This window comes from Streptomyces sp. NPDC048416, assembly GCF_043200435.1.
GTDB lineage: Bacteria > Actinomycetota > Actinomycetes > Streptomycetales > Streptomycetaceae > Streptomyces.
The window spans coordinates 230201-287541 of sequence record NZ_JBICXU010000005.1 but is presented as its reverse complement, the minus strand read 5'-3'; the positions used below and the strand labels follow the sequence as shown (position 1 = coordinate 287541).

Here is a 57341-nt window from a genome sequence, read left to right as displayed (position 1 = left end):
AATTCGTGTCCTGAGAAGCCATGACAGGCCGAGCCCGGCGGCCTCGGTTTCCCACGACTGACGCGTCCTTTGCGAGTGGGCGCCGGCAGAGATGGCAAGGTCGTGTCACGGCGCGGCCGGAGCACCAGATATCCGCTCCACTGGTCTGCGGCCACCACTCTGCCCTCACCTGCCAGGGCGACCGCAGGACGGCTCACCGGCCTGCCGAGACCGCTCGCGAGATCGGATTCTGGCCATGGCCGCTCCGAACGGCGCCGCGTCGCCGCTCTGACCCACGGTGAGGGAGATGGACAGAGGCCGGGCCCAGCTGTCACTGGGCAAGTGGACCTTCGTGCTCAAGCGACCGCGGGAGTGGCCAAGCGTGTGGTCCTCGGCCCAGCCGGCCAGAAGCCCCTTTTTCCTGCATCCAGCCGGATGGCGGTGGGCCCGGCAGACGTGGAGTCCACCGACGCCGTCCGGCCTGCGTCGCCATCGGCATTCGCCACCGCGAGGACCGCCGCGAGAACCCTTTCCCAGGTGTCTTTCATGGCCTACTGACCGGGCGGGCAGGCCGGCAACGCCGAGGAAAAGCGAGACGGTGCATGTCCACACCCACGACAATCACGTGCTCATCGAGAACGGCTTGCTCCAGAACGGCGCGACGAGTCGAAATCCAGTTCACTCCGGAGTCAGGTGCGCGGTGGGGCGCAAGCGCTTCGTCACAATGCGGAAACCGCATGTCATGCCGCCTCGCTTTCTGCACGAGCCACTTCCCAACGCCCGCGACGTTCGCACCCCACATTGGCGCCAACCGTCTCAAGGCAACCCTTCTCGCGATGTCCCAGCCATCTGCGAGCTCAGCCGAGCCGGCGCCGAAGGGCCAGTTCAACGCGGCGCCCGAAAAGCGAGAAGGCGTAGTGCGCTCCTCTCGCTCTCCGGGCACAGCGCACGCGCCGGGGCTGAGGGCGACGAGCGCGACACCGGATCGGGCCGGATAGCGCAATCTTGCACAGATGAGTGAATACCGCGGCGGATTGGGCATCCGCAATGCATGACTTCATCTTCGGCACCGACCCCGGACCCGGACCCCCGCAAGACGACGGGGCTGGAACCGGGGGGAGGCGTACCACCGGGCGAGACCCCGCCCGCCGAGAGCAGCATGTCGGGGGCCGGGCCCCGGGAGACCCACAACCCGACGAAGGGTTGGGCGAAGGCGCCGCTCGCGGTGATCATCGGTCTCGCAGTGGTGGTTGCGGGGTTCTTCCTCGCCTACGCGATCATCCTGCTGCGGTAACCGATGAAGCGGAACGGCGAGAACACCGCTTGGAGCCGTCGGCGGTGTCTTCACCGAGCCTGCTGATCATGGACTGGGCGGCTCGCTCGGCGGGTTCACCACCAAACTGCGCACTTGGCCGTCGAGCAGGGCCACAAGCCATGTCGATCGCGGTGACGGCAAGGCAGACTCACCGCCTTTTGCACCTGCCCCGGAGAAGGTCCGCGTACCTCGTGCCGGGGCGGGCCGACCACCCGTTCTCCTGGATCGTGTCGGGCTGACAAGGCATATCCCTTCGCCAGGCACGACAAGCTCGCAGTCCGCTACGAGAGAAGCCCTCATCGCCGCGAGCAACGCCGACCGTGACCGGCACCGTCGGAGGCGGCCTTCGGCGTGATGCCTCGTGTGCCTCGCGGATGGCTGCGAGGATACGCCCCCGGTCATGTATGAGGCGCAGTCATTCGCACGGGCCCAGAGACGTACGGGTGCATCCGCCGGTCTGGGGACGAGGCGACGGGCCCCGCCAGGTCCGCTCCAGTCACCCGAAGAAAACCCCCTCAAGCTGCTCAGCTACATCCTGAGTGACGGCCACTGCTCGTCCTTCCATGCGTCGATCTCGCCCTCGCCGCGCTCGGCGGTCCTGCGGAAGGGGACCTGCACGCTCCAGCCGATCCGGCGCATGAGCAGGTCCAGCCGGGCCAGGGTGTACTTGACGCCGAACCGGCGGCGCGCGATCTCGGCGATCCGCGCACGGGTCCGGCACTGGTCGGGCCGGCCGACGGCGGCCCTCTTCCGGGTGGGCGCGCCCCCGGGGCCGGCAGAACGGCCACGTGGGCTCGTTCGAAGGCGGTGCCGCCCCTCCCCGGGTCGTGCTCGTCGTCGACTGCGGCCAGGGTGTTCGCCGCGACCATCCCATCGAATTCACGGTTCAGCGCGAGTACTTTCCCCGAAATGGTGAATGACGTCGGCAGCGTAAGCACGCGGAACTTTCTTCCACAGTCCCGGCTCTCACCCCGCAAAGTGGCTCATTCGTCAACGCGAGAACTGTTGGCTCACCATGACACCCGGCAGGAAACCTTCGCCGCGATCTGCGACGTGTGCTTGCATTTGTCGTGTTTGCTCGTCGCGACGACAGCGCCGTGGACGATCCGCCGAGCCGGAGGTATGGAAGTCATGAGCGCACGTGCATGGGTCCGTGCCACTCGGGCGCTCATCGCCCGAGGGCGCACTCGCCCCTATCCGTACGGATTGCTGGCGCCTGTGGCACGTGTCGCCACGATTGCGGCCGCTGACGAGATCCGCCGGTTCCTGACGGATCAGGGGATCCGGTCCACCGTCGCTCCCAGCCCGCCCCGGCGGCACGTGAAGGGCCTGCGGTCCCAGGTGCGCTTTCAGGTGCTGGTCTTCATTGAAGACGTGTCCCTCGCGAGGCACCTGGTACACCTGTGGACCATCCCGGTTCACTCGGTCTGACAACATCGCCGTGGCCCGAGGACCGCTCCCCGTGACCATCGAAACCGTCCGGGACCCATTCGGTCGATATGCCGGTCCGGAAATCTCGACCCCCTGAGCAGGGCGCTGCCGATCGAGCGGGCACCGCGGCCCAGGGACTCCTTCCGCCTTCTGGGTGAAAGATCGCGGCCAAGGGCTGGTTCATTCGCGGAAAGGCCGCGTATGGGCCACGCTGGCGCGGGAAGTTCCTTGCTCGGACAGCAGCGAGTTTCTTCCGTGAAACGCCGGCCACAGCCCGCGGGGCGCAAGTGTGGCGGTCGCCGAAGAGGCGGCCTCAACCTCCGGGAGAACAACCCATGTCTTCTGCGCAGCACACGCCTTCGTCCTCCGGCCATCGCGAGGATGCCCCGACAGCCAGGGGGGAGAAGATCGCGACGTGGGCGGACGGTCGCCTCGGCTTGTTCGCGATCGCCAAGCCGAATCTCAGAAAGATCTTTCCCGATCATTGGTCCTACATGCTCGGGGAGGTGGCACTCTACTCCTTCGTCATCATTATTCTGACGGGTGTCTACCTGACGCTCTGGTTCAAGCCCAGCATGAATGAAGTTGTTTATCAGGGTACCTATGTGCCGTTGCACGGCATCCGCATGAGCGAAGCCTTCAAGTCGACCATGGACATCAGCTTCGACCTGCGCGGAGGGTTGTTGCTTCGCCAAATCCATCACTGGGGCGCCATCGTCTTCATCGCGTCCATGCTCGTGCACATGATGCGCGTCTTCTTCACCGGCGCTTTTCGTAAACCCCGAGAGGCCAACTGGCTGTTCGGTGCCGGGTTGTTGATTCTCGGAATGTTCGACGGCTTCATGGGGTATTCGCTGCCGGATGATCTCCTGTCCGGGACCGGAGTCCGCTTCATGGAGGGAGCGCTTCTCTCCGTGCCGATCGTCGGGACGTACCTTTCTTTCTTCTTCTTCGGCGGGGAATTCCCCGGCACGGACTTCATCGCTCGATTGTTCAGCATCCACGTGCTGTTGATCCCGGGCATCATGCTGGGGTTGCTCGTGGCCCACTTGGCGCTCGTCTTCTACCACAAGCACACCCAGAGCTGGGGACCGGGAAGGACCAACAAGAACGTCGTCGGGATGCCCCTGATGCCGGTCTACATGGCAAAAGCCGGCGGATTCTTCTTCCTCGTCTTCGGTGTCCTGGCCATCATGGCGGCCATCGCCCAGATCAATCCGATCTGGAGCTTCGGCCCCTACCGCCCCGACCAGGTGACCACCGACGCCCAACCCGACTGGTACATGGGCTACTCCGAGGGCCTGATCCGACTCATGCCCGGCTGGGAGATCAACCTCTGGGGCCACACCCTCCAGCTCGGGGTATTGATCCCGCTGATCGTCTTCCCCACCATCCTCCTGGTGCTGTGGCTGTACCCCTTCGTCGAGGCCTGGATCACCGGCGACGACCGGGAACACCACATCACGGAACGCCCCCGCAACAATCCGACGCGTACCGCGTTCGGCGCCGCATGGGTCGCCGAGTACCTGCTCCTGCTGCTTGGCGGCGGCAATGACTTGATGGCCACCCACTTCCATCTTTCGATCAACGTGATCAGCTGGGCCGCCCGCATCGGGTTCTTCGTGGTGCCGGTCGTGGTGTTCGTCGTCACCAAGAGAATCTGTCTCGGGCTCCAGCGCCGCGACAAGGAGAAAGTGGAACACGGCCGCGAGACCGGCATCATCAAGCGCCTGCCGCACGGAGAGTTCGTTGAGGCCCACGAACCACTCTCGCGGGAGCAGCTGTTCACCCTCACGGCGCACGAACAATACGCTCCTCATGAGATCCCGCCGGCTACGGACGAAAACGGCGTCCAGCGCAACGTCAGGTGGAGCGAAAAGCTGCGCGCCAGGCTCTCCAGTGCGTACTTCGGCCAGAGCGGCCAGATCGCCAAGACGACGTCCGAGGAATACGAGAAGCACGTGACCAGCGGCCATCACTGACGGAATGCCGTCTGTCCCTGCTGGAGCAGGCTGAACTGAGCCTCCGCCTCGGTGTCCTGCGTGCCGCCCTCCGGGACTCGGGCGGGTGGGTGCAGGGCGAGAGGGAGGGCCGAGCCCCACGCGGAGAGCCGACGGGTGACCGACCGGGACAACGCGAAGGACCGCTGCCCCGGTCGGTCACCGGGTCCAGCGGCGGGGGAACGCCGCTTGCGCAGGCGCGTCCGGTATCCAGGGGGTATGACCTTCAGACATCCAGCGGAGCGTGGCGAGAGCGGGCGCGGCCTGTTCGAACACCTCGCGGAGCGCGCGTCGAACTTCACCAGCTCGCCGCTCTTCTCCGTCCTGTGCTTTCTCCTGGTCGCGGCGTTCGTCGCCACCCATGTCGCCGGGCTCTCCCTGAGTTCGCAGCTTTTCGCCGGCGAGTTGATGACCGCGGTGACCCTGTTGTTGCTGGCCCTGCTCAAGAATTCCGAACGGCGCGCGGAACATGCGATCCAGCGCAAGCTGGACGCCATCGCGGCTGCCTTGCTCGAACAGCACAGCGGGGAGAGCGGCAGGTCGACGGACGCGCTGAAGAAAGCGATCCGGCTGGAGGACGAGTCGTGACGGTGCCCTTCCCGCCGGGCGCCGGGGCGCGGCCGGCTGCCCCGCCACGATGTCCCGGCCGACGGATGACGTACAGGACCTGACGGAGCTGGCCGACCTCCTGGTCGCTGACGGGCCTGCGCGCGGGAACTGAGGGAAGGCGCGCGGGCCCGCCGCCGGAAGACCGGCAAGTGGCCTCAGTCGCCGTCCCGCTCGCCGGATCCCGGCTCGGCCATCTTGCGGTGGGCCTCGGCCTTGGCCGAATCGGGAAGCACCTTGTTGGCCAGGCCCTGCGCCTTGGTCTTCATCGAGCCGGCGACCCGCTTGTCCTTGCCGGAGAAGAGCGCGTCGAGGCCTTGCCGTGCCACCCCGGCCGGATCGTCCTTGTCCTGCCGGCCGACCTTCGTGTCGTCCATGCCGGCGCGGTCGAAGAAGTCGGTCTCCGTCGGGCCCGGCATCAGGGAAGTCAAGGTGATCCCGGTGTCCTTCAGTTCGTTCTGCAGCGCTTCGGTGAAGGACTGCAGGAACGACTTCGAGGCGTTGTAGACCGCCTGGAACGAGCCGGGCATGGTGGCGGCGATCGACGACGTGACGAGAATGCTGCCGTCGTCGCGTGCCACCATGTCCCGCAGCACACGCTTGGCGAGGTGCACGGTCGATCGGACGTTGAGGTCGACGATCTCCAGCTCACGCTCCAGATCATTGTCCGCGAAGGGGCCGCCCAGCCCCACCCCGGCGTTCAGGGCGACCACGTCCAGCGAACGCCCGAGCGCCGTGGCCCTTGCGTAGAGGGCTTCGGTCGCCTCGAAGTCTCTGAGATTGGCCTGCACCACCTCGACCTGTGCACCGGCCGCGCGCATGCGCTCGGCTGCCTCATGCAGCCGTACGTCGTCCTCGGCGTTGACGACGAGGTCGAACCCGCGCTCGGCCAACTGCTTGGCGAGTTCGTACCCGATGCCGCTGGAGGCTCCCGTGATCAGGGCGAGGGGTTTGGCAGCACTCATGAGCGAAGCTCTTTCCGGTATGGGGCACAAACGGGGGGACGTGAACCCGGGACGTCTTGTGTGCTTCTGCGCAGGGTCACGGCGGGTAAGGCCGGCCCGCGCGGAATGATGCCGTGGCTGTTGTCAGCGCCCCAGTGCCTTGCGCAGCTCCTGCTTGTTCATCGACGACCGGCCGTCGATGTTCTTCTTCTTCGCCTCCGCGTACAGCTGGTCCTTGGTCGGTCCCTCGGAACCGCTGTGCGACCGTTGTCCGCCGCGCTGCGAGGCGGACTTGGGGTCCTGGGTGGAGGTCTTGCTCGCGGACTTCGACTCCCCGGAGCGGGCGCGCTCCTTGTTGACGGTGCGGGCGGCGATTTCCTTGGCACGCTTCTCGGAAGTGCCGCGCTTCTCGGCGCCCTCCTTGATGTGCTCGTACTGGCGCTCACGCTTGGGGCTGGATCCTGAAGGCATGACAACCCTTCCTTTCTGAGGGGGCCACGGGCTCCGCGGCCTGCGATGCGTAAACGACTACCCCCCACCTCACGCGTAAAAAGGGCCATTCGCGACGGGTGAGCGCCATCCGGGTCACGGCACCGGCAGACCGGCGCCAGGCCCGCTGCTGTCAGCTCCTCCGGCCCGCCGGGCGCCGGCGACGCCGGGGCCGATTTAGACGAAGCCGCGCCAAAGGCGGGCGTGCCGCCGCTCCGGTCCTGGCGGCGGCCCAGGACCTGGACCTGTCCGGCCACTGCGCACCACCGGTCTCGGCGCACGCCTTCTGCGCTGTGCGCCGCCTGCGGCACCTTGAGAGGTCGAGCAGGTCAACGGCACGCTGATGCTGGACCGGCGTCCGGCCCTCGAGTACGACCACCGGCTCGGCACCTCCGCCTCCCCCGCCCAGTGGGCCTCCGCCGCGAACATGACCCGCCGCCTCACCACATCCGCTCACACCCAACGCGGCACCCTCCGGGCGACCGCGTGAACATCACCGAGTAAGAGGGCATACCCGATCCCGGGTGAGGCATCGGGCTCACCCCGGGCAGGAGGACGTTCATGCATGCAATCCAGCACGCCCTGTCGATCACCGGCTCCATGGCCTGGGAAATCACCTGGGCCCTGATCCTGGGCTTTACCCTGTCCGCGGTGGTCCAGGCGGTGGTACGAAAGTCCACCGTGGTCTCGCTGCTGGGCGACGACCGCGCCCGTACGCTGGCCACCGCGACAGGCCTTGGCATCGCCTCCTCGTCCTGCTCGTACGCCGCGGTCGCGCTCGCCCGCTCCCTCTTCCGCAAGGGAGCGAACCTCACCGCGGCGATGGCCTTCCAGATCGCCTCCACGAACCTGGTCGTCGAACTCGGCGTGATCCTGGCCCTCCTGATGGGCTGGCAGTTCACCGCCGCCGAGTTCGCGGGCGGCGGGCTGATGATCGTCGCCCTGGCCGTGATGTTCCGGCTGCTCCTGCGTGACGAGCTGGTGCGCGGCGCGCGGGAGCAGGCCGAGCGCGGGGTGGCGGGGTCCATGGAGGGCCACGCCGCGATGGACATGTCGGTCCAGCGCGACGGCTCCTTCGCCCGCAGGCTGTGTTCGCGCGAGGGCTTCACCTCGGTGGCCCACGTCTTCGTCATGGAATGGGCGGCAATCCTGCGCGACCTCGTCGTCGGCCTGCTCGTCGCCGGCGCCATCGCCGCCTGGGTCCCCGACACCTTCTGGCGCACCTTCTTCTTCGACGGCCACCCCCTCGCGGCCAAGCTGTGGGGGCCGTTGATCGGGCCGCTGGTGGCCATCGTCTCGTTCGTGTGCTCGGTCGGCAACGTGCCCTTGGCCGTGGTGCTCTGGAAGGGCGGCATCAGCTTCGGCGGCGTCGTGGCGTTCCTCTTCGCCGACCTGCTGATCCTGCCGATCCTGAACATCTACCGGAAGTACTACGGCACCCGGATGGCTCTCTTCCTCCTCGGCACGTTCTACGCGGCCATGGTCCTGGCCGGGTACGTGGTGGAGTTCGTCTTCGGTGGCCTCGGCCTCGTTCCTGACACCGCCGCCGCGGCCCTTCCGCAGGGCGGAGTCAGCTGGAACTACACGACCTGGCTGAACTGCGCGTTCCTCCTGCTCGCCGCCGTCCTGGCCCTCCGCTTCCTACGCACCGGAGGCAAGGACATGCTGGCCATGATGAAAGGCTCCACCGACGGCCGCTGAGAGCGGTGCACAGGGGGCAGGGGGAAGCTCGCCGCCGGTGTTCCCGGCGCGGGGACAACTCCAGAAGCACACCGACGGACAGGCCCGCCTCCGCCGGGCGCCGGAACGGCCCCTCGCGGCTGGCGTCCCCGTCTTCACGCCAGGTGGCTCCGGCGACTACCGGGGGTGCCGCAAGAGCGGCTTCCTGACGCCCGGCTTGGCGTTGTTCGCGTCGCCCAAGAGGGGGTCCGAGCCCAAGGCGGCGACCCGGCCGTCCGGTAGCAGCAGGGCCTCGGTGTGATGGTTGCGCCCGACGGTGGTACCGGCGGCGGCACGGAAGGCGTTGGCCTTGGGATCGTAGAACTCGGCCCTACGACCGTACGACGCGGGCTGAGCATCACCATCCGCACACCGGACGCCACCCGCATCACAACCGCATGAACGTCCCCGAGCCGGGGCCGGGTGTCGCGCTAGAGGTAGGGCGGTGGACTGGACCCGGACTGGACCTCGACGCGCTGCTCGAAGGTGCGGGCCAATCTGGATCAAGGTGGAGTAGCTGTCGACGGCCCGGCAGGGAGGAGCGACGGTGGTCCGGCACGGCGAACTCGGGGAGCCTGTGGGGCCATGTGGGAGGCCGGGGACACGCTCAGCCGGTGCTCCTGGGCGGGTTGTCGGACCAGCCCAGTGGGTAGAGCGCGTCCGCCTCACCCGAGACGCCCGGCTCGCCGCCTGCCTCACTGAACGCGGTAAGAGCCTCGACCAGGGCGGCACGCTGGCCGGGGGCCACCCTGGAGACGATTTCGGCGATGGCCTCACGGCGGCGGGCGGTGACGTCGTTGACCAGGCGACGGCCGTCGTCGGTCAGGCCCAGGAGGGTCTCGCGGCGGTTGTCGGGATTGATCTGGCGGACCGCCAGGCCGGCGGCGATCATGCGGTCGATCATCCGCATCGCGGTGGACGGTTTCACACCGAGATGGTCCGCCAGGACGACGAGCTTGGCCGTACCGCGGGTCGCGAGGACGACCAGGAGACGGAACTGGGGGAGCGTCACCCGGTCCTCGACCGCTGCCAGTGAGCGGGCGGACACGCCCACCAGGACGCGGGAGGCGGTCAGCACCGCGCGGGTCACCGCGTCGACATCGTCCGTGCCCGCGTTGACGTGCTCCGTGCCCGCTGCGGGCTGCGCTTGGTCGGCCATACCTCTTTTTACCGTGCCCCGCCCGCCCCGCTCTCATCCGGCCTTCTGTTCGCGGTGGCGGAGCAGGAGCATGGCGGCGTCGTCGTGGAGCGGGCCCTGGGTGTGGAGCATCAGGTTCTCGCGCAGCTTTTCCAGTGCCGCTTCCGGGTCGGGGTCCTTGAGGAGATGGGTGCGCCGGCCGAGCGGGTAGAAGGCGCCGGTCTCGTCGCGCGCCTCCGTGACGCCGTCGGTGTACAGGAGCAGCTGGACCCCTGCTGTGAACGAGACCTGGTACGGGTCCGGTCCGGTAGGGGCGTGCATGGTCAGGCCGAGCGGCAGGGCGTACTGGGCGGGCTCGGGGAAGGAGACGGCGCCGTCGGCGGATACGAGGAGCGGTGGCGGGTGTCCGTAGTTCACGAAGGTGACGGTGCCTGCGGGGTCGATCTCGGCGAGGAGGGCCGTGACGAACTTTTCGTCGTGCAGGGCCCGTTCGCAGGTCCGCTCGATCCGGGCGCCGACGGCGGTGAGGTCGGGCTCGTCATGCGCGGCCTCGCGGAACGCACCAAGGACGACGGCCGCGGTCTCGACCGCTTCGAGCCCCTTGCCCTGGACGTCTCCGACGATGACCCGCACCCGGTCCCCCACCGCGGCCACTTCGTACAGGTCGCCGCCGATGCGGGCCTCGGCGACAGCCGAGGTGTAGGAGACCGCGATCCGCAACGGGCCCGCGCTGCGCGGCACCGGCCGGAGCAGGACCCGTTGCGCGACCTCGGCGATCGAGCGGACGCCGGCCAGCTCCACCTCCCGGCGCTGCCGTGTCACGGCCGCCACGACGCCGGCCGCTGTGACACCGACGACGGCGCCCATCGCGGCATAGCCACGCCGCTCGGCGAAGAGTCCGTCGTACATGCCGAGCGCACAGCCCAGCACCAGGGCAACGGTTCCGATGAGGGCCGTTCTGCGCCAGCCGCCGGACAGGCCCGCGAACGCCGGCCCCAGCGAGACCAGGGGCAGTAGGCCGATGTCCGGTCCTGTCGCCGCGTCCACCACGGCGACCACGGCCATCAGCGCCCATGGCATCGCGGCCGGCGCGGCGGCTTCTTCCCGTCCTGACGCCCCGGCCGGGCGCCGCTTGCTCTGGTCCTCGGCGGACCCGGCAGCGTCAACAACCGCCGCCCCTCGTCGACCCATAGCCGCCCTCCCTCTCAACCTTTAGACTATGCAAAGGTCCTTCGGCTGCGGCATTCCGGCTGCTCGCCGTTATCCGATCGACGCCATCCGTTCGGTTTCCAGAACGCACAGAGAGGCTCAGTCCATGACCTCGGCATCACCGGCGACCCGTCGGCCCGCGCCTCCCACCGGCTGGCGAAGGACACTGGCCCGACTGCCCATCCACCTGTTCCGCATGGGTCTCGGCCCCCTGTTCGGCAACCGCGTGCTGCTGCTCGTCCACACCGGACGCACCTCCGGCCAGGCCCGGAAAGTCGTGCTCGAAGTGGTCGCCCACGACCCGGAACAGCAGACCTGGATCCTCGCCTCGGGCTTCGGCCCGAAGGCACAGTGGTACCGCAACCTGCGGCAGGCCCCGCAGGCCACCATCCAGACCGGACGCCGTTTCCGGGCCGTCACCGCCCACTTCCTCACACCCGGGGAAGGAGGGCGGATCATGGCCGAGTACGCGCCCCGGCACCCCCGCGCCGCGAAGGCCCTCTGCTCGTACATGGGGTTCCGGGCGGATGGCAGCGCAGAGGGCTATCAGGCGATCGGAGAGCGGATCCCGTTCGTACGGCTGGAAGAGTCCCGGCCCCGGTGAATCGTCGCGGGGTCTCCCGTCCCGCTACTTGTCCGGCCGCTCAAGGGTGTTGTCCGGGACGCAGCGCCGTCACGTCGAAAGTCGCTCCGCATATGCGCAGGGAGTCGGCCGGGACGCGCAGCGCCTCGGTCGAACCCGGCGGATACGCCTGCACCCATGTGGCGGCCTGCCGGCAGGGCTTGTCCGACACGCCCTCGTTCACGGTGTGCACAGACGCGTAAGCGGCTTTGCCCGGCGCCAGCACGACGGGCGGCAGGGTGTCTCCCTCACGCTGTGCCGGTTCACCGATGCGGGCACCGGAGGCGGAGAGAAGCGAGACGCCGGGGAAGCCGAGCAGATGGCAGGCCGTGGTGCCCGTGTTGGTGAACACCAGGGGTACGTAGATGTTGCCCGCGCCCGGCGAGATGCGGCCGAGGGAGAGGCGGAGCCGGTCGGACGTGCAGCGCGGATCGCCGGCGGAGGAAGAGGGAGTCGACGCACCGGTGTGGGGGGAGGGCGTGGCGGCGGCGGTGCTCGGCGAGGACCCTCCCCCGCCCGGCATGGACCCTCCCCCGCCCGGCATGGACCCTCCCCCGCCCGGCATGGACCCTCCCCCGCCCGGCATGGACCCTCCCCCGCCCGGCGTGGACCCTCCCCCGCCCGGCATGGACTCGCCCCCGGCGGGCGCGGACTCCACCGGACGCGGTGTGGTCGTGGTCGCGGCCCGCGTCGAGGGCGGCGGGGTGGCGGTGGCGCCGTCGCCGCATGCCGTGGCCGATGCGAGCGTGGCGAGGACGACGGCGCCGAGCGGCAGCAGGGTCCGGCGGGAACGATGTACATGGTCGAGGTACCTGTCCATGGGATTCCTTCCGTGCGGTCGGCCCCGGTCCGACGTTCCGGCCGACCTCAACGAAGCCGGCCGGACAGATCGGCGTCCGTCTCACGGCGCCTTCCCGGCAGGGCGCCGTTCAGTCCGTGCACTGCGCACCCTGGCCGCTTCCCGCCGCCTTCATGCCGCGGCGGGCTCCCGGGCCGCCTCGCCGCGCACGGAGTGCAGAGCGCGCAGTGCGCTCTGGTGCGTGAGCCAGCCCACCAGACGCGCTCGTTCGGCATCGAGGACGGGCAGGCCGGTTCCGGAATGGGAGATCAGGGCGTGCAGGGCAGCGGCCAGGGGCTGGTCCGGAGTGAGCGAGGCGGGCTGCTCCACCAAGTCTTCGACGATCGCACCGGATCCGGCGGAGCCGGGCTCGTCGGCGAGCGCCTCGGCCACCGCCCTGGCCGTGATCACCCCCACGTACTGGCCGTTCTTGTCGACCACCGGCAGCACGCCGTGGACCGACAGGGACAACTCCGTCGCCGCGGCCGTCAGTTCCGCCTCGACGGCGAGCGTCCCGGGCGGCTGCTCCATCACCTCGTCGACCTGCTGACCGCCCAGCGGTGCTCCGGAGGCCGGGCCGTCCAGATCGATCCCGCGACGGCGCAGCTTGAGGGTGTAGACGGTGTCACGGGACAGCAGTCTGCTGGTCGCGGTCGCGGTGACGATGGCGAGCATCAGCGGCAGGATGATCGAGTACTCGCCGGTCAGCTCGAACAGGATGACCACGGCCGTGATCGGGGCGCGGGAGGCGCCGGCGAACACGGCGCCCATGCCCACCAGGGCGTAGGCGCCGACCGCACCCGCCGTCCCCGGCAGCAGGCTCTGCATGCCCACCCCGTAGGCGGCGCCCAGCATCGCGCCCATGAACAGGCTCGGCGCGAAGACGCCACCGGAGCCACCGATGCCGATGGTGAGGCTGGTCGCCAGGATCTTCCCCGCAAGCAGCAGGAGCAGGAAGGCCGCGGCGTACTTGCCTTCCGCCGCGTTCTCCAGGACCGGATAACCCACCCCGTACATCTGCGGCAGCACCAGGAGCAGCAGACCGAGCAGCAGACCGCCGGCGGCCGGGCGCAGCCATTCGGGGCCGCGCCAGGCCCAGTCGCAGGCGTCCTCGATCCAGTACAGGATGCGGGTGAAGCCGATCCCGACAGCGCCCGCGACGATGCCGAGCAGCGCGAACAGGCCGTACTGGGCGACGTGTTCGACGTGGAAGGCCGGCAGGTTCAGGAAGGCGACATCGCCGAAGGCGGCCCTGCCGATCACGCTCGCCGCGACGCTGGACAGGACGACCGCGCCGAACGACTCGATCGCGAAGTCGCGCAGGATGAGCTCCATCGCGAAGAACACCCCGGCCAGCGGCGCGTTGAAGGTCGCCGCGATACCGCCCGCCGCGCCACACGCCACGAGCAGCTTCATCCGGCCCTCGGTGACCTTGACGATCCGGCCCAGCGTCGAGCCCAGCGCGGAGCCGATCTGGACGATCGGGCCTTCGCGGCCCACCGAGCCGCCCGAGCCGATCGTCAGTGCCGAGGCGAGGGCCTTGACCACCGACACGTTCGGGTTGATGCGCCCGCCGCGCTGGGCCACCGCCAGCATCACCTCGGGCACGCCGTGTCCGCGCGCCTCCTTGGCGAACCGGTCCACCAGCGGCCCGTACAGCAGTCCGCCGATCACCGGCGCCAGGAGAACGAAGTACGGGCCCAGCCAGGCGACGTGCAGGTTCGCCGCATGCCCGGCACCCGCGTAGTCGGCATGCCCCGTGAACAGGCCGGTGAAGACCTTGATCAGCCACCGGAAGGCGATCGACCCGAGCCCCGCACCCACACCGATCACCAGGGCCAGGGCCGCGAGCCCCCACTGGGCCTCACGCAGCCCCAGACGCCACCCGGCGCCCGGTCCCCGGCGTGCCACAGCCGCCTCGGAGCGTCCCATTCGTATGCCATTCATGTGCAGTTTCCCCTTACTCGCGCCATTTTGCATTATGCAAACGATGTCAAGCCAGGCGTCGGCCCAGACGGGCTCCGGCGACCGGAAAAGCGCGCCTCACCAGCGACGCGCCGAGCCGAAGCTCCAGCCACTGCTGCCGCTGGCCACCGGTATCACCCTGTACGCGGCCTGCCACCTCACCCACGCCAACCCCTACCTGGCCGCGTTCTCGGCCGGCGCGGTCCTCGCCTCGGTGTCACCCGAGTCCCGGCGCGCGTTCGAGCCGCTGGGCGAGGCCCTGGCGGAGCCGGCGAAGTTCGCGCACTCCTGGTGTTCGGCGCCTGCTCACACCGGCCTCTTCGGTGACCTCCCGCTGGGCGGATACGGAGCGGTGGTGCCGGCCATCGCCCTGATCCGCCCGGCCTCCCTGCTGATCTCCATGAGCGGAACCAGCTTCGACCGCCGGGAGAAGCCGACCGCTGCTTCGTTCGGCCCGAAGGGCTTCGCCTCAGTGGTGTACGGACTGCTCGTGCTCCAGTCCGGCATCCCTCAGGCCGAGCAGGCGTACACGCTCATCGCGGTGTGCATCGCCTTCTCGATCGTCGCGCACAGCAGCACGGACGTGCCGGTGGCGCGTATGTTCCACGTCAATGACCTGGTCGGCATCCCGGAGGGGGACGACGCCGCGACCCAGGGACGTCGAGAACACCGCGGACATCGCGGATGAGCCGAGAGGAACTACCCGTGCGCGCACGTGATCTGGCCGTGGAGTACGAAACGGTAGCCGTCGACAGCGAGGCCCTCGCGGCAGCCCGCCTGATGGCGGAGGACAAGCTGCCCGCCCTGCTGGTCGTGGACGAGGCGGGCGCCCCGGTGGCGATTCTGCCCGCCTCCCAGCTCGTCAAGGTACTGGTGCCGGCCTATGTGATCGAGGACCCGGCGCTGGCGGCGGTCATCGACGAGAAACACGCCGACCGGCTCTGCCGGGCCCTGGTCGGACGCACCGTGGGGGACTGCCTGTCCAGCAAGGCAGGGCCCCCGCCCATCGCGGCACCCGATGACACGGCGTTGGAGGTCGCCGCCCTCATGGCGCAGGTCCGCAGCCCCCTGGTCGCGGTGACCGAAAAGGACGGGCGCACCACCCGGTTGCTCGGCGTGATCACCGCCTCCCACCTCCTGCACCAACTCCTCGGAGCCCATCCCTGACACCCCCCTTCAGTACCCCTGCTTGGAGACCATGTGAGTGACTGGCACAGCTGGGCGGCCATCGCCGTCTTCGTCGGCACCTATGCCCTGATCATCAGCGAGAAGATCCACCGCGTCGCCGCCGCCCTCGGCGGCGCGGGGCTCATGCTGGCGGTCGGGGCCACCGACGACGTCTCGGCCTTCTACTCCGAGGACTCCGGCATCGACTGGAACGTCATCTTCCTGCTGGCCGGGATGATGATGATCGTCGGCGTGCTGAAGAAAACCGGCCTCTTCGAATACCTCGCCATCTGGGCGGTGAAGAAAGCCCGCGCGCGGCCGTTCCGCGTCATGGTCATGCTGATCGTCATCACGGCCATGACCTCCGCTCTGCTGGACAACGTCACCACCGTCCTGCTGATCGCCCCCGTCACCCTGCTGGTCTGCGAACGCCTCGCCCTGCCCGCGGCCCCGTTCCTCATCGCCGAGGTGCTGGCCTCCAACATCGGCGGCACCGCGACCCTCGTCGGCGACCCGCCGAACATCATCATCGCCAGCCGGGCCGGCCTGACCTTCAACGACTTCCTCGTCCACCTGGCCCCGCTGTCAGCCGTGCTGACACTCGTCCTCGTCCTGCTGTGCCGGCTGATGTTCCGCAAGACGTTCGTGTACGACGAGGACCGCGCCGCCGAGATCATGGAACTGGAGGAGAAGGAGGCCATCAAGAACCCCCGCCTCCTCATCCAGGGCCTCGTCGTCCTCGCCCTCGTCATCGCGGGCTTCGTCCTCCACCCCGTCCTGCACTACGAACCGTCCATCGTCGCCCTGCTCGGCGCCGGGCTGCTGATCGCCGTCTCTACTGTTGAGACCGGTGAAGTGCTGGCCGAGGTCGAATGGCCCACCCTCGCCTTCTTCGCCGGCCTCTTCATCATGATCGGCGGCCTCATCGACACCGGCGTCATCAAGCAGGTCTCCGATGCCCTCGCCGGCGCGGTCGGCGACAACGCGATGGGCGGCTCCCTGCTGCTGCTCGGTGCCTCCGGGGTCCTGTCCGGCGTCGTCGACAACATCCCGTACGTCGCCACCATGGCGCCTGTTACGAGCGATCTCGTCCACTCCTTGGGTGGCGGCAGCGACCACGTCATGTGGTGGGCTCTGGCGCTGGGGGCGGATCTGGGCGGCAACGCCACCGCCATCGGCGCATCCGCGAACGTCGTCGTCCTCGGCATCGCCGAACGCAACCGCCGGCCCATCTCCTTCTGGCAGTTCACGAAGTACGGCCTGATCGTCACCACAGCCACCCTCGCCATCTCCGCCGTCTACATCTGGCTGCGCTACTTCGCGCTTGCCTGACCGGGCGATGGGGCTTCGCCGGGGCACTTCAGCAGCCGAACAGTCCCAGCCGGCTGAGCACCCGTCGCGGTACGGCGGAGCCCTGGGCGCGTTCGAAGCCTTCAACGAAGGCGTCTGTGGCCTGTTCGACAGCGGCGGGGATCCCGTTCGGCCAAGGTGTCGGCATTGACGCCAACTGCCGGGCAAGTCCCCGGCCTGCCAACACCTGCATGCGGTGAACGGCAGCCGCCGTTCGTCGGCCTCCAAATGTTCGCGCACGAAGTCACCGGCAGCCCGAGGGCCGTGCTACGCGCTACGAACCACGGGTTCGATACCGAGGCGCAGGGGGCTCCGCGGTGCGTGCGACAACCGAAAGGCGCCGATGGTGTGATGCAGCGGATGCGCGGTGCCGGACGGGCCCGGAGTATGGGGACATGGACGAACGACGTGGAAGTGCCTCCTCGGCCCTGCAAGGCCGATCGCGAAGCAGCGGGCCCAGCCGTGCGGCCATGGACCGCGCTGACGTCCTCCTTGCGGAAGCGGGGCGGGCTGTCGTCTCGCAGGGCTCATATCTGATGACGCCGGACCGTCTGTCTCGCTGCCTCGGTGTGGGTGAGGAGTCATGGGGAAGGTTTGCCGCGCATTGGGGAGAACTGGCCCCGGATGCGTACGCCGCCCAGCAGGGCACGCGACGTCTGCGGCGTTATGGACACTTCTGCCTGACGCGACAGGGAAAGCTCACAGCGATGCCCCACGTCGCGTTCCTCCAGCCGGAGGACAGTAATCCGCTGTACGTGGCCACGGACCGCCATTTTGAGCCCCTGACGGAATCTTTCATGGCTGAGCCGATGCTGACTTCCCTGATCCGCATGCTCGGCCGAGTCGCCGCGCGGCTTGACGACGTGGACGAATGGAGCGTCAAAGTGCATCCGTTCAGGGTGGTGGCACGGGCCGGCCAGCTGGGCGAACCCGCCCCCGAGGGCTGTCACCGTGACGGGGTCACCCTGGTGACGTCCTTGCTGATCGGCCGGGAAAACGCGCTGGGAGGGACGAGCACGGTGTACGACACGGACGGAGACGAGTTGATGAGCACGACGCTCAGTGAGCCGGGCTCGCTCCTCCTCAGTGACGACCGCTCCACTTTGCACGGCGTATCGTCCATCCGCCCGTCGGTCACCGACCTCCCCGCTGTCCGGGACGTTCTGGTCACGACTCTCTCTCCTCGTTGACACGCGCGTGCGAGCCGCCGGCCGTCCTCAGGACGAGCCGGTCCACCACCGCGGTCGGGCCGCCCTCGCGCTTGTTCCACGCCCGCTGACGCCGCGCCCCGTCACCGCGGGCCGCCATGCGCGCGAAGAGCGTCGTGACCTCACTCAGGTCCCCGTGCCGCTCCAGCACCGGCCGCACGTGTTCCACAAGGGCTGCCGCGACGCCAGGCATCTGTTTCACCTGGCCTGTCAACGCGTCGAAACCGCCGCCGTCCCACCCGTCACGGGCGGCACGCCAGCAGGCCGCCCTCAGTACCTCGCCGCTCCAGCGAGGGCCTGGGTCGCCGCCCACAGCCTGCTCCGCGGCGGTGACGACCAAGGCGCGCAGCAGCACGGCGACGGCAACGGTGTCGTCGACGTCCTGGAGCACGTCCATGGACCGGATCTCCAGCGTGGGCCAGTTCGGATTGGGCCGCAGGTCCCAAAAAGGCATGTCGGGTTCCAGCATCGCCTCCGTATCGGCGATCACCTGCGCCAGCCGGTCATGCTCCCGCAGCGACTGCGCGTACGGAGGCGGCCCCAGACACGGAAAACGGCTCCTGATGACCGAGCGCCAGCTCGCATAACCGGTGTCACGCCCCTGATGGAACGGCGAGTTGGCGCTCAGCGCGATGAAGAACGGCAACCATGGCCGTACGTGGTTGCCGGTAAGGACGGCGAGTTCACGGTCGGGGAGGTGGACGTGCACATGGAGCGCGCTGATGGTGAAGTCGTCCATCATGGCGCGGTACTGGTCCCGGCCGGCCTGGTAGCGCGGATGACTGCCCACTCGCGCCGCGCTTGCGTCGCCCAGCACCGGGGTCCCGGAGGCGCACAGTGCGTAGCCTTCAGCGTCCGCCGCCGACACGAGCGCCTCCCGCACCCGCCGCAGCGCCCGGCGCAGCTCGCCCGCTGTCCGGCACGGTGGGGTGCGCCCCTCGACCTGACACTGGGCGAACTCCCCCTCCGCGAGGTCTCCGACCTCGGCTCGGGCACGCGCCGTCACCGCGGGCCCGCCGGAAACGACGGAACGGGTACGGGGGTCGACGAGAAAGAACTCCTCCTCGACGCCGATCGTGGGGATGCTGCCGGGGTCCGTACCGGGAGAAGCGGGACAACGCTCGATTGCCATGGGCCCAGCATTACGGAAGTCCTCCGCCGTGTCGCCCGCACCCGGAATCCATTGACCGTGCAACGACCGGGACCCACGGTCCTTCGCCGCCATCAGCCGCTTACCCGTCCTCGTCGCTGCGCAGGACGCCCCAGCGATGCCTGCGGCCGGGCGTGGTCGCGGCCGACCAGAAGGTTGCCGCCCAGCCGTCGGTCACTGCACAGGTACGCCACCCCGTCAGCACCGCAGTGCTGGCCCCTGTTTGATGGACCACCGGAAGGCCGGCCTCGTCGGCCCGGACGAGTGGTAGGCCCACTCCGCCGCGGACCTCGTGGCCGCCGTCGACAGCCGGGCGCACCTGCCGCCCGGACTATGTACGGACCTGTGGTTCGCTCTGTGGTCCGGTCCCCATGTTCCGGATGTGCTCAAGTGCTGCGTCCAGAAGTTCACCAATGTCGTGCAGGCCGCGGCCGGCGGCGGTGGCCAGATAGGCGGGGTGCCGGGCGAGTGGGGTGAGAACGGCGTGGCCCCTGCCGGGATCGTCGCCGAAGAGGACCGGCGGGTGGTCGGTGGCCAGACAGGGATCGACGACGAGGAGTTGACCAGTTGCGCGGTATCCGCCGAGTACGGCGGGACCGTCCCAGGCAGGTGCCGTCCCGCCATAGGAGGCATGCTGGTCAAGGACGGGCCGGCCGTCCCGATGCACGGTCAGGCGGGTGGTGAGGTGGCCGGGGGGTTCGGGGATGCGGCCGAGAAGTTGCTCTTCGCGCACGATGACGGCGGCGGTCGGTGCGAGGTCGACGGTGCAGGTCTGGTGGAGGGTGCTGCCCTGGGTACTGATCAGGGGTTTCGGCAGCCACGTCAGCATGGCCTGGTCGGCGACGGCAAGACGGACGTCGTAGGTGGCGGGCGCGGCGGTGGCGCCGGGCAGCGCGATGGTGGCGGCCGACGTGGTCACCTCCAGCTTGGCGTGTTCCTCGACGGTGATGTCGAGGGCGAGTCGGTCTCCGCCGAGAGGTGCGCACATCGAGCTGAGCACGCTGATCCGGGCCCACCCGCCGTGGGATCGTTTCTGGTTCAGGTGGAAGGGACCGCCGTTGCGCCGGACGGGGACGGTGGTGGCGGAGCCGTCGTGGGCCGCCCTGATGAAGGCGGTGGCCTCGACTCCGGAGAGTTCGGGGTCCGTCGCGTGCGCCCACCCGACGCCGGGCGCCTCGTCCGTCCGCCCGCTGTCCGTCTCGCTTCCTGCGACGACCGGCGCCGGCGTGGGCTGTTCCGTCGTGGATGCCGGTCGCGTACGTGGTGCGGCGGCTGTCATACGGCGACCTCGGCACACCACTGGGACAGGCAGCCGTTGACCCAGTCGACGATCGGCTGGATACCGTCGTCCGAAGCCAGGCTGGTGAAGACGACGGGGAGGTCGCCGCGTTGCTTGCTCGCGTCGGCGGCCATGGTCTCCAGGTCCGCGCCGACGTACGGAGCGAGGTCGGTCTTGTTGACGACGAGGAGGTCCGCAGTGGTGATGCCGGGGCCGCCCTTGCGGGGGATGTCGTCACCGCTGGAGACGTCGATGACGAACACCTGATGGTCGATGAGGCCCTTGGAGAAGGTGGCGGTGAGGTTGTCGCCACCGGACTCGATGAGGATCAGATCCAGGGCGGGCAGCGTCTCCTCCAGCTGTTCGACCGCTTCGAGGTTGGCGGAGATGTCGTCGCGGATCGCGGTGTGCGGGCAGGCGCCGGTCTCGACGGCGGTGATGCGCTCGGGCGGCAGTACGGCTTCGCGGAGCAGGAACTCGGCGTCCTCGCGGGTGTAGATGTCGTTGGTGACGACCGCGATCGACAGCCGGTCGCGCAGGGCGCGGCACAGTGCGGCGACGGTGGCGGTCTTGCCGGACCCGACGGGCCCGCCGAGGCCGATGCGCAGTGCGCGACGGCCACCGTCGGGACGCAGTGCCTCGGCGCTGGGAGTGTGGTGGTGCGGCAGGGTCGTGTCGTGGTCGAGGTGCATGGCGTTCTCCGAACGGTGTGGGGGTCAGGAAGCGAAGAGCCGCTGGGGCCAGGCGGCGTGCTGTTCGCCGGTGATGTCAAGCAGCGGCGAGGACGCGGCAGGCAGCACCCCGACGCCTTCCGCATCGATCCGCGCTGCCGCTTCGGCGGCGGCGTGGGCGACGTCGTCGAGTTCGCCGGCGAGCCGGGCGAGCAGGGCGGTCGCGTCGAACGGGTTGAGGCTCAGCAGACGCACTGCCGCCGTTGCCGGTCCGCCGACGCTCTCGTACGCGGCGCACTGGGCGGCATCGAGCGGGGTCAGGCCCGCGGCGCGGGCGGCGACGCCCAGGACCACGGGCTGGTGTGCGCCCTGCGGCAGACGGCGGGCGAGCTGGTCGAGTTCGGGGCAGGGCCAGGCGGCGTGGGCGGCACGCAGCATCTGTCGGCCCAGCTTGCGGGCGACCTGCCGCAGCGCGGGGACGGGGGTGCGGGCGTCGGCGGCCTCGTCCAGCGCCATCGGGTCGTATCCGGTGGCGGCCGCGGCGGCGAGGCCGGCCGCGGACAGCCCGGCGGTGTGCAGGCGGCCCCGGCAGAACGCCTCCAGGCTCGCGGCGTCGTGGACGCCGCGTGAGGCGACCGCGGCCTCCACACCCCCGGAGTGGGCGTGCCCGCCGGCGGGAAAGCGGCCGTCGGCCAGAATGAGCAGAGCGGCATGGCTCATGGGAGCGGTGGCCTGCCTTTCGCAGGTACGGAGGTCGGATGGACGGACTTGCCGGGCAGCCGGCCCGGCGGCGGTGGGCCGCCGGGCCGGCTGCCGCGCTCAGAAGAGGAAGTACTTCTGTGCCATCGGCAGTTCGGTCTCGTAGAGACCATCGCCCTGGGGCGGGCTCTTGGCCGGCGCCGCGGCCGGGGTCGGATGGTTTTTGGCGTCGAACATCAGGTCGCCTTCCACCTCGGCGACGGCATCCCTGGTCGTGCCCCGGTGCGCGCCCGGCGCGTTGGGCGGGACATCGCCTGCCTTCGTTCCGGGCGAGCGCGAGTACGTTCCGCCACCCTCACCGATGGTGATCTGGAACTTGGAGGGGTCGATCGTGATCTCCGGTGACACATCGTTGTGGATCATGTCCACCTTGGTCACACCGCGCGTGGACGTGATCACCTTCACGTCCTTGGTCAGCGCGTAGTCCTTCTTGATGTCGTTGGCCTTGGGCACGACGAAGTTGAAGGAGTTGCCTCCCGGAGCCGTGCCGCACGATCCCCACACCGGGCGGGGCAGGTACGGCTGCGGGGTCGGGATCGACGCGTTCGCGTCACCGAGCTGCGCGTAGGCGATCTGCCCGCCCTTGATGATCATGTGTGGCTTGACGCCGAAGAACTTCGGCTCCCACAGCACCAGATCCGCGACCTTGAGCTCACCTGCGCCGGGGGCCGGGACCTCGATGGAGCCGACGTACTTGTCGATGCCGTGAGCGATGGCCGGGTTGATCGTGTACTTGGCGATGTAACGCTTGACGCGGAAGTTGTCGCTGCCGTGGGCGGCGTCTTCCGGCAGGGGGCCGTGGCGCTTCTTCATGACGTGTGCGGTCTGCCAGGTCCGCGTGACCATCTCGCCGATACGCCCCATCGCCTGCGAGTCGGACGACATCATCGAGATGGCACCCATGTCATGCAGCAGGTCCTCGGCGGCCATGGTGGAGGGCCGGATACGCGAGTCCGCGTACGCCTCGTCCGCCTCGACCTTGAGGTTGAGATGATGGCAGACGACCATCATGTACATGTGCTCAGCAACGGTGTTGACCGTCAGGGGCCGGGTCGGGTTGGTCGACGCGGGCAGCACATTCGTGTACTTCCTGATCACGCCCGGGCGGAGCGTTTCCTTTCCGGCCAGCTTCATGATGTCCGGTGCGTGGCCGCCGCCGGCGCCTTCGACATGGAAGACGTGGATGCTCCGGGGCTTGTCATCGGTGCCCTTGGTCGCCTCGAACGTGTCCTCGACGAACCCGGACTCGTTCATCGAGTCGGCGTGCAGGGCGACTTGAGCACCGTGGGTGTCACAGACATCCAGCGCCGTCCTGATGGCCGCGGGGGTGGCTCCCCAGTCCTCGTGGACCTTGATGCCGATGGCGCCGGCCTCGATCTGCGCTTCCAGCGCCTTGTGGTTGATCGTGCCGCCCTTGGCGAACAGGCCGATGTTGACCGGATAGGCGTCCAGCGCCTTGAAGGTCTGCTCCAGGTGCCACCAGCCCGGCGTCATCGTGGTGGCCCTGCTGCCGTCCGCGGGACCGGTACCACCACCGATGAGCGTGGTCACACCCGATGCGAGTGCCTCGTGGATCTGCCCAGGCCCCAGGAAATGCACATGGGTGTCGATGCCACCGGCGGTGAGGATCTTTCCGTTCCCGGAGATCGCCTCGGTGTCCGGCCCCACCACAAAGTTCGAGGCATACGGCCGGGTCGAAGTCTGAGCCTTCGGCGACATCGTTTCCGGGTTGTACGCCTGGCCGATGGCTTTGATCACCCCGCCGCGCAGGCCGACGTCCGCCTTCACCACGCCCCAGTGGTCAATGATCAGCGCACCGGTGATCACCGTGTCCATCGGTTCTTCGCCCGGCTGCGTGTCGGGGTCGTTGTCCCGTGCACGGTGCGACATGCCCATCGACTCGCGCATGACCTTGCCGCCACCGAACAGCATCTCGTCGCCACTGCGCCCCGGCCCGCCGCACCAGTCCTCCTCGATCTCGACGACGAGGTCGGTGTCGGCAAGGCGGACCTTGTCACCGGTCGTCGGACCGTACAGCGTGGCGTAGTCCTCCCGCTTCAGCGGCACCGGGGGGCGAACGGTGAAACTCGGACCCGGCGGCTGCGAAGCGACCACGGAGGCTCGCTGGTTGGGGGGAGTACCCATCGTCACACCGTCCCGTTCGATGAGGCCGGGGCCGTTCCGCCGGACGAGGCCGGGGCCGTCCCGCTCGATGAGGCCAAGGCTGTCCAATTCGGGCCGGTCTTGCCGGCCTTGAGGCCCTTCACCTGTCCCAGCCCCCGGATGGGCACCACCCACACCTCACGCTCGGCGCCGGGCTCGAACCGCTCCGACGTACCGGCTGCGATGTGCAGCCGCTTGCCCGTCATGACAGCCGGCGTGGAGGACGCCCGGCCATTCACGTCCGTGTAGAAGCCGAGCTGCGGGTTGACGTCTTCCAAGTGGAAGTGGGAGCCCACCTGGATCGGGCGATCCGCGCTGTTTCGCGCCCACAGCTTGTCCCCGCCAGGGAAGTTGCCGCTCGGGTCCAGGTTGTACGACACCCGGTTCGGGCTGTAAGGCGGCCGGTCCCGGTCGTCGTCATCCTTGAGGAGTTCGTACTGGCCCGGGTACACCAGCGCCTTGTCTTCTCCGAACGGCTGCGGGATGGTCACCAGCTTGGTGCCGTCCTTGAACGTCGCCTCGATCTGCACATCGCCGATCATTTCCCGCACGCCCGGCATGAGGTTGATGGTCGGCCTGGGCGCCGTGGTCGCCGCCGGGGATGCCGCGGTTGGCGAACCCAGCGTCGTCTGCGTGGCCGCCTTGGTCGTCGTCCCCGGAATGTTCGTCGTCTTCGGCAAAGCGAGGGGGTTCCTGAGGTCCGTGTGGCGCTGTTCGATTGCCTCTGCCACGTCGCTCAGACTGGTATCCATGAGCTCAGCGACCGTCTTGGTGCCGTGGCGCGCCTCCTCCAGGACGTAGGCGGAGAACAGCGCCATGACTTCCGGGTAATTCAGCTCAAGAGTGGGCTCCCGAATGAGGCGTCGCTCGACCAGATCGGCCGCGAGACGAATCATGAGACGCTCCTGCTCATGCGGCGTCAGATGCATACGGTGCCTCCTTCCTGTGGTTCCGGCGTGACGTGTGTGGCGAACGCATGCGAGGGGACTGCCGCGAACGCCGCACACTGCTCCAACGAGCGCGACAGAAAAGGAAACGGAGGCAGCCCTTCCAGTCGCCTATCGAGTGAACCAAGATCGGTGAAGTGAATCGGCGTCGTCACTCCGCAGGGTCACGCAGTGCCCTTCACAACCAATGTGTCGGTACATGAGACCCGGCAGACGGGCGCGGGGGCGGAGCCCACTCCCCCGCCGGCCCTGCCTCGCCACAGCTACCTGGCCGTGAGGCAAGGGAGCCGAGCCGTCGTCGCCGGGACCTGCGACGGACCTGGCCCAGCCGGCGACGGGCCCCGGGCCGTCCCCTGTCGGCCTCTGACTGCCCTTCCGCATCACCGGAGCCGTGGGTCCGGGGCTGGTACACCGGGCCGGTACGGGGCGCACAGTGCCCGCCAGGACACCATGCGGCGGTGGGCCAAGGTGCGCGACGGCGTGAACGACGCGATGGATCCTCGTCCGGTTCGGCACGTCACCGGTGCTTCGAGGCGGCCCCAGGAGGGTGTCCACCGACGGGCGGCGGCACGCGTTTGTCGGTGCGCGGTCCCGCTTGTGGTCCGACGCTCACGTGGAACGAGTCATGGTGAAAGAGCGGGACATCATCCGCCACCACGCCGACAACCTCCCCGTCGACGAGACCCTTCGCCGCCTCATGCACAACGTCATGGACCACCACCAGGGACGGCTGGAGGACGATGCCACCTTCCTTGTTCCGCGAAGGGCACCAACCGGCCCCCTTGCCGAGATGAACAGAGGTGGTATCGCCCCCGGCGGCCGAAGCCCGGCCGGGCCTCGCGGGTGAAGTCGCCCATCGGCCACGCGCCACAGGCAACCGGGTTCGCGAGGTGTCCACCGGAAAACGCCAATGTTGCCGTCGGGCTTCACATCAGCGCCGGCCGCAAAGACGGCGACCGTTTCCTTGTGGCCCATCGGGTGGGCACCCACAGTTGCACAGAGCTGCCACGACCAGGTGCCCCAGCGGGCTTCGTTCCGCTCATGCCGGCGGCCGGTCACCTCAGGTCCTTCCGTCGACGTGCCCGACCCCCGAGCCGGTCCGTGGGCTCGGGGGTCGGAGGGAGCGGGAAGGGGGAAGCGGGAAGGGGGCGTCAGGCGGCCATGCGGGAGGGGGGCGTCGCCGCCCAGCGGGCCAGGGTTTCCTGGGCGTCCTCCTCCGTCAGTTCGGCGAGGAGTGCGGAGGCGTCCGCGCCGGCGACTCTGCGTACGGGGCTGCAACCACGGGTGATCATCACGGAGCCGTCGCGGCTCTCGTGGTAGCCGAGACTGGGGATGCGAGCCATCGTCACTGTCCTTTCGACGGGGTGAGTTCGGGGACCGCGGGTGCGCGGGACGGTACGTGCGCCGCTTCGGTGCCGCGGCCGAAACAGGTGAGCAGCGGGCCCGCCATGGCGGTGGTGACCAGCGCCATCAGGACCATGACGGTGAACAACTGGGCGCCGATCAGGCCGAGTTGGAGGCCGATGCCGAGGATGACGATCTCCGTGAGGCCCCGGGTGTTCATCAGCGTGCCGAACACCGCGGCCTCCCGCCAGCCGATCCCGGTCAGCCGGGCCGGTACGGCCGCCCCCGCGAACTTGCCGGCCACGGCCACGACGAGGACGAGGGCGAGGACTTCGAAGCCGGAACGTCCGAGGCCGTTGATGTTCGTGGACAGGCCGGTGAGGGCGAAGAAGGCGGGCAGGAGCAGGGCGGAGGCCCGCTCCAGCGGCTGCGCGATCCGCTCCTCAAGGGCGCTCTCGCCGCGCGGCATGACCAGGCCGAAGGCGAACGCCCCGAATATGCCGTGCACGCCGATCCAGGACGTCGCGTAGGAGGACAGGAGTACGCCGGAGACGATCAGGGCGAGCGGCGTGCCCCCACTCCTCCAGGCGGCGGAGTTCCGCAGCAGCCGGCGCAGGAGGGGCCGTACGACGAAGATCATCGCGGCGCCGTAGGCCACGGTGTAGGCGATGACGGCGGCGAAACCGCCGGGGCCGCGGGCGTCCGCGAGGGCCACCACCAGGACCAGCACACACCAGGCGACCACGTCGCCGGCCGCCGCGCAGGCCATGGCCAGCACCCCGACATGGGTCCGGGTGAGCCCGCGGTCCCGGATGATGCGGGTGAGGACCGGGAACGCGGTGATCGAGAACGCAGTGGCCATGAAGAGCGCGAACATGCCGGTGCCGACGCCCTTGGGGGCCTGCGAATCGTGCAGGAGCGCGGCCGCCCCGCCACCGAGGACGAACGGCACCGCCATGGCCAGGACGGAGATGGTGCCCACCGCCCGGCCCCGGCCGCGCAGTCTGCGCGGGTCGAGCTCCCAGCCCGCCAGGAACATGAAGAGGGCGAGGCCGAGTTGGGCCAGGACGGAGAGGGCCGGCCGGGCTTCGGCCGGGAAGAAACGCGCGGGCAGGTTCCCCGGCAGCAGGCCGAGCAGGCTGGGGCCGAGCATCAGTCCGGCGGCGATCTCCACCACCACGGGGGGCTGCCGCAGTCGGCGTACGAGATGGACGAGTGTGGCACCCACCGTCAGGATGACCGCCAGGTCGGCGAGGACGACCGCCTCCGGCGGCAGGGCGTTGTGCGCGGACATCGGGCTCCTCAGATCACGACGCGGGCGGCAGCCGAGTCACGGGTGGCGCGCGACTTGCGCAGGTCACGGGTGACGATGGCCTTCTGCAGCCAGCGGTCCGTGCCGTCGTAGCGGGCGGTGAAGGCCCTACGGCCGTGCACGGCGAGGTAGTTGTCGACGACGAGCAGGGTGCCCGCCTCGACGACGACGTCCTGCTGGACCCGCTCCAGCTCCACCACCAGTTCCTTCAACGCCTGTTCGGCGCCGGTGTCGCCCTCGACGCAGCGCATGAAGAACGGGTCGATGCGCAGATAGGGCGAGTCGGCGGCGCCGAAGAGCACGGCGACCGGCTCGGGCGTCTCGCGCATGGCGCGCATCCGGGCGAGGCCCGAGTGGTCGGGCTGCTGGGCGGCGAGCTGCCGCAGGTGCTCGTCGTCGGGGAGGATGTGGAAGCGCGGCTCGAACAGCGCCCTGCGGCTCTCCTCCGATATCCGCACGTCCCGCACGGAGGAGAGCGTCGTCGGCACCCGGTCGTGGTTGCGCACCCCGAACAGGGCCAGGTAGTCGCAGCGGGCGGGGTGGAAGCCGTCCTCGGTGTGCCACTCCAGCAGGACGTCGCTGCCGTGGCCGCTCTGTTCGCTCTCGTCGCCGGCGATCGGCAGCACGTGGTGGATCATCCGGCCGGCCTGCAGGGTGGGCCAGCTGAACACCTCCCCCAGGCACTTGGCGATCAGCGCGAGGAACAGCTGCTCCCGGTGCGAGCGGCGGGAGGCCGCGGCGGCGGCCCAGGTGCCGGGGGTCGGGCCCACCGCGTCGTCGTCGACGGGGAAGCCGCGGATCAGGATGGCGGCGGCCGGGTCCTCACGCCGGAAGTCCTCAAGGAAACGCCTGAGCCCGATCGGGACGCGCGGGATGAATTCCCAGACCCGGTCGTGGAACTCGGACTCCCCGGGATCACATCCGGTTTCCTGCAATTTGACGATCACCATTTCCAGGCGAACCGTCTCTTCGAAAGACAGGTCATAGGTCAGTACGCCAGGGTATTCGGACACGAAAGACGCCTCTCCGAAGAAGGGAAACGCAGGCTGACACCAAAACAATGTGCCAGTGCCCGGAACCCGTCTCAAGACGTTGCGTCCGGCAGCAAAGTGCCGTGGCTTCAAGTGGCCACTTCAGAAGGCCTTGCGGTGGCCTTTGCCACGCTTTCGCTCGTACATCTCCCGGCCCGCCGCCTCGCGCCGCCGCCATTCCCGGGCCCGCTCGGCGCGCAGCCGGGCGTCGGTGCGGGAGGCGATCCAGGCGCTCTCCCGCAGCAGCTTGCGGTAGCTCTCGAAGCGGCGGTGCGAGAGGGTGCCGTCGTCCACTGCGGCGAGGACCGCGCAGCCCGGTTCGGCGTGGTGCTCGCAGTCGTGGAAGCGGCAGTGGGCCGCCAGCTCCTCGATCTCGGCGAACACCTGGGACAAGCCCTCGTCGGCCTCCCAGAGGCCGACGCCGCGCAGGCCCGGGGTGTCGACGATGAGTCCGCCGCCGGGCAGCGGCAGCAGCTCGCGGGCGGTGGTGGTGTGCCGGCCCTTGCCGTCGTTGCCGCGCACCGCGCCACTGGTCTGCACCTCGGCGCCGAGCAGCGCGTTGACGAGCGTCGACTTGCCGACACCGGACTGGCCGAGCAACACGGCGGTGCCACCGGCGAGTTCGGCGGCGAGCGCCTGCACCCCCTCGCCGGTGACGGCGCTGACGGGCAGCACGGGAACGCCGGGCGCGGCCGCCTCGACGTCGTGCACCAGATGGGTGCTGTCGGGCACCAGGTCGGTCTTGGTGAGCGCGACCAGCGGGCGGGAGCCGCTGGACCAGGCGAGCGACAGGAACCGCTCCAGACGGCCGAGGTCGAGCTCGACGGCGAGCGACACGACCACGACGGCGTGGTCGGTGTTGGCCGCGAGCACCTGCCCCTCGGACCGCGCCGAGGAGGTGGAGCGCAGGAACCGGGTACGGCGCGGCAGCAGCGCCCGCACCACGGGCCCGCCGGGCGTGTCCGGTTCCACCGCGGCCCAGTCGCCGGTGCACATGACGGCACCCGGGTCCCCGCCGGTGCGGGCGGGCCGGGTGTCGGCGTGCACGATGACCGTGCCGTCCGGGCCGGCGTCGGCCGGCCCGACCGCCAGCACCACCTCGCACCGGCCGCGGTCCACGCGGGCGACCCGTCCCGGCGCCAGCCCATCGGCGGCGTACGGGGCGAACACGGCGGCCCACCCCGCGTCCCAGCCGTAGGCCGTGAGCGGATCGGGGGCCGGCTGCGGGGTGCGGTCCGGCGCCGGGGTGTCACTGGTCAACTGCGTTGCTCCCTAGGGATGTTCTACGGGCGTCCTCAGGCGGCCGGGCGCGGCGCTTCGGCCCCGTCCCCTCCATCCTGCGCCTTGTCGGTGCCCGGCCGCCTGTCCTTTACGGCCGTTCCGGCGCCCTCTCCCCACTGCCGCGGGTCCCGCCAGGACTCGTCCCACCAGGGGATGTGCTGGTCGATCGGGTCGATGGGCATGACCGCCTTGAACATGTCGTTGCGTACGTTCGCCAGCTCGGCGTCGTACGGCTTGCCGGCGGCGGTGAAGGCGCGGTGGATGCGTTCCCGGCGCCGGTCGATGGCCGCCGCGTTCCGTTCGAAGGTGCTGGCGGGCTGGAGCAGGACGTAGGTGCGCGGGTCGCCGTGGGTGTGGCGGGGCGAGTGCTCCGGGTAGCAGGGCGCGAAGGAGACCACGAAGAACTGCTCCCCCTCGATCATCGCGTACCACGTCTCGTCGGGGTGGGGGTCGTCCTGGATGTAGACGCTCGGGTAGAGCTCATCGAGGGTCGTGTAGAAACGGCGGGTGAGGTCGACCAGGGCGTCCAGGGTGTTTCCGGCCGAGGGGTCCTCGAAGGTGATGACCATGCCGTCGTACGCCTTCTCCCGGGCGGTGCGGAAGAATTCCGCGATGACGTCCCTGTGCTCGTGCAGTTCCTTTTCGAATTCTCCGGTCCTGATGGTGGCGGGCGGCCCCATTTTCGGTGCCCGGGCGAACGGGCAGTAGGTACGCTCGGCGATCTCGGCGAAACTCATACTTCACTCACTGCCTTCCCGGCTTGTGCGTTGGCGGGCACGGCCGATGCCGCCGCCCGGCAGCCGATGACGTAGAACCACCAGCCGGCGATCACGATGGCGACGAGCGTGTAGAACATGACCGCCGGGGCGAAGTGCTGGAGCAGGAAACCGCAGACGACCGGGCCGACCGCCACCCCGACGTGGACGAGGTTCTGGGCGCCGAAGTAGCTGCCGCGCAGCCCGTCCGGTGCGATGGAGTCGATGAACATGTACTCGGCGGGCACCACGATCACCTCGCCGAGGGTGAACAGGGCGACGGCGGCGACCAGCAGCCCCGCCTGGGTCGACAGCGACATGGCGACCAGGCCGACCACGAAGGCGCCGGTGCCCCAGGTCAGCCAGCGCATCAGGGTGTTGTCCTTGAGCCGGCTGCCCACCAGGTACTGGGTGGAGATCACCACGATCGCGTTGGCCGCCGAGATGTAGGCGACCAGCTGGTAGGCGGTGTCGCGGCTCTCCACCAGGACCAGGTACTGGGACATGAAGGTCAGCAGCGGGCCGTAGACCACGATGCTGAAGATGCCGCCCAGGGTGAACCACGTCAGCGCGCGGTCGCCCCGCATCACCTTCAGCACCGCGCGGAAGGACTCCGCGGACTTGTCCGAGTCCGACGCGGCCGAGGAGTCCGCGGAACTCTCCGGCTCCGCGGGCTCCTTCGCCGTGGAGACCACGAAGTGGCGGCGGAAGACGATCAGCGGGAGGAGCGCGGCGACGATGACGGCCGCCGCCAGCAGGAACGGCCCGCCACTGCTCGCGGCGACGGACGCAACGCCAAGGAACGGGCCCACGGCGGCGCCGATGTTCTGTAGCGAGTACCGCAACGAGAACACCTTCGCCCGGTGCTCCGCGGGCACCAGTTCGGCGAGCAGCGCGTTGGCGGTGACGCCCATGGAGGAGGAGGCGGTGTTCGCCACCAGGAGCATGGCCAGCACCGCGATCGGCTGGTGGACGGCCGGCAGCGCGAGGTAGACGAGGACGAGCACGCCGTCCAGGGCGATCATCAGGTCCAGCTTGGTGAACCGGTCGGCGAGATAGCCGCCGTAGACGCTGGCGACGGTCCCCACCAGGAGGCAGGCGCCCAGGACGTAGCCGATGGTCGCGCCGTTCATGCCGACCGAGTCGTGCAGGAAGATCGGCATGTAGGCCAGGATGGCGAAGAAGCTCAGTGAGCGGGCCGTGGCGCACAGCAGCAGGATGCGAACGGCGGGCGGCAGGCCTCGCACCATCGTCAGCAAATCCTTCATGAGAGGCCTTTCCGTGGTTGTGTGTCAGTGGTGGTGCTGTCGGAGGTCCGCCGCGAGCGTTTCGAGGACGTCCACGAAGGACTTCTTGATCTCCTCGATCCGGGCCTCGTCGAAGAGCCCGGGGTGGTGGCCGAAAATGACCTCGATCCGCTCGCCCGGCATCACGGTGATGCCCAACGGGTAGTGCGAGACGCCCTTGGCGCTCTGCGTGCGCTCGGTGACGCGCAGCGCGTCGGGCCCTTCGGCCCCGCCGTCCCGGTCCGGCGAGTCCGGGTAGTTCTGGAACACGTAGTACGTGTCGAAGAGTTCGCCGGATCCGATCATCCGCTGCACCTCGCTCAGGCCCAGGTGCCGGTGCGGGTACATCTCCAGCTGCTCCTCCTGCACCCGTGCCACGGTCGCCGTGGCCGGCTCGCCGGGGACGCGGCGCACCCGCGCGGGCACGGTGTTGATCAGCAGGCCGACCATGTCCTCGATGCCGGCGATCTCCGCCGGGCGCTCCGAGACGGTCGTGCCGAACAGCACGTCGTCGCGGCCGGTGAGACGGCCAAGGAGCAGGCCCCAGGCGGTTTGCAGCGCGGTGTTGAGGGTGACCGAGGCGCGGGCCGCGCCGCGCACCAGGGAGGCGGTGAGCTCCTTGGAGAGCAGCAGGTCCGTGGTGTACGGCAGCACACCGGGCTCGGGTTCGCCGCCACCGACCCTGGTCGGTATGGGCGCCCCGGCGAGGAAACCGCGCCAGGCCTCGGCGGCCGCCGTCCGGTCCTGCCGGGCCAGCCAGGCCAGGTAGTCACGGAAGGGGGTGACCGGCCCGGGGTCCTCACCCCGGTAGAGGGCGAACAGCTCGTCCCAGACCAGGGGGGTGGACCAGCCGTCGAGGAGGATGTGGTGATCGGCGACGAGCAGCCGGTGCCGGGTGGCGGAGTACCGCAGCAGGCTGAAGCGCAGCAGTGGCGGGGCGGTGAGGTCGAAGCGGAGCGCCTTGTCCTCGGCGAGGACGGCCGCCTCCCGCTCCTCCTGCCCGGCGGGCGTCAGCCCGGACAGGTCGTGCTCGCTCCACGGCACCTGCACCCGGTCCGCGACCACCTGCACGGGTGTCTCCAGGCCGCGGTGGGCAAAGCCGGCGCGGAGGTTGTCGTGCCGCATCAGCAGGACGCGCACGGCCTCCCGCAGGCGTCCGGCGTCCAGCGGCCCGTCCAGGTCGAAGAGGCTCTGGCCCTGGTACGGGTCCGGCCCCTCGGGCAGCCCGTCCGAGTGCAGGACGAGGCCCTGCTGGAGCGGGGTGACCGGCAGTACGTCCGTCAGGCCCGGGTGGGCGGATTCGAGGGCGTTGAGCGCGGACTGCTTGAGTGCGACCAGGCCGACGTCGGAGGGGGTCAGGCCGCCGAGTTCCGGGTGTGCGGTGAGGCCGCCGAGGCCGGACAGGAGTTCGGCCCAGCGGTCGGCGAGCGCGCCGATCGCGGCCACGTCGAACCGGCTGCGGTCCCAGTGCCAGCGGACGGTGACGGACGCGCCGTCGGCGGCGGGGCACACGTCCACGGCGAGGACGTGACCGCCGGCCGCGTCCGCGTGCTCGTCGGCGGACTGCGCCGGCAGGAAACGGAACAGGGCCTGGGCGTCGTCGTACCGGGCGAGGTGCGGGCCGGTCTCCGAACCGGCCTTCAGGGCCGGGAGGTTGACGCCGCCGCACGGTACCGAACGGATCTGCTCCTTGACCCGCTTGACCACGCGGGCCAGCGACTTGGGGTCGGCCAGGGCCTTGCCGAGGTCCGCGAGGCCCGGGGTGAGCCGCACCGGGTGCACGGCCCCGCCCGCGCCGGTGGCGATGTCGATGCGCAGCGCCGAGCGGACGTCGGCGACGCGGGTGAGGCGCCACTCGATGAGCGCGGGCGCGAGCGCGGCGAGCGCGATGTGCTCGGGGCCGCAGCGGAACATCACCGGGAGGTGGCCGGTCAGGGCCTCGGCGAGAGCTCCGGTGACCGTACGCTCCAGCAGACCCCGGCCCTCGGCAGCGGGGCCCTCGGCGTCCGGGCCCGCGGCATCCAGGTCTGCGGCGTCGGTGAGCCGCGGGTAGGCCGGGTCCGGGGTCTCCAGAATCCTGAGCCAGTCGTCCAGTTCGCCGACGGCCACCGCCGTCGGGTCGTGGGCCTCGGCGGCATCGGCGGCGCGGGCGACAAGCGCCTCGACCGTCTGGTCGCGGAAGACATCACGGGGGCTGATCAGGAAGCCCTCCGCGCGGGCCCGGCTGACCAGCTGGATGGAGCGGATGCTGTCGCCGCCGAGGTCGAAGAAGCGGTCGTCCACACCGACCGCCTCCAGACCGAGCACCTCCGCGAACAGGCCTGCCAGGGTGACCTCCTGAGGGGTCCGTGGCGGGCGTATCGCGCGGGAGGTGAAGTCCGGCGCGGGAAGGCTGCGGGTGTCGAGTTTGCCGTTGGGGGTGAGCGGCAGGCGGTCGAGGACGACGACGGCCGCGGGAATCATGTGGTCGGGCAGGCGCCGGGCCGCGTGCCGCCGCAGCTCCTGGCCCAGCCGGCGTGCGTGGTCCACGGCCTGGGGGTCGTTGCCGAGCTGGTGGAGCGGGAGACCGGCGGCGTCCGCGGCCGCGTAGACGTCCGCGAGGCCCGACCGTGCCGCCCGCGCCGCCTCCTGCGGGGCCAGGAACACCGCGTCGAAGCAGTCCTCGGACTCCCCCGGCGCGCCGGTCCACGTGGTGTGCACCGTGTAGCCCAGCTCCGCGGCGAAGTCGGCCAGCTCCTCGGGGCAGACGCCGGGACGGGTGCGGGGGTGGGTGTCGGCGTCCCGTACGAGCGTCGCCGCGCCGCAGGCCACGCGCCGGGCGAGGGCCACCTCGGCGGCCACCCGGCGGTTGGGGATGCCGGTGACGCGCAGCAACCCGGGCCGTCCCTGCGCGAGTTCGGCGCGCACGGCGTCGAGGCCCGTGGCCTCGGACCACACGGTCCTGCGCGCCCCGGCCAGCGACAGCGGCCGGGCCCCCTGCTTGTGCACCACCACCTCATAACGGTAATCGGTGAGCTCGTTGCTCAGCAGGCCTCGTTTGAGGCGGATGTCGACGCCCGCCACCCCGGGGACGGCCTCGCCGATACGGGCGAAGAAGGCCGGGTCGAGCAGGAGTTCGCTCTCCAGGTCGCCCTGGTGGGACACCATGTCCCGGACCGCGGCGAGGGTTTCGCCCGCGTGCGCGCCGCCGTGCAGGGTGATCGCGGTGAGGAAGGCGCGCAGCAGCCGCGGGTTGCGGATGTCGCCGAGGAAGATCCGGCCGCCGGGCTCCAGCAGCTCCATGGCCGCCCTCAGTACGTCGATCAGGTACCGGACGCTGGGGAAGTACTGCGCCACCGAGTTGACGACGATCGTGTCGTACGAGGTCCCGGCGAGTTCGCCGACCTCGTGGGCGGCGAGGCTGTGCAGGGTCACCCGGTCGCGCAGGTCGGTGCGGTCGACACCCGCGCCGAGGGTCTGGATCAGCGAGGGCGAGAAGTCGATTCCGCTGTACGCGTCCACGTGCGGGGCGACCTGGTAGAGGATCAGCCCGGAGCCGACGCCGATCTCAAGGACCCGGCGCGGGGCCAGTTCCAGGATGCGGTCGACCGTGGCGGCCTGCCACTCCCGCATGTGGTCGAGGGGGATGGGCTGGTTGTCGTAGCTGCTGTTCCAGCCGGTGAAGTCGCCCTCCCCGCCCAGGTCCTCCTGTTCGCTGTAGCCCTGTTCGTGGATCTCCTGCCACTTGTCGACGTGCTCGATGTCGTCGGCGCCGTCGGGCCCGCCCGCGGTGGTGTCGGGCACGACGTAGCCGATGAGCTGCTGGTGGCCGGGGGTGTCCTCGCGGACGACGACCACGGACTGGGCGACGCCCGCGTGGGCGTCGAGGACCGCCTCGATCTCGCCGGGCTCCACGCGCATTCCGCGGATCTTGACCTGGTCGTCGGCGCGGCCCACGTAGTCGACGACTCCGCCGGGCCGCCAGCGTGCGAGGTCGCCGGTGCGGTACATCCGGGCGCCCTCGGGGCCGAACGGGCAGGCCACGAAGCGTTCCGCGGTCAGTCCCGGCCGGTTGAGGTAGCCGCGCGCGAGTCCGGCACCGCTGATGTAGAGCTCGCCCACGACGCCGGGGGCGACCGGGCGCAGGGCCGCGTCCAGGATGTGCACGCGGGTGTTGGGCAGCGGGCGGCCGACCGGGACGGAGTCGTCCTCGTAGCCCTCGCCGGCGCTGCCGCACTCCCAGTACAGGGCGTCGACGGTGGCCTCGGTCGGCCCGTACGCGTTGATCATGCGACGGCCGCGGGACCACTTGGCGGCGAGCGCGGGCGGGCAGGCCTCGCCTGCGACCATCAGGTTGCCCACATGGGCGAGGGCGTCCTCGGCCATGCCGCCGAGGATGGTCGGCGAGAAGGTGATGTGGGTGGGGCGGTGGCGGGCGACGAGTGCGCGCTGCCGGTCCGGGGAGAGCAGTTCGTCGGGCGACGCGAGGATCACCGCCGCGCCGCCGAGCAGGGTGCAGCACATCTCGCAGAACGTGGGGTCGAAGTTGATCGAGGAGAACTGCAGGAAGCGCGAGGAGCCGTCGAGGAGGAAGCGGTTCAGGTAGCCGCGGGCCAGATTGGGGATGCCCCGGTGGGTGACGGCGACGCCCTTGGGGCGGCCGGTCGAGCCGGAGGTGTAGATGACGTAGGCGAGGTCGTCCAGGCGCAGCCGAGCGCGGCGGTCCGCGTCCGTGGGTGCGGTGGCGGGCATCCGGGCGAGGGCGGCGCGGGCGGCCGGGTCGTCGAACGTCAGGCGGGGGACCCCGCGGGCGCTCTCGGGCAGCCGGGCGGCGACCTCGCCCGTGGTGAGCAGGAGGGCGGGGCGGGTGTCCTCGATCATGAAGCCGAGCCGCTCGGGCGGGTAGTCCGGGTCGAGCGGCAGATAGACGCCGCCGGCCTTGAGGATGCCGAGAAGGGCGCAGAGCAGGTCCGGGGAGCGGCGCAGCGAGAGCCCGACCACGTCGTCGCGGCCCACGCCCTGGGCGATCAGCCAGTGGGCGACGCGGCTGGAGCGGCGGTCGAGTTCGGCGAAGGTGAGCTCGGTGTCCTCGTGGATGAGGGCCACGGCGTCCGGGGTGCGGGCGACCTGCGCGGCGAGCAGGTCGGGGTAGGTGGCGTCGGGGAGGTCGACGGCGGTGTCGTTCCAGTCGCCGAGGATCAGGGCGCGCTCGTGCTCGCCGAGGACGTCCACGGAGTCCAGGGACCGGCCCGGGTCGTCGGCGACGGCCTCCAGGACGCGCAGCAGCCGTTCGGCGAACGCGGCGGCGGTGGCCGGGTCGAACAGGTCGGTGGCGTACTCGACCTCGCCGTGCAGGCCGTCGGGCCGGCCCGACGCGTCGAAACGCTCGGTGAGTTCGAAGGTCAGGTCGAACTTGGAGGTGTGGGTGGGCACCGTCTCGTGCTCGGCGGTGAGGCCGGGCAGATGCCAGTCGGGGGCCACGTTGTTCTGCAGCACCAGCATCACCTGGAAGAGCGGGTGGTGGCTGGTCGTACGGGCCGGGTTGAGGACTTCCACCAGGTACTCGAAGGGCAGGTCCTGGTGGTCGTAGGCGGCGAGGTTGGAGGCCCTGACGCGGTCCAGGAGGCCGGTGAAGGAAGGGTTGCCGGAGGTGTCGGTGCGCAGCACCAGGGTGTTGACGAAGAAGCCGACGAGGTCGTCGAGGGCACTGTCGGCGCGGCCGGCCAGCGGGCTGCCGAGCGGAATGTCGGTGCCCGCGCCGAGCTTGGTCAGCAGGGTGGCGAGGGCGGCCTGGAGGACCATGAAGAGGCTGACCCGCTCCTGTCGGGCGAGGTCGAGCAGCCGGTCGGTCAGCTCGGCCGGCACATCGAAGGGCACGACGTCGCCCCGGTAGCCGGCCTCGGCCGGCCGGGGCCGGTCGACGGGCAGGTCGAGCAGTTCGGGCGCCCCCGCAAGCCTCTCCCGCCAGTAGCCGAGCTGCCGTGCCATGGCACTGTCCGGATCGTCCGGCGAGCCGAGCACGTCCCGCTGCCAGAGCGTGTAGTCGACGTACCCCACGTCCGGAGCGGGGCGGCCGGGCTCCTCGCCCGCGGCGGTGAGGTGGGTGGTGTAGGAGTCGCAGAGGTCTCGGACCAGCGGGGCCAGGGACCAGCCGTCGCTGGCGATGTGGTGGATGCACAGGAGCAGGACGTGGGTGTCCTCGCCGGTGCGGAACAGATCGAAGCGGGCCGGGATCTCGGCGGCCAGGTCGAAGAGGTGGCCCGCTGCCCGGTCCAGGGCGGCGGGCAGTTCCTCGGGGCTCACCTCGTGGACAGTGAGGTCGACAAGCGCCTGCTCGGCGGCCACCACGACCTGCTCGGCGCCGTGCGGCCCGTCGGCGAAGTACGTGCGCAGGCTCTCGTGCCGGGCGACCAGGTGCCGTACGGCCGCACGCAGGGCGGGAAGGTCGGGTTCGCCGGTGAGGCGGACGGCTATGGGCAGGTTGTAGGTGGCGCTGGGGCCCTCAAGGCGGTGCAGGAACCACAGGCGCTGCTGGGCGTAGGAGAGCGGGATGTGCTCGGGCCGGGCCATCCGGCGCGGTGCGGGCCGTGCCGTGCCGGCGCCGTCGAGGCGGCGGGCGAGGGCGGCGACCGTAGGGTTCTCGAAGACCGCGCGGATGGGGAGTTCGGCAGCGAGTTCGGCGCGGATGCGGGCCACCAGGCGGGTGGCGAGCAGGGAATTGCCGCCGAGGTCGAAGAAGCCGCTGTCGACGTCCACGCCGTCGAGGCCCAGCACCTCGCAGAAGAGCGCGGCCACGACCCGTTCCCGCTCGGTCCCCGGGGCGCGCCCGAAGGAGGGGGACCGGGAGAAGTCGAGGGGCGGCAGGGCCTTGCGGTCGACCTTGCCGGCGGGGGTGAGCGGGAAGCGGTCGAGCACCATGACCCCGGCGGGGACCATGTACGGGGGCAGCCAGGTCCCCAACGCGCCCCGCAGGGCGGCCGGTTCGGGCGCATGACCGGCGGCGGGGACGACGTATCCCGCGAGGTAGGACACCCCGGGTGTCTCCTCCCTTGCCACCACGCGGGCCTGCGCGACCTCGGGGAGCCGGCGCAGGGCTTCCTCGATCTCGCCGAGTTCGACGCGGTAGCCGCGGATCTTGACCTGTTCGTCGACCCGCCCGACGAACTCCAGTGCCTTGTCCGCGCGTTGGCGTACGAGGTCGCCGGTGCGGTACATACGGCCGCCCGGGGCGCCGAACGGGCAGGCTACGAACCGCTCGGCGGTGAGGGCGGGCCGGCGGTGGTAGCCGCGGGCCAGGCCGTCGCCGGACAGGTACAGCTCGCCGGTCTCGCCCGGGGCGGCGGGCGCCAGCAGCTCGTCGAGGACGTGAACACCCGTGTTCCACAAGGGGGTTCCGATGGAGACGGGTTCGCCGGGGCGCACCGGGGAGAGCAGCGACCAGATGGTGGTCTCGGTGGGTCCGTAGAGGTTCCACACCTCGGCGTGTCCGTCCACGGCCAGGAAGTCGGCCAGGTCCTGCGGCAGCGCCTCGCCGCCGCACAGCAGCCGGGTCCCGGCCGGCGCCTCCCGCGGGTCCCAGCCGGCCTCGCGCAGCAACTGCCACAGGGCGGGGGTGCCTTGGACCAGAGTGGGCCGGGCGGCGGCGAGCCGGGCGCGCAGCGCGACGCCGTCCAGGGTGACGTCCCGTTCCACCAGGTGCAGCAGGGCACCGCCCGCCAGCGGCAGGTACAGCTCAAGCCCCGCGATGTCGAAGGAGACCGGGGTGGTGGACAACACCACGTCGCCGGGGCCGACTTCGCACAGCGAGGCCATGAAGGCGAGGAAGTTCGCGAGTGAGCGGTGGGTGACGACCACGCCCTTGGGGCGGCCGGTCGAGCCGGAGGTGTAGATCGTGTACGCGGCCTGGTCGAGCCCGGTGAGACGGCCCATCGGGTCGGCGGGTACGGGGCCTTCGGACGGCTCCTGGCCGTGCGGTTCGACGGCTCCCGCGTCCGACAGGTGGAGCCGGGTCAGGGAGGCGTCGACGCCCTCCAGCCCCGCGTCGGTCTCCGCGGTGGCGAGCAGGGCGCAGGGGCCCGCGTCGGCGACCATGTAGGCGAGCCGGTCGGCCGGGTAGCCGGTGTCCAACGGCAGGTACGCGGCGCCCGACTTGAGCGTGCCGAGCAGTCCGCACACCAGCGCGGGCGAGGAGGGCAGGGCGACGGCGACGGTGTCCCCGGGGCCGATGCCCAGGTCGATGAGCCAGTGCGCGATCCGGTTGGCCCGCTCGTTGACCTCCCGGTAGGTGAGCGTGGCCCCGCCCGCCACCAGGGCGGGGGCGTCGGGGGTGGCGGCGGCCTGCTCCTCGAACCGCGCGACGAGGCCGCCCGGCCAGGGCACCGCCGGCTCGGCCTCGTCGCCCGTGTCGATGCCGGCGTGTTCCAGTTGGACGGTCATGAGACGGTTTCCCTCTCCGGTGCCGGTCGGGCCGGGCCGGCGGGCGCCAGGTCGGTCCAGTGCGCGTCGATGTGGGCCACGCAGGCGGCCCGCGCGTCGGGGCCGTGCACGCAGTCCCAGCCGGCGGGCACGGCGGTGCGGGCGGGCCACAGCGAGTACTGGCCCCGGGCGTTGAGCAGGACGCGGTACTGGGCCGACTCGTCCTCGAACGGATTGGTGCTGCTGCGGCTCATGACGTCACTCCTCGCCCACGAAGTCTTCGATCCGGGCCGCGATGGTCTCGGCGTCGGTCTGGCACAGCTTGAGGCCGTAGGAGTCGGACTCCATGACCTCGGCGCTCAGTTGGCCGCGCACCGCGTAACGCCAGTCCTCCACCGTGAAGTTGTCCCTGGCCAGCAGGAGCAGCAGGTCGGTGTCGACGGGGGCGGGGCGGTACGCGGTCAGGGCACGGGCGTAGAGGCAGTGCGCCGCGTGGATGCGGCGGGCGAAGGCGTTGGCGGCCGGGTCGTCGGCCCTGGCCGCGCCGAAGATCGCCGCCGAGGCGTCGCGGATCGCGGTGTCCTCGTCGAGGTCGGCGGGCGCGATGTCGGGGAAGGCGTCGGCGGCCCCGGAGAGGCGGATGATGTCGTCGCGGAACTGGAAGAGGAGTTCCTGCGCATCAAGTTCGCCGGTGGAGTGCACGTCGAGGTAGCCGTCGATGGCGACGGTACGGCGCAGTCCGAGCCCGCGCTCCTCGGCCAGCCGGGTCAGTTCGAGGGCAATGGCCCCGCCCGCGCAGGCGCCGACCAGGTGGAACTCGTCCTCGCCGAACTCGTCCTCCAGCAGGTCGGCGTAGAGCTCGGCGATGCCCTCCATGGTGTCGGGCACGGCACGGTTGCCGGTGGACAGCAGCAGCGGCGACTGGAGGCCGTAACAGCCGCGGTCGGTGCCCATCAGGCGGACCAGGCGCGCGAAGCCGTCCACCGTGCCGATGCCGGCGTGCAGGAAGACGATGGGGATGCGCGAGCCCTGGTTGCTCATCCGGATGACGGAGCGTTCGCCATTGGCGGCCTGGGGCTGCGCCTTGTTGGAGGTCAGCCCCTCGATGCTGCGAAAGCGCAGCAGGTCGCCCATGTTGAGGGTCCAGCCCAGCCGCTGGTTGATCTGCTCGATGGTGACCAGGGCGAGCAGCGAGTCGCCGCCGGTCTGGAAGAAGTCGTCGGTGACGGTGATGTCTCGGTTCAGCGTGGTGCGCCAGATGTCCAGCAGGATCTGCTGCACCAGGCTGGGCTCCGAGGTGGTCACCGGCTCCAGGAGGTTCGTCTGCCGCGTACTCACAGCGCGACTTCCTTTCGTGTCTGGTCGGGCGCCGATGAGTTCGGCGACAGGAGCGATTCGGAAGCGGTACGGATACGGGGATGCCGGCGCGGTCAGGCCCAGCCGCCGGTGAATCCGACGACCTCGCCGGTCACGAAGTCGGCGCGGCCGGAGGTGAGGAAGACGATCAGGTTGCCGATCTCGCGGGCGGTGCCGAGGCGGCCGATGGGCAGCAGGCCGCGCAGCCGCTCCTGTCCGTCCTCGGTGCCCCAGGCCTCTTCGGGGTAGTAGGTCTCGCTCTCCAGGAAGTTGGGGGCGACGGCGTTCACCGTGACGTGCTGCGCGGCGAGTTCACGGGCCGCGGCGCGCGCGAAGGCGGAGGCCGCGGCGCGCAGCGAGCTGTAGTAGGAGAAGCCGTGCTCGGACCGGACCGGGGCGGCGGAGGTGACCAGGACGATACGGCCGTGGCCCTGCCGTTTCATCTGGGCGGCCGCCTTGGCGACCACGGCGACCGGGGCGACCAGAAGCGCCTCGGCGGCGGCCCGCAGCTCGGTCACGTCCGCCTGCTCCACCGGCAGGTACTTGCCGGGGTAGACGTCGTTGCTGATCACCGCGTCCAGCCGGCCGTAGCGGCGGATCGCCCAGGTCACCGCGCCGGAGGGGGTCCTGGCCGGGCAGGCCACCACCGCGGACACGTGACCGGCCTCGAACTTGGCCCGTGCCTCGTCGTCGGTGAAGCTCTCGTCGTGGCAGACCACGGTGAACCCGGCGGCGCCCAGCGCGGGGACCGCGCCGGGGCCGGCGTAGAGGGTGGCGTGGGTGACCACGACGACGCGTTCGGCGGGCGGCGGGTCCGCCGTCGGGGGGCTCACGGCGGGCTCCCGGCGGCCACGGGTTCGCGGGCCGCGGTGCGGGGCAGGCCGGTCGCCCTGTCGATGAAGTCCTGGATCGTGGCGAACATGTCATCGGCCGGGACGAGGATGTCGTGGTGGCTGCCCGTGGGCCGCTCCTCCAGGGTGCTGCCCGGCACCAGTTCGTGCAGATGGCGGGCGGTGTCCGGGTGGGTCATGCGGTCGGTGCGGCTGGTGACGATCAGCGTGCGGGACGGGGCGGCCGACGCGGCCTGCCGGGCGTCGTAGGCCATGAGCGCGTCGTTCAGCCTGGCGTAGCGGTGGAACAGTTCGGCATCGCCGTACGGGTAGAGCACGAAGGGGGCAAGGCGGGGCGGTACGCCGAAGAGCATGTTGGGGTCGAGGAACATGGAAAGCACCTCGTCCGCCCGGCTCTGGCTCCTTCCCGCGCCCGCGAGCAGGCCGTGGAACTGGGTCTGGAAGGGGGTGCGGGTGACGCCGGGGCCGAAGTTGAGGTCCGGGTGGAGCATCGTCAGCGAGGCGGTACGGGCGCCGAGGCGGGCCGCCGCCGCCAGGGCGACGGGTGCTCCGCCGCAGACCCCGATCAGGTGCACGCGCTCCGCCCCGTATGCCTGCGCCACGGCGGTGGCCTGGGCGATCTCCTCGGAGAAGGCGCCGCTCGGGGTGGGCTGGGCGGCCCAGTCGCCGAACAGGTACGGGTTCTCGTAGGTGATGACCCGGTGGCGGGCGGAGAGGCGGTCCAGCCAGGGGGCGAAGAGGCCGGCCGGCACCCCGCAGGGCGGCACCAGGACGACGCTCTCCGCGCCGGGCTCCCCGGCCGCGAAGGTCGCGATCGGGGGCAGCCCGTCGGCCGTCACCCGGCGGGCGGCCGGCAGGGCCGCGCTGCCGGAGCGCGGGTGTCCGGCCGGCTCGTCCGGCCACGGCCCGGCGCTCTCCGCGAGCGGCCGCCAGGAGCCGAACTCCAGCTCGCAGAGGTTGCTGAGGGCGACCTCCAGGCTGGACGGGCCGTCGGGGGCGGGCGCCGTGAAGCGGGGCACGGTGAGCCCGTGGGCGCCGCCGAGGTGGGCCAGCGCCTCGTTGCAGCGGTCCACCGCCGCCGCGTCGAGCGCGGCGGCCTCCGCCTCGTCGGTGGGGAAGACCCGCAGCGCGGTGCCGGCCGCGCGCAGCAGCGGCTGGGCCAGGTCGAGGACGGTCAGCAGCCCGGCCAGTGCCTGCGGCCCGGTGCCGCCGCCCGTGGACTCGGAGCCGGCCACGTCAGAATGTCTTTCCGCGCGTGGTCTCGGTGACCATGCGGTTGTCCGGCCGGTGGTTCTCGCCGCTGACCAGGACGGAGCCGTACTTCTCCAGGCTGATCCGGCCGCCGTACTCCTCGATGTGGTCGCTGTCCGGGTAGACGTGCACGGTGGAGGGGACGTAGCGGGTGGCGAAGCCCATCCGCATGTCGTTGGTCCTGCCGAGGTGCGGATAGGAGGCGTGCATCAGGGTCGACCAGAAAATGATGAACTGGCCCGGCTCCATGACCTGCGCGACGGCCGCGTCCTCGTCCGGCGTCCAGTTCGGGTCCCTCTGCAGTTCCCGGTAGTCGTAGCCGAAGAAGCCGCGGCGGACGCCGTCCTTGTCCACCGAGTTGATCTTCTCGGGGTCGTAGTGCATCTTCTTCGTCTCGTCGTAGAACATCGTCTGGTGGGTGCCGGGGATGAACTGGAGGCAGCCGTTCTCCGTGGTGGCCTCGGTGAAGGCGGACCAGACGGTGATGGTGCCGCCGAAGTCGGAGTCCTCGGGCCACAGGATCTGCGGCTTGCCGGAGGCGTTGGCGAAGGTGTCGGCCTGGTGCCAGTCGGTGCCCTCGTCGCCCGGGTGCTTGGGGAAGAACTCGGTACGCCAGCAGATGACGTCCGGGCCGAGAATGCTCGCCACCCGGTCGACGATCTCGCGCCGGCCGATGTGCGAGGCGAGGAAGTCGTGGTCCAGGTGGCGGTCGTAGTTGGCGATGTTGGTGGCGCCTGAGACGGCGTCCTCGGTGGGGTAGACGGCGTCGGAGCGGTCCAGCAGCTCCAGGCGGGTACGGCGCCAGATCTCCCGCATCTCGTCGGGCTCGTAGAGGGTGAACGGGCCGATGAAGCCCTGCTGGTGGAAGCGGCGAAGCTCCTCATCGGAGAGTGCGAACTGCTGGCCTGTCTCGGGCAGGGTGGAGGTCATCCTCGGGCTCCTAGCGGGAAGCGGTGGTGAGCTGGCGGTTGACTGCGGCGCCAAGGACGCCGATGCTGGCGCCCTTGCTGAGGGTCGAGACGTTCAGCGAGAGCCCGAATGTCTTGTTGACGAGTTGCAGCATGTGGATCAGCGAGAAGGAGGTCCCGCCGAGGTCGAAGAACTCGTCGGTGTCCTTGACCGCCTCCACGCCGAGGACCTCGGACCAGATCGCCCGCAGCGTCTGCGTTGCCGGGTCCCCGGCACCGGCCGCGGGGTCGCCGGTGGCGTCCCGGGTCGCGGCGAGCCGGGCGTCCAGCAGCTTGGCGAGGACGCCCTGGTCGAGCTTGCCGTTGACGGTGACCGGGATCTCCTCGATGCACAGGTACATGGACGGGGCCATGTAGAACGGCAGCGAGCGGGCGACCTCGGCGCGCAACTCGGCGACCAGGGCCTCCGGTTCGGCGTCGGTGACCGGGTAGGCGACCAGGCGGGGGTCGCCGCTGCCGAAGTCGGCCGCGGTGACGACCACGTCGCGGACCGCCGGGTGCTGCCTGAGGCGGGCCTCGATCTCGCCGGGTTCGATGCGGTAGCCGCGGATCTTCAGCTGGCGGTCGGCGCGGCCGACGTAGGCGTACTCCGCGGGGCCGGTCTGCACACCCAGGTCACCGGAGTCGTACCAGCGCTCGGTGGTGCCGTCGGCGGCGGTGCGCTCGAAGAAGCGCTCGGCGGTGAGCTGGGGGTGGTCGAGGTAGCCGCGGGCAAGTCCGGCCCCGGCGACGTGCAGTACTCCCTCCTCGCCGAGCGGCAGGGACTGCCCGTCCGGGCCGACGATGTCGATGCGCAGGTCGGCGATGGGCACGCCGATCGGGCTCGGGCCCTCGGCGGCGAGGTCGGCCTCCTGGACGCGGCGCCAGGTGACATGGACGGTGGTCTCGGTGATGCCGTACATGTTGATCAGGGCCGGGCTGTCCAGTCCGTGCCGCTCGGCCCAGGGCACGAGCATCCGGTGGTCCAGCTTCTCGCCGCCGAACACGACGTAGCGCAGGGCGAGTCCGGCTGAGGCGGGGCCGGCCTCGGCGTCGGCGTTGGAGAAGTTGCGGAAGGCGGACGGCGTCTGGTTGAGGACGGTGACCCGCTCCCGGCGCAGCAGCTCGTGGAAGGCGCGCGGGTCGCGGACGGTGTCGCGGGGTACGACGACGAGCCGGCCGCCGTGCAGCAGGGCGCCCCAGATCTCCCACACTGAGAAGTCGAAGGCAGCCGAGTGGGAGCCGGCCCACACGTCGTTCTCGTCGAAGCCGAAGACCCCGGCGGTGGCCGTGAACAGCCTTACCACGTTGCGGTGTTCGATCTGCACGCCCTTGGGGGTGCCGGAGGAACCGGACGTGAAGATCACGTACGCGAGGCTTTCGGAGTCGGCGCCGGAGGTCGGCTCCGCGGCCCCCTCGCCCGGTTCGGCGTCGACGGGGACGGCCCGCGCGCCGGTGACCAGGTCCGCGGTGTCCGTGCCGGTCACGACGAGGCCGGAATCGCACTGGGCGAAGACGAAGTCCCGGCGCTCGGCCGGGTAGGCCGGGTCGACGGGGACATAGCCGGCGCCGGCCTTGAGGATGCCGAGCAGGCCCACGATCAGGTCGCGGCCCCGCTCCACGCACAGGCCCACCCGCTGATCCCGGCCGGCACCGGCCGCGCGCAGGACGGCGGCGAGCCGGTCGGCCCGGACGTCGAGCTCGCGGTAGGTGAGATCGCCGCGGGCGTCGGTGACGGCGACCGATTGTGAATGCGCCCGGGCGACGCGCTCGAAGTTCTCGTGCAGGGTGAGCGATTCGTCGAGCGGTGCCTGCGGATTCTGGGATTCTCTGGAAATCGCGCCAGGATTCACGGACATGGACCCTTTCCAATCATGGTTCACGACACGGGTACGAGAGTTCGGGAGGCGGTTTCGCCCGGCCTTCTCAACAACCTCTTGAAACGGTCTCAGGGGCGTCCAGCCCTTTCAAGGGACGGCGTCTGGCACGAAGCTGCAATGGCGCCAAGTGTCCATTTCCGCAAACGTGAAGCGGCAGATCGAATGGACCGCCGAGCGGTTGTGTTCCGGAATCCCGTTCACAGCCATCCCGCCCGTTCAGCGAGAACTCCGACCTCGAAACGGCTGCGGGCGCCCAGGCGGGAGCAGATTCCGGACATCATGCGGCGCGTGGTGCGCAGAGAAAGGCCCAGTTTGCGGCCGGCCACCTCGTCGGTGAGGCCGCGTTCGAGCAGTCGTAGCAGCTCCAATTCCTGTTGTGAGGGCCCTTCGGTGGCCGGCTGGCGGCCCGTCTCGAAAGGCGCCGCCTGTTCCCAGACGAAGTCGAAAAGGGCGAGCAGGGCGTCGATCACCCCGGGCGCGCGCAGGACCACCGCGCCGGCCCGGCTGTCCTCCGGGTCGAGCGGCAGCAGGGCGGTGGACCGGTCGGCGATCAGCATGCGCAGCGGCAGCGAGGGGATCGTCCGTATCTCGCCACCGAGCCGGGCAAGCCACTGGGCGTACTCGGTGCTGGTGCGGTCGTTGCGGAGGCTGTCCAGGTAGACGGTGCGCAGCCGGACCCCGGCGCGCAGCATCCACTCGTCCAGCGGGCGGCTCACCGCCAGGTCCTCGGGGCTCTGCGGGCCGCCGGGCAGGAACGCCCGGAGTTCGCCGTCGACGTTCCGGGCCACCTCTGACAGATACGCCCGGACCTCGCCCACGCCCTCCAGGAGCTCCATGCCCTGGTTGCCGTGGCGGGCCCGCTGGGCGGCGTAGACCGCGGTGAGTTCGGCGGCGCACGCCTCCACGGAGGCCAACTCGCGTTGCTGGGCCAGGATTTCGGACTCGCGCCGCCGGATGTGGGCGGCGAGGCCCACCTCCGGGCTGACGGCGGCGATGTCACAGGCGCCCGCCCGGTAGAGCATGGACAGTTGGGTGAGCCGGTCGAGCGCGGAGCGCACCTCCCCTTCCGTGAGGCCGAGCCGCCCGGCGATCCGGTCCGCCGGCCAGCCGGGTTCCGCGATCACCAGCTGGTAGACGTCCACGCAGGTCTCGTCCTGGCCGAGCAGGGCCGCCAGGGACGCGCGGCCGGGGCCCGGTCCCTGCTCCCGTACCTCCTTCGTCTTCCGTACCTGTGCTGCCTCTCGCACCTGACTGCCTGACACGACTCACCACTCCCCCGCGCAGTTGATCTGTACCGGCGCGGCGGATCCCCTCCGCGCCGGCCGTCCGTCAGTAGTGCACCCGGCGGTTCTCCGACGTCACCCGGTAGCGGATGCTCCACAGGCTGCGCCGCACATAGGTGCGCTGGAGCCACCGGTCGCGTCCGTCGTAGCGGGCGGCGAAGGAGGTGCGGGCGTGGACTCCCTTGCGGTTGTTGATGAGCAGCGCCTGCCCCGGGCGGAGTTGCACCCCGTGCGCCACCGCCCCGCAGACCTCCTGGAGCTGTTCGAGGGCGGCCTGGGCACCGCTGGTCAGCGGGCGGACGCCGTTGGCCGAGATGGCGATCTCCGGGTAGTCGTCGCTGCCGCTGATCAGCGGCACCGGCTCGGAGAGCGCGTCCTGGCCGCCCGTCACCCGGCGGGTGTAGCTGCCGGGCGCGTTGAGCTGGAACAGCGGGGAGCGCAGGGTCCGCAGGGTCTCGGGGGCGAGCGCGGCCGAGATGTCCCGGGCGTCGGCGTAGTGCGTCGCGGCCACGCCCTCGTGGTCCGCGCGCAGGCAACTGAGCACCAGGAAATCGGGGTTGGCGATGTCGTAGCGGCCGATCGCGTCATGCATGATGTCGCTGTGGAAGTTGAGAAAGACCTCCGAACCCTCGTTGGTCTGGGTCCGCGCGCCGCCCTGGACGGGGATCACGTCGTGGACCAGCCGCCCCGCCTTCTCGGTGCGCACCCCCATCGGCTCACCGATCAGCCCGCTCAGCCCGAGTAGCACGCCCTCGGCGACGAAGGACGGCTTGTCGCGGCTCGGGCCGCCGTCCGCGGGGGTGTCGGGCAGCCGCTCGTCCACCGGCAGGTTCTCGACCAGGGCGACGCCCGCCGTGTCGACGTGCCGGCCGAAGTCGAGGATCTGCTGAAGGGTCTCGGTCGGCAGGCCCGCGAAGATCTGAAGGTAGCGGGTCATCGACCGGTCGATGTCGAGGCCGGGTTCGCCCAACCCGGCGAGCTGCGCGCCCAGTCGGTCCCGCGCCGGGTCCGACAGGGCGATCCGGGCGAAGGTCCGCGGCACGGCGGCCGGCGCCACCTCCGCGTGGTCGGCGAGGATGCTCATTTCTGCTCACGCTCCCAGCAGTTCGCGTTCGGATTCGGGGGACGCCTCCGGGAACTCCGCATCGGCGTCCTGCAGTACGTCGTGCAGGCGCTGCGCCAGGTGCAGCGCGTCGTCCTCACCCGCGGTGACATGGGTGGCCCCCTTGCTGCCGCGCAGCGCGGTCACCGGGACTCCCGCCACGGCGCCGGGGGTCAGGCCCTTGCGGCGCTGGAACTCGTCCAGGTCGACGAAGCCGCCGATCACCGCGACGAGGGGCCCGGTGGTGAGCCGGACGGTGTCGATGTTGGCGCCGTGGAAGGCGACGTAGGCCTGGTCGGCTTCCTGGTCGGAGGCGTAACGCAGGGCCGTGGAGCGCTGGTTGAGGATGACCGCGGCGGCCGAGGTGCCCCGCGTGCCGATCACCGAACCCACCCGGAACGGCGCCCGGTTGAGCCGGCAGACGATCTCCACCTTGCTCTTCTGTGCCAGCCGCACGGATCGGCGGTGCAGCACCTTCGCCCCGTACAGCGACATCATCGCTGCGATGTTGTACGACACCTCGTTCAGCAGCCGGGAGCCGCTGACCAGGTGCGGGTCGGCGCTGTAGATGCCGTCCACGTCCGAGTGGATCTCGCACTGCGGGGCGCCGAGCGCGGCGGCCAGCGCCACCGCGGACAGGTCCGAGCTGTTCTTGCCGAGCCAGGTCGGCCGGCCCTGGGCGTCCGCAGCCTGGCCGCCCGGCACGACCACGACGTCGTGCTCGCGCAGCGCGGCCCGGACCGGCCCCGGATCGGAGCGCTCCAGGCGCGCCCACATGAACGCCGAGTCCGTGACCAGTCCGAGCTGGTGCCCGGCGAGCACGGTGGCGCTGCGGCCCGCCCGGTGCAGGGCGGTGGCCAGCAGTTGGGCGCCGACGGTGTCCGCGAGGGTGAGCAGGCCGGCCACCGTCTCGTCCTCCGGGTGCGGATTGACCCGGCTGAGCCGGTCCCGGAACTGCTCGGTCTCGCCCGGCTGCCCGCTGACCACCACGACCAGCTTGCGGCCCTCCTCCTCGACCCGGCGGCTCAGCGCCTCGGCCAGCGTGCCGTACGCGGCCAGGGTGCGAAAGCTGGAGCCGCCGAACTTCAGCACGGAGGGGACATTCGGTACGGAGGGGACAGTCACAACGTGCCCCGTTCCACCAGTTCCTCCGCGATCTGCACGGCGTTGAGGGCGGCGCCGATGCGGAGGTTGTCGGCGACCAGCCACAGCCAGAACGCGCGGGGGTTGCTCTGGGTGATGCGGACCCGCCCGACGTGCACGAGGTCCGAGCTGCCCACGACGGCCGGCGTCGGGAACGCCTTCGGGTCCTGGGCGTCGTCGACCACGACCTCGGGCAGGGACCCGATGACCTCGATCAGCTCGGCCCGGTCCACCGGCTCGTGGCACTCGATGTAGACGGCCTCGGAGTGGCAGTTGGCGACCGGGACGCGCACACAGGTCGTGGTGACGTCCAGGTGCGGCAGGCCGAGGATCTTCCGGGACTCCAGGAGCATCTTCTGCTCCTCCAGGGTGAACCCGGAGTCCAGGAAGCGGTCGATCTTCGGTATCACGTTGAAGGCGAGCGAGGGCTGGAAGTTGCGCGGTTCGAACTCGGCGCCCGCACCCTGAAGGGCGGCCCGGCTGGACTCGTGCAGCTCGTCCATGCCGGAGTAGCCGAGCCCGGAGGCGGCCTGGTAGGTGCTGACCACCGCGTGCCGCACGCCCCAGCGGTCCTCGACACCGCGCAGCAGCCGGACCAGGGGGATGGTGGAGCAGTTGGGGTTGGCGATCACGCCGCTCTTCGGGAGGCGGTCCAGTTCGTGCGCGTTGACCTGCGGTACGACCAGCGGGGAGTCCGGGTCCATGCGGAAGGCGATGGTGTTGTCGATCACGACGGTGCCGGCCGCGGTGGCGATGGGCACCCACTTCTCACTCACCGAGGTGCCGGCGGAGAAGAAGGCCACGTCGGCCTGCGCGAAGTCGAACTCCTCGATCGCCTGGACCTCGTACTCCTTGCCGCCGACGGTGAGCACGCGGCCCGCGGACCGGGAGGAGGCGACCAGGTACAGCTCGCGGTAGGGCAGCCCGCGCTCTTCGATCAGTTCGATCAGGGTGGTGCCCACGGCGCCGGTGGCGCCGACGATCGCGACCCGGGGCGCGGGGGACGGACCGGACCCGCCGGTGCGGGCGGAAGCGGCAGTGGCCGTTGCGCTGGTCATCGGGACTCTCCGATCGTGAGCTTCTCGGCGCGGGCGGCGTCGGCCGGCACGGACTCGGGAAGGCCGGCGGGCGCGAGGACGGTCTCCGGGGCCTCGGCCCCGGCCGCGGTCCTGGGCTCGGGCTCGGTCTTGGTCCCGGACCCGGTCCCGGACGTGTCCTCCACCTTGTCCGAGCGGCGCGGTCCGAAGGTCCAGCCCAGGTTCACGCCGAGGCTGGCCGCGACGATCAGCGGGATGCCGAGCGCCTGGACGAGGCTGACGCGGTGGCCGTAGACCGCCCAGTCGCAGAGCATCGCGACCGCCGGGTAGATGAAGGCGAGGACGGCGATCTTCGGGGTGGGCAGCTTCTGGTACGAGGAGTACATGAGGACGTACATCAGGCAGGTGTGGATCAGTCCGAGGCCGACCAGCCAGCCCCAGTCCAGGCCCATGCCCTTCATGGCGCCGAAGGAGGCGAAGGGCAGCAGCAGCGGGATGCCGAGCGTCACCTGGACCAGCGCGACCAGGTGCGGCCTGACGCCGGTGACGCGCTTGGTGATGACGGTGGACAGCCCGTAGAAGAGGGCCGCGAGCAGCGCCTGGCCGAGCCCGATCAGGTAGCCCGAGTGGCCGCCGTTCTCGAAGTCGGAGAGCGAGACCCCGGCGGTCATGATCAGTCCGCCGAAGGCGACGACCAGCCAGCCGAACTTGGCGCGGGTCAGCTTGTCCCGGAACAGCAGCACGCCGAGCAGGGCCACGTAGAACGGCTGGGTGTGGTAGACGACCGTGGCCACCGAGATCGAGGTGTTCTTGTACGACGAGAACAGCAGGACCCAGTTGAAGACGATGAAGACGCCGCCGAGCGCGGCCAGGCCCAGCTTCTTCGGGGTGAAGTTGTGGTTGGTGAAGAAGCCGCGCACCAGGCAGTAGAGGCCCAGTGCGATCGCCCCGAAGACACAGCGGAAGAAGACGACGTTGAACGGGGATGCCCCGGATTCGACGACGAAGATGCCGATGGTGCCCGAGAGCACCATGGCGATCGTCAGTTCCGCTGTTCCCTTCAACTCGGTGCCGCTCGAACGTTGGTTCGTACTCATGGACGGTCCCTCCTCGGAGACGGGGGTGGTCGCGGGGCGGGCCGACGGGGCCGGCCGACCGCCGGTCAGTGCAGGGGAACGGCGTAGTGCAGGCCGCCGCGGGTCCACAGCTCGTTGAGTCCGCGCGGCACGCCGAGCCCGGAGGCGCCGCCCAGATTGCGCTCGTAGACGTCGGCGTAGGTGCCGACGGCGGCCAGGACGCGGGCCGCCCACTGTTCGTCCAGGCCCACCGCGGGGCCGTGCGGTCCGGCGAGCCGGGCGGCCTCGGCAAGCGCCTCGGCGCGGTGGCCGGCGCCGGCCTCGTCGACCTGGTGCTCGGCGGCGGTCAGCAGTTGCAGCACCCAGCGGCACAGCCGGTACCAGTGCGGGTCGTCGTCACGGACGGCGGCGCCCATCGGCTCCCGGGAGATCGAGGTGTCCAGCACGTGGTGGTTCCACGGGTCCACCAGCGCGGCCCGCTCCCCTGCCAGTGCGGTGCGGTCCAGTACGTAGGCGACGCACTCGCCGCTCGCGTAGGCGGCCAGCGTCTGGGCGGGCGTGGCGAAGGCGACGGGCTCGACGGGCTCAAGGCCTCTTCTGCCGTACCAGGCGGCCAGGTTGGCGGCGCTTGTGGTGCCGGCCTGCACGGCAAGCCGGGCCCCGGCGAGCTGCGCCGGATCGACGATCCCGCTGTCCCCGCGGACCAGGAAGCCCTCGCCGTCGTAGCAGGTGACCCCGGCGAACAGCACCGGCCATCCCGCCTCGCGCCCCAGCGTCCAGGTCAGGTTGCACACGGTCAGCTCGGCCTCGCGCGCCACCAGCCGGTCCAGCCGCTCGGCCGGGTCGGACGCCACCCATTCGACGGCCTCCGCGTCCCCGAGCACCGCGGCCGCCACGGCCCGCGCGATGTCGACGTCGAGCCCTGCCCACCGCCCGTCCGGCCCGCACAGCGACAGTCCGACGATCCCTCGGCTGACCACGGCCCGCAGGGCGTTGCGGCCGCGGACCTCGTCGAGGGTCGGGAACGAGGCGGGGGCGGTCGCAGGCGAAGTGGCCGCATCCACGAGCGAATCGGTCCTGCTGCGGATCGTGCTGGTGGTTTCGGTCGCTGTACTCATGTCAGGCTCCACGGGCGGACGCGGACGAGTTGTTCACGGTCGAAGCGGCGCTCGTTGTAGGCGAGCATGTCGATCAGGCCCTGGGCGGAGAGCGGCCGGACGGACTCGCTGTCCGCGGGTGCCAGGGGCATGGAGCCGGGCCGCGCCCAGCGCAGCAGGCCGTGCGGGTCGACGTACGCGCGGGAGAGGTTGGCGTTGTCCTGATGCAGGCAGAACGGCACGTCGAGGTGGCCGCGGGCGAAGGCCCGCACCAGCGCGCCGCCCACCGTCGGGGCCAGTTCGAGGGTGCTGTCGACCAGCATCCGGGCCTCCTCGTACAGGCCGGTCTCGGTCGCCGCCATCGGCTCGGCGTGCTCCGCGGCGACGGCCGCCGCGAACTCCAGCGCGTCGACGTTCTCGGCGACCGTCGGAATGCGGAACGCCTCCGCCGGGGTCTTGACGATCAGCCGCTCGGTTCCGCTCAGCGTCGCCAGCCGCGCGCTGTTCTCCAGAATCCGGTAGGAGCCCAGCGGGGTGCGCGGGTAGACGCCCATGTACGTGTAGAGGACGACGTGCCAGTCGGTGGCCCCCAGCCGCTCCCCCGCCAGCCGGCGCAGCGCGGCCAGCGCCTCCAGGTCCTGCGCCTGGTTGGTCTGCTGGGCGTAGCTCAGGGAGATGCTGGCGAGACCGTGCTCCCGGAAGAACAGCGCCTCCAGCACGCTGAGCGCCACCAGCAGGCTCGGCGGGCACAGCTGCCCGAGCATGCAGCCGCCGAAGCTCTCCAGATGCATCTGCTCGTCCTGCGCGGCGAGCAGTTCGCAGCAGCGCGCCCACGCGTCGGTGGCCTTGGCCAGCGGCACCCGGCTGTAGGGCAGGCAGTACGAGACCGGACCGCCCTCGGTGGCGTCGATCCCGGCCTCCACCATCGCCTCGAACAGGGGGTAGGGCAGCGCCGAGCCGTGCCTGACCTGGATCGGGAAGTCCGCTCCTGCCAGCCCCTCCAGCATCCGCCGGGTGGCCCGCGGGCCGTGCGCGACCAGCGGGAACCCGTTGAGTTCGGCGCCTGTCCGCAGCGCCTCCCTTGCGGAGTCGTGGTCGTTGACGCGGGTGTAGCTGTCCAGGGTGATGGTGCCGACGGCGGTGGCCCGGGCGCCCCGCACCCCGCTCAACCCCTCCCGCATGACCGGGAGTTCGGCGAATCCCATGCGCGGCTGCACGACGAGCCGGCCGGCCGAGGCGGCGGTACGGACGAATGTGGAGAAGCGGCTGAGGCTCGGCCCGGGAGCGGTCGTACGCCCCTCGGCGGCCGTGCGCTCGCGGCGCTCCGGCGCGGTGGCGGCGCTCATGCGGCGGCGCTCAGCGGGGAGAGCTCGGGCAACTCGGTGTCGACGTCGTCGGCACCGTCCACAGCGCCCACAGCGCCCACAGCGGAAAGCGCCGGCCTGTTCGAGGCCTCCACTCCGAAAAGGAATTCCTGGAAATCCTGGAGTCCGGCCTCGGACTCGAATACGGCGTCGTATCCGCCCGTCACGAGTTCCTTGATGAACGCGACGTTCTCCGAGCCGCGGACGCCGAGTTTCCCGCCGATGACCACACGCAGGTCCGCGAGTTCGGCGTCCTGACGTATCTTCCGGATGAGCCGGATCCCGTCGAGGTGCCCGTGACCGTTGACCGTACTGATGACCAGAACGTCCGGCCGCTCGTTCCGGCACTCCTCGATGATGAGCTCGTCGGGCACGCAGGCGCCCAGATTGCGCACTTCTCCGCCGCGCTCCTCCAGCAGGAGCTGGAGAAACACCAGGTTCCACATATGTGCGTCGGAGGACACGCTCGACACAACGAACTTCCGACCCTTGCGCACGATGTTGCCCGTCACTAATTTCCCCTCCGAAGCAATGACCAGTGGACAGCGAAATCTTGTCCGGGCGTGGGTGAGGGCGTCCAGGGAAGATCCCCCGGAATATGCGATGCGGGGGATCACCCGGTCCGATCCAACAGCGCGTTCTCAGCTGCCGGCCGAGGTGGTGTACTCCCCGGCCATGCACTCCATCGTCCGGTCGATGAACAGCCGCATCTCCCGGCTGAGGTGCCGGCCGCGCCGCCAGGCGAGCTGGGTGTAGACCTCGAAGGGCGCGTCCCAGGCCAGCTCGCTGAGCGAGCCCGAGGCGAGGTCGTCGGCCACGGTCATCCGGGGCAGCAGGCTGACGCCAAGTCCGACCAGGAGGCCGCGCTTGATGGACTCGATGTTGCCGAACTCCAGGAACGGCACCGGCTCGCCCGTACCGTCGTTGAGTTCGGCCTCGAACAGCTCCCGGTAGGCGCAGCCGACCTCCGGGGCGAGCACCTGCACCTCGCGCAGCTGCTCCAGGGTGACCTTCTCCTCCCCGGACAGCGGATGGCCGGGCGAGGCCACCAGGACCAGCGGTTCCCGGCCCAGCACCTCGCTCTCCACGCCCGAGTGCCGGGTCTCGGCCTCCATGAGGAAGCCCATGTCGAAGGTGCCCTGGCGCAGCGAGTACAGGGTCTCGGCGCACAGGCTCGGCCGCAGTACCAGGTGGACCATCGGGTAGCGGTGCAGGAAGAACTCCAGTACCGGCGGCATGCGGTAGGAGGTGACGCTCTCCATCGTGCCGATGGTGAGGACGCCCGCGGGCTCCCCCTCACCGAGCGCGACCCCGCGGGCCTCCCCGGCGAGCGACAGCATCTGCTCGGCGTAGGGCAGCAGCCGCCGCCCGGCCGGGGTGAGCTGGATCTTGCCCGTGAGCCGCTCGAAGAGCTCGACCCCCAGTGAGGCCTCCAGGCTCTTGATCTGCGCGGTCACGCTGGACTGTGCGTATTTGAGCTCGGTGGCGGCACGAGTGAAGCTGAGGAGTGTGGCGACCCTGTGGAAGGTCGTCAGCTGACGGATGTCCAAGGTGACTCCAAGGCTCGTTCGGTGGAGGATGACCGGCGAAAGCGACTCGTCCGCGTACGGTCCGGTCGCAGCCTCACGGGGTGACGCTCGTCGGCCCCTTGTTGTCCGCGAGGACGACGGTGTGGGGGGCTCTCCCGCCCGCGGCCGCCGAAGTCTCCCCCGCAACCCCCGCCGCGAGCCCCAGAGTCAGGGCCAGGGCGGCGACGAATCCGGTGATCATCTTGAGGCTGCTCGGCGTGGTCCGCATGTCTTGCTCCCCCTTGAGTCGGTGTGTTCTCGCTCGGCTGCACCGATACTCGAAGGACCCCTTCCCGAACCGGTCCCCTCCCGTTCCCGCCCCCGATACCGCCGTTCCCGCCGCAGCGGGAACGCCGGGTTTGCGCCGTTCCTTGCGCACTCCGCGCCCACCCGGCCACACAGGGTGTCGCCCCACGGGACAACCGCCTATGATCTCGCGGACGGTAGGGGTACCGGCAGGGGACAGCGTCAACCGGTGAAGCGGTGTGACCCGTCGCGGCCACCGGCCAGGGGGGACATGTGGAGAACGAGGAAGGCAAGCTGCCGCAACAGCCGGTCCGGTTCAACGTCCTCGGCCCCCTGGAGGGTTGGTCCGGCAGGTCCCGGCTCCATCTCGGCGGCGCGGTCCAGGAACGCGTTCTGGCCACCTTGCTGCTGGAACCGGACAGACTGGTACCGGTCAGCCGGCTGGTCGAGGCCGTCTGGTGCGAGGCGCCCCCGACGACCGCCTCGCATCAGGTCCGCAAGGCCGTCGCGCATCTGCGCCGGCGTGTGCCCAACGGCAATGAGCTGATCCTCACCGACGGCCCCGGATACCGGGTGTCGGTCGAGGGCGTCCAGCTCGACCTGCTCGAATTCACCGCGGGTACGGCCGCCGCGGGCCGCGCCCTCGCCGAGGGCCGCGCCGCCGACGCCCTGGCCGAACTGCGGCAGGCCCTGGCGCTGTGGCGCGGGCCGGCGCTCTCCGGCATGGACGGCCCCGTGATCGAGGCCGCCGCGACCAGCCTCAACGAGCGCCACCTCGCCGCCGCCGA

At 70.5% G+C, this 57341-nt stretch carries 46 protein-coding genes and 2 pseudogenes (1 of these 48 cut by a window edge); 12 read left to right on the top strand and 36 right to left on the bottom strand.

Going from position 1 to position 57341, the window contains the following annotated elements:
• Positions 1–1030 precede the first annotated feature (1030 nt).
• A complete protein-coding gene (locus ACGFW5_RS09520; protein WP_393833597.1) occupies positions 1031–1273 on the top strand; it encodes a DUF6480 family protein in 243 nt (80 codons plus the stop codon).
• Between the two features lie 549 nt (positions 1274–1822).
• Here the strand turns inward: ACGFW5_RS09520 and ACGFW5_RS09515 are convergent.
• Complete coding sequence (locus tag ACGFW5_RS09515) at positions 1823–2173, bottom strand: winged helix-turn-helix domain-containing protein (RefSeq protein ID WP_393833707.1); 351 nt, start codon at positions 2171–2173, stop codon at positions 1823–1825.
• Positions 2174–2203: 30 nt separating this feature from the next.
• Between ACGFW5_RS09515 and ACGFW5_RS09510 the strand changes: the two genes are divergently transcribed.
• The 3 genes from ACGFW5_RS09510 to ACGFW5_RS09500 all read left to right on the top strand — a co-directional run bounded on the left by ACGFW5_RS09510 (position 2204) and on the right by ACGFW5_RS09500 (position 5313).
• Positions 2204–2725: a hypothetical protein gene (locus tag ACGFW5_RS09510; RefSeq protein ID WP_393833596.1), complete on the top strand. Its 522-nt coding sequence runs from the start codon at positions 2204–2206 to the stop codon at positions 2723–2725.
• 335 nt (positions 2726–3060) lie between these two features.
• A complete protein-coding gene (locus ACGFW5_RS09505; protein WP_393833595.1) occupies positions 3061–4707 on the top strand; it encodes a cytochrome bc complex cytochrome b subunit in 1647 nt (548 codons plus the stop codon).
• A gap of 237 nt (positions 4708–4944) precedes the next feature.
• The gene (locus ACGFW5_RS09500; protein WP_393833594.1) at positions 4945–5313 is read left to right on the top strand and encodes a low affinity iron permease family protein; all 369 of its coding nucleotides are present in this window, start codon (positions 4945–4947) and stop codon (positions 5311–5313) included.
• A gap of 176 nt (positions 5314–5489) precedes the next feature.
• Here ACGFW5_RS09500 and ACGFW5_RS09495 read toward each other — a convergent pair whose 3' ends face one another.
• Entirely contained in the window at positions 5490–6296 is an 807-nt protein-coding gene (locus tag ACGFW5_RS09495) for an SDR family NAD(P)-dependent oxidoreductase (protein WP_393833593.1), read from the bottom strand.
• A gap of 123 nt (positions 6297–6419) precedes the next feature.
• Positions 6420–6746, bottom strand: coding sequence for a plasmid stabilization protein (locus tag ACGFW5_RS09490; protein WP_359955257.1), 327 nt, complete (start codon positions 6744–6746; stop codon positions 6420–6422).
• 239 nt (positions 6747–6985) lie between these two features.
• Between ACGFW5_RS09490 and ACGFW5_RS09485 the strand changes: the two are divergent.
• Together ACGFW5_RS09485 and ACGFW5_RS09480 are read left to right on the top strand one after the other, a co-directional pair.
• Positions 6986–7081 (top strand): annotated as a pseudogene (locus ACGFW5_RS09485) (mandelate racemase); the annotation flags it as partial.
• Between the two features lie 244 nt (positions 7082–7325).
• Entirely contained in the window at positions 7326–8465 is a 1140-nt protein-coding gene (locus tag ACGFW5_RS09480) for a permease (protein ID WP_393833592.1), read from the top strand.
• A gap of 625 nt (positions 8466–9090) precedes the next feature.
• Here ACGFW5_RS09480 and ACGFW5_RS09475 read toward each other — a convergent pair.
• A complete protein-coding gene (locus tag ACGFW5_RS09475; protein ID WP_393833591.1) occupies positions 9091–9642 on the bottom strand; it encodes a MarR family winged helix-turn-helix transcriptional regulator in 552 nt (183 codons plus the stop codon).
• 33 nt (positions 9643–9675) lie between these two features.
• Positions 9676–10701, bottom strand: a complete 1026-nt coding sequence (locus ACGFW5_RS09470; RefSeq protein ID WP_393833706.1) for a PP2C family protein-serine/threonine phosphatase — start codon at positions 10699–10701, stop codon at positions 9676–9678.
• Between the two features lie 235 nt (positions 10702–10936).
• Between ACGFW5_RS09470 and ACGFW5_RS09465 the strand changes: the two genes are divergently transcribed.
• Positions 10937–11434 carry a nitroreductase family deazaflavin-dependent oxidoreductase gene (locus tag ACGFW5_RS09465; RefSeq protein ID WP_393833590.1) on the top strand — a complete coding sequence of 166 codons (498 nt, stop codon included), beginning with the start codon at positions 10937–10939 and terminating at the stop codon, positions 11432–11434.
• 40 nt (positions 11435–11474) lie between these two features.
• Here the strand turns inward: ACGFW5_RS09465 and ACGFW5_RS09460 are convergent, their stop codons facing one another.
• Both ACGFW5_RS09460 and ACGFW5_RS09455 read right to left on the bottom strand, forming a co-directional pair.
• The gene (locus tag ACGFW5_RS09460) at positions 11475–12272 is read right to left on the bottom strand and encodes a DUF4232 domain-containing protein (RefSeq protein WP_393833589.1); all 798 of its coding nucleotides are present in this window, start codon (positions 12270–12272) and stop codon (positions 11475–11477) included.
• A 150-nt stretch (positions 12273–12422) separates the two neighbouring features.
• Entirely contained in the window at positions 12423–14222 is a 1800-nt protein-coding gene (locus ACGFW5_RS09455; protein WP_393833705.1) for a chloride channel protein, read from the bottom strand.
• Positions 14223–14346: 124 nt separating this feature from the next.
• Here ACGFW5_RS09455 and ACGFW5_RS09450 point away from each other — a divergent pair.
• The 4 genes and pseudogenes from ACGFW5_RS09450 to ACGFW5_RS09435 all read left to right on the top strand — a co-directional run.
• A pseudogene (locus ACGFW5_RS09450) lies at positions 14347–14943 on the top strand (cation:proton antiporter); the annotation flags it as partial.
• Between the two features lie 17 nt (positions 14944–14960).
• On the top strand, positions 14961–15422 hold the full coding sequence (locus ACGFW5_RS09445) for a CBS domain-containing protein (RefSeq protein ID WP_393833588.1): 462 nt from the start codon (positions 14961–14963) through the stop codon (positions 15420–15422).
• A gap of 33 nt (positions 15423–15455) precedes the next feature.
• Positions 15456–16754: an SLC13 family permease gene (locus ACGFW5_RS09440; RefSeq protein WP_393833587.1), complete on the top strand. Its 1299-nt coding sequence runs from the start codon at positions 15456–15458 to the stop codon at positions 16752–16754.
• Between the two features lie 488 nt (positions 16755–17242).
• On the top strand, positions 17243–17962 hold the full coding sequence (locus tag ACGFW5_RS09435) for a 2OG-Fe dioxygenase family protein (RefSeq protein WP_393833586.1): 720 nt from the start codon (positions 17243–17245) through the stop codon (positions 17960–17962).
• Here the strand turns inward: ACGFW5_RS09435 and ACGFW5_RS09430 are convergent.
• The 29 genes from ACGFW5_RS09430 to ACGFW5_RS09290 form a co-directional block, all read right to left on the bottom strand.
• On the bottom strand, positions 17940–19112 hold the full coding sequence (locus tag ACGFW5_RS09430; RefSeq protein WP_393833585.1) for a glutamate--cysteine ligase: 1173 nt from the start codon (positions 19110–19112) through the stop codon (positions 17940–17942). The two genes, ACGFW5_RS09435 and ACGFW5_RS09430, sit on opposite strands and share 23 nt — an antisense overlap.
• 349 nt (positions 19113–19461) lie before the next feature.
• Entirely contained in the window at positions 19462–20409 is a 948-nt protein-coding gene (locus ACGFW5_RS09425; RefSeq protein WP_393833584.1) for an urease accessory protein UreD, read from the bottom strand.
• Positions 20406–21101, bottom strand: coding sequence for an urease accessory protein UreG (ureG, locus tag ACGFW5_RS09420; RefSeq protein WP_393833583.1), 696 nt, complete (start codon positions 21099–21101; stop codon positions 20406–20408). Before ureG ends, ACGFW5_RS09425 begins: the two co-directional genes overlap by 4 nt.
• Before the next feature lie 24 nt (positions 21102–21125).
• The gene (locus ACGFW5_RS09415; RefSeq protein WP_393833582.1) at positions 21126–21800 is read right to left on the bottom strand and encodes an urease accessory protein UreF; all 675 of its coding nucleotides are present in this window, start codon (positions 21798–21800) and stop codon (positions 21126–21128) included.
• A gap of 99 nt (positions 21801–21899) precedes the next feature.
• The gene (gene ureC / locus ACGFW5_RS09410; RefSeq protein WP_393833581.1) at positions 21900–23984 is read right to left on the bottom strand and encodes an urease subunit alpha; all 2085 of its coding nucleotides are present in this window, start codon (positions 23982–23984) and stop codon (positions 21900–21902) included.
• A gap of 2 nt (positions 23985–23986) precedes the next feature.
• On the bottom strand, positions 23987–24931 hold the full coding sequence (locus ACGFW5_RS09405) for an urease subunit gamma (RefSeq protein ID WP_393833580.1): 945 nt from the start codon (positions 24929–24931) through the stop codon (positions 23987–23989).
• 1169 nt (positions 24932–26100) lie between these two features.
• Positions 26101–26292, bottom strand: a complete 192-nt coding sequence (locus tag ACGFW5_RS09400) for a hypothetical protein (protein WP_393833579.1) — start codon at positions 26290–26292, stop codon at positions 26101–26103.
• A 2-nt stretch (positions 26293–26294) separates the two neighbouring features.
• On the bottom strand, positions 26295–27587 hold the full coding sequence (locus ACGFW5_RS09395) for a cation:proton antiporter (protein WP_393833578.1): 1293 nt from the start codon (positions 27585–27587) through the stop codon (positions 26295–26297).
• Positions 27588–27595: 8 nt separating this feature from the next.
• Positions 27596–28618, bottom strand: coding sequence for a guanitoxin biosynthesis L-enduracididine beta-hydroxylase GntD (gene gntD, locus ACGFW5_RS09390; protein WP_393833577.1), 1023 nt, complete (start codon positions 28616–28618; stop codon positions 27596–27598).
• Between the two features lie 120 nt (positions 28619–28738).
• A complete protein-coding gene (gene rsgA / locus ACGFW5_RS09385) occupies positions 28739–29896 on the bottom strand; it encodes a ribosome small subunit-dependent GTPase A (protein WP_393833576.1) in 1158 nt (385 codons plus the stop codon).
• 35 nt (positions 29897–29931) lie between these two features.
• Entirely contained in the window at positions 29932–30654 is a 723-nt protein-coding gene (locus tag ACGFW5_RS09380; RefSeq protein ID WP_393833575.1) for a YqcI/YcgG family protein, read from the bottom strand.
• On the bottom strand, positions 30651–31940 hold the full coding sequence (locus ACGFW5_RS09375) for an MFS transporter (protein WP_393833574.1): 1290 nt from the start codon (positions 31938–31940) through the stop codon (positions 30651–30653). Before ACGFW5_RS09375 ends, ACGFW5_RS09380 begins: the two co-directional genes overlap by 4 nt.
• A gap of 24 nt (positions 31941–31964) precedes the next feature.
• A complete protein-coding gene (locus ACGFW5_RS09370; protein ID WP_393833573.1) occupies positions 31965–40373 on the bottom strand; it encodes an amino acid adenylation domain-containing protein in 8409 nt (2802 codons plus the stop codon).
• Positions 40370–40606, bottom strand: a complete 237-nt coding sequence (locus ACGFW5_RS09365; RefSeq protein WP_393833572.1) for an MbtH family protein — start codon at positions 40604–40606, stop codon at positions 40370–40372. The genes ACGFW5_RS09370 and ACGFW5_RS09365 overlap by 4 nt, the downstream gene beginning before the upstream one ends.
• 4 nt (positions 40607–40610) lie before the next feature.
• Positions 40611–41690: an alpha/beta fold hydrolase gene (locus tag ACGFW5_RS09360; protein ID WP_393833571.1), complete on the bottom strand. Its 1080-nt coding sequence runs from the start codon at positions 41688–41690 to the stop codon at positions 40611–40613.
• A 92-nt stretch (positions 41691–41782) separates the two neighbouring features.
• On the bottom strand, positions 41783–42541 hold the full coding sequence (locus ACGFW5_RS09355; RefSeq protein ID WP_393833570.1) for an SDR family oxidoreductase: 759 nt from the start codon (positions 42539–42541) through the stop codon (positions 41783–41785).
• Complete coding sequence (locus ACGFW5_RS09350) at positions 42538–43794, bottom strand: alpha/beta fold hydrolase (protein ID WP_393833569.1); 1257 nt, start codon at positions 43792–43794, stop codon at positions 42538–42540. The genes ACGFW5_RS09355 and ACGFW5_RS09350 overlap by 4 nt, the downstream gene beginning before the upstream one ends.
• 1 nt (position 43795) lies before the next feature.
• The gene (locus ACGFW5_RS09345; protein ID WP_393833568.1) at positions 43796–44740 is read right to left on the bottom strand and encodes a chlorinating enzyme; all 945 of its coding nucleotides are present in this window, start codon (positions 44738–44740) and stop codon (positions 43796–43798) included.
• A gap of 10 nt (positions 44741–44750) precedes the next feature.
• Complete coding sequence (locus tag ACGFW5_RS09340) at positions 44751–46616, bottom strand: amino acid adenylation domain-containing protein (protein ID WP_393833567.1); 1866 nt, start codon at positions 46614–46616, stop codon at positions 44751–44753.
• A gap of 218 nt (positions 46617–46834) precedes the next feature.
• Positions 46835–47899 (bottom strand): TrmB family transcriptional regulator, encoded by a 1065-nt coding sequence (locus ACGFW5_RS09335; protein WP_393833566.1) that lies wholly within the window; start codon positions 47897–47899, stop codon positions 46835–46837.
• A gap of 67 nt (positions 47900–47966) precedes the next feature.
• The gene (locus ACGFW5_RS09330; RefSeq protein WP_393833565.1) at positions 47967–49004 is read right to left on the bottom strand and encodes a TauD/TfdA family dioxygenase; all 1038 of its coding nucleotides are present in this window, start codon (positions 49002–49004) and stop codon (positions 47967–47969) included.
• A gap of 6 nt (positions 49005–49010) precedes the next feature.
• Positions 49011–50114 (bottom strand): aspartate kinase, encoded by a 1104-nt coding sequence (locus ACGFW5_RS09325; protein WP_393833564.1) that lies wholly within the window; start codon positions 50112–50114, stop codon positions 49011–49013.
• Positions 50115–50143: 29 nt separating this feature from the next.
• On the bottom strand, positions 50144–51223 hold the full coding sequence (locus ACGFW5_RS09320; RefSeq protein ID WP_393833563.1) for an aspartate-semialdehyde dehydrogenase: 1080 nt from the start codon (positions 51221–51223) through the stop codon (positions 50144–50146).
• Positions 51220–52299 (bottom strand): DMT family transporter, encoded by a 1080-nt coding sequence (locus tag ACGFW5_RS09315; RefSeq protein WP_393833562.1) that lies wholly within the window; start codon positions 52297–52299, stop codon positions 51220–51222. The genes ACGFW5_RS09320 and ACGFW5_RS09315 overlap by 4 nt, the downstream gene beginning before the upstream one ends.
• Before the next feature lie 65 nt (positions 52300–52364).
• On the bottom strand, positions 52365–53396 hold the full coding sequence (locus ACGFW5_RS09310) for a transporter substrate-binding domain-containing protein (protein WP_393833561.1): 1032 nt from the start codon (positions 53394–53396) through the stop codon (positions 52365–52367).
• On the bottom strand, positions 53393–54721 hold the full coding sequence (locus ACGFW5_RS09305; protein WP_393833560.1) for a methylaspartate mutase: 1329 nt from the start codon (positions 54719–54721) through the stop codon (positions 53393–53395). Before ACGFW5_RS09305 ends, ACGFW5_RS09310 begins: the two co-directional genes overlap by 4 nt.
• Complete coding sequence (locus ACGFW5_RS09300) at positions 54718–55356, bottom strand: cobalamin B12-binding domain-containing protein (RefSeq protein WP_393833559.1); 639 nt, start codon at positions 55354–55356, stop codon at positions 54718–54720. Before ACGFW5_RS09300 ends, ACGFW5_RS09305 begins: the two co-directional genes overlap by 4 nt.
• Positions 55357–55380: 24 nt before the next feature.
• On the bottom strand, positions 55381–56289 hold the full coding sequence (locus ACGFW5_RS09295) for a LysR family transcriptional regulator (RefSeq protein WP_393833558.1): 909 nt from the start codon (positions 56287–56289) through the stop codon (positions 55381–55383).
• A 73-nt stretch (positions 56290–56362) separates the two neighbouring features.
• The gene (locus tag ACGFW5_RS09290) at positions 56363–56536 is read right to left on the bottom strand and encodes a hypothetical protein (RefSeq protein ID WP_393833557.1); all 174 of its coding nucleotides are present in this window, start codon (positions 56534–56536) and stop codon (positions 56363–56365) included.
• A 290-nt stretch (positions 56537–56826) separates the two neighbouring features.
• Between ACGFW5_RS09290 and ACGFW5_RS09285 the strand changes: the two genes are divergently transcribed.
• Positions 56827–57341, top strand: partial view of a BTAD domain-containing putative transcriptional regulator gene (locus ACGFW5_RS09285; RefSeq protein ID WP_393833556.1) — the start only. 2755 nt of this gene lie beyond the right edge of the window; 515 of the gene's 3270 nt are visible here — the first part of the coding sequence; it begins with the start codon at positions 56827–56829; its stop codon lies beyond the right edge, outside the window.

What these genes read in the sequence shown, in the direction of transcription:
- ACGFW5_RS09520 (WP_393833597.1), top strand. Translation starts at nt 1,031, where the DNA reads ATGACTTCATCTTCGGCACCGACCCCGGACCCGGACCCCCGCAAGACG.
- ACGFW5_RS09510 (WP_393833596.1), top strand. Translation starts at nt 2,204, where the DNA reads ATGGTGAATGACGTCGGCAGCGTAAGCACGCGGAACTTTCTTCCACAG.
- ACGFW5_RS09505 (WP_393833595.1), top strand. Translation starts at nt 3,061, where the DNA reads ATGTCTTCTGCGCAGCACACGCCTTCGTCCTCCGGCCATCGCGAGGAT.
- ACGFW5_RS09500 (WP_393833594.1), top strand. Translation starts at nt 4,945, where the DNA reads ATGACCTTCAGACATCCAGCGGAGCGTGGCGAGAGCGGGCGCGGCCTG.
- ACGFW5_RS09495 (WP_393833593.1), bottom strand. Translation starts at nt 6,296, where the DNA reads ATGAGTGCTGCCAAACCCCTCGCCCTGATCACGGGAGCCTCCAGCGGC.
- ACGFW5_RS09490 (WP_359955257.1), bottom strand. Translation starts at nt 6,746, where the DNA reads ATGCCTTCAGGATCCAGCCCCAAGCGTGAGCGCCAGTACGAGCACATC.
- ACGFW5_RS09480 (WP_393833592.1), top strand. Translation starts at nt 7,326, where the DNA reads ATGCATGCAATCCAGCACGCCCTGTCGATCACCGGCTCCATGGCCTGG.
- ACGFW5_RS09475 (WP_393833591.1), bottom strand. Translation starts at nt 9,642, where the DNA reads ATGGCCGACCAAGCGCAGCCCGCAGCGGGCACGGAGCACGTCAACGCG.
- ACGFW5_RS09470 (WP_393833706.1), bottom strand. Translation starts at nt 10,701, where the DNA reads ATGCCATGGGCGCTGATGGCCGTGGTCGCCGTGGTGGACGCGGCGACA.
- ACGFW5_RS09465 (WP_393833590.1), top strand. Translation starts at nt 10,937, where the DNA reads ATGACCTCGGCATCACCGGCGACCCGTCGGCCCGCGCCTCCCACCGGC.
- ACGFW5_RS09460 (WP_393833589.1), bottom strand. Translation starts at nt 12,272, where the DNA reads ATGGACAGGTACCTCGACCATGTACATCGTTCCCGCCGGACCCTGCTG.
- ACGFW5_RS09455 (WP_393833705.1), bottom strand. Translation starts at nt 14,222, where the DNA reads ATGGGACGCTCCGAGGCGGCTGTGGCACGCCGGGGACCGGGCGCCGGG.
- ACGFW5_RS09435 (WP_393833586.1), top strand. Translation starts at nt 17,243, where the DNA reads ATGGACCGCGCTGACGTCCTCCTTGCGGAAGCGGGGCGGGCTGTCGTC.
- ACGFW5_RS09430 (WP_393833585.1), bottom strand. Translation starts at nt 19,112, where the DNA reads ATGGCAATCGAGCGTTGTCCCGCTTCTCCCGGTACGGACCCCGGCAGC.
- ACGFW5_RS09425 (WP_393833584.1), bottom strand. Translation starts at nt 20,409, where the DNA reads ATGACAGCCGCCGCACCACGTACGCGACCGGCATCCACGACGGAACAG.
- ureG (WP_393833583.1), bottom strand. Translation starts at nt 21,101, where the DNA reads ATGCACCTCGACCACGACACGACCCTGCCGCACCACCACACTCCCAGC.
- ACGFW5_RS09415 (WP_393833582.1), bottom strand. Translation starts at nt 21,800, where the DNA reads ATGAGCCATGCCGCTCTGCTCATTCTGGCCGACGGCCGCTTTCCCGCC.
- ureC (WP_393833581.1), bottom strand. Translation starts at nt 23,984, where the DNA reads ATGGGTACTCCCCCCAACCAGCGAGCCTCCGTGGTCGCTTCGCAGCCG.
- ACGFW5_RS09405 (WP_393833580.1), bottom strand. Translation starts at nt 24,931, where the DNA reads ATGCATCTGACGCCGCATGAGCAGGAGCGTCTCATGATTCGTCTCGCG.
- ACGFW5_RS09400 (WP_393833579.1), bottom strand. Translation starts at nt 26,292, where the DNA reads ATGGCTCGCATCCCCAGTCTCGGCTACCACGAGAGCCGCGACGGCTCC.
- ACGFW5_RS09395 (WP_393833578.1), bottom strand. Translation starts at nt 27,587, where the DNA reads ATGTCCGCGCACAACGCCCTGCCGCCGGAGGCGGTCGTCCTCGCCGAC.
- ACGFW5_RS09380 (WP_393833575.1), bottom strand. Translation starts at nt 30,654, where the DNA reads ATGAGTTTCGCCGAGATCGCCGAGCGTACCTACTGCCCGTTCGCCCGG.
- ACGFW5_RS09375 (WP_393833574.1), bottom strand. Translation starts at nt 31,940, where the DNA reads ATGAAGGATTTGCTGACGATGGTGCGAGGCCTGCCGCCCGCCGTTCGC.
- ACGFW5_RS09370 (WP_393833573.1), bottom strand. Translation starts at nt 40,373, where the DNA reads ATGACCGTCCAACTGGAACACGCCGGCATCGACACGGGCGACGAGGCC.
- ACGFW5_RS09365 (WP_393833572.1), bottom strand. Translation starts at nt 40,606, where the DNA reads ATGAGCCGCAGCAGCACCAATCCGTTCGAGGACGAGTCGGCCCAGTAC.
- ACGFW5_RS09345 (WP_393833568.1), bottom strand. Translation starts at nt 44,740, where the DNA reads ATGACCTCCACCCTGCCCGAGACAGGCCAGCAGTTCGCACTCTCCGAT.
- ACGFW5_RS09340 (WP_393833567.1), bottom strand. Translation starts at nt 46,616, where the DNA reads ATGTCCGTGAATCCTGGCGCGATTTCCAGAGAATCCCAGAATCCGCAG.
- ACGFW5_RS09330 (WP_393833565.1), bottom strand. Translation starts at nt 49,004, where the DNA reads ATGAGCATCCTCGCCGACCACGCGGAGGTGGCGCCGGCCGCCGTGCCG.
- ACGFW5_RS09320 (WP_393833563.1), bottom strand. Translation starts at nt 51,223, where the DNA reads ATGACCAGCGCAACGGCCACTGCCGCTTCCGCCCGCACCGGCGGGTCC.
- ACGFW5_RS09315 (WP_393833562.1), bottom strand. Translation starts at nt 52,299, where the DNA reads ATGAGTACGAACCAACGTTCGAGCGGCACCGAGTTGAAGGGAACAGCG.
- ACGFW5_RS09310 (WP_393833561.1), bottom strand. Translation starts at nt 53,396, where the DNA reads ATGAGTACAGCGACCGAAACCACCAGCACGATCCGCAGCAGGACCGAT.
- ACGFW5_RS09305 (WP_393833560.1), bottom strand. Translation starts at nt 54,721, where the DNA reads ATGAGCGCCGCCACCGCGCCGGAGCGCCGCGAGCGCACGGCCGCCGAG.
- ACGFW5_RS09290 (WP_393833557.1), bottom strand. Translation starts at nt 56,536, where the DNA reads ATGCGGACCACGCCGAGCAGCCTCAAGATGATCACCGGATTCGTCGCC.